This is a genomic window from Streptomyces sp. TOM-9 (assembly GCF_056858595.1).
In genome coordinates this window covers 6543426-6599065 of sequence record NZ_JBXEQB010000001.1, presented here as the reverse complement: position 1 = coordinate 6599065, position 55640 = coordinate 6543426, and the positions used below count along the sequence as shown (strand labels likewise).

At 71.5% G+C, this 55640-nt stretch carries 53 protein-coding genes and 1 pseudogene (1 of these 54 only partly in view); 13 read left to right on the top strand and 41 right to left on the bottom strand.

What is annotated here, in order from left to right:
- The 3 genes in view from repSA to AC1VWI_RS30840 are tightly spaced (each overlapping or abutting the next) and all read left to right on the top strand, a layout consistent with a single transcriptional unit that may run on beyond the window.
- A protein-coding gene (gene repSA, locus AC1VWI_RS30850; RefSeq protein ID WP_499514255.1) for a replication initiator protein RepSA crosses the window boundary here: on the top strand, positions 1 to 682 show its 3' portion. It extends 710 nt beyond the left edge of the window; only the last 682 of its 1392 coding nucleotides appear in the window; its start codon lies off the left edge, out of view; the stop codon is at positions 680 to 682.
- Complete coding sequence (locus AC1VWI_RS30845) at positions 679 to 876, top strand: helix-turn-helix transcriptional regulator (protein ID WP_499514254.1); 198 nt, start codon at positions 679 to 681, stop codon at positions 874 to 876. Before repSA ends, AC1VWI_RS30845 begins: the two co-directional genes overlap by 4 nt.
- Positions 876 to 2111, top strand: a complete 1236-nt coding sequence (locus AC1VWI_RS30840) for a tyrosine-type recombinase/integrase (protein WP_499514253.1) — start codon at positions 876 to 878, stop codon at positions 2109 to 2111. Before AC1VWI_RS30845 ends, AC1VWI_RS30840 begins: the two co-directional genes overlap by 1 nt.
- A 458-nt stretch (positions 2112 to 2569) precedes the next feature.
- Here the strand turns inward: AC1VWI_RS30840 and AC1VWI_RS30835 are convergent, their stop codons facing one another.
- Positions 2570 to 3472, bottom strand: coding sequence for an NmrA family NAD(P)-binding protein (locus AC1VWI_RS30835; RefSeq protein ID WP_499514252.1), 903 nt, complete (start codon positions 3470 to 3472; stop codon positions 2570 to 2572).
- 192 nt (positions 3473 to 3664) lie between these two features.
- Positions 3665 to 5299 carry an MFS transporter gene (locus AC1VWI_RS30830; protein ID WP_499514251.1) on the bottom strand — a complete coding sequence of 545 codons (1635 nt, stop codon included), beginning with the start codon at positions 5297 to 5299 and terminating at the stop codon, positions 3665 to 3667.
- Between the two features lie 188 nt (positions 5300 to 5487).
- Between AC1VWI_RS30830 and AC1VWI_RS30825 the strand changes: the two genes are divergently transcribed.
- Positions 5488 to 6081 (top strand): TetR/AcrR family transcriptional regulator, encoded by a 594-nt coding sequence (locus tag AC1VWI_RS30825; protein ID WP_499514250.1) that lies wholly within the window; start codon positions 5488 to 5490, stop codon positions 6079 to 6081.
- A 179-nt stretch (positions 6082 to 6260) separates the two neighbouring features.
- Here AC1VWI_RS30825 and AC1VWI_RS30820 read toward each other — a convergent pair whose 3' ends face one another.
- Entirely contained in the window at positions 6261 to 6719 is a 459-nt protein-coding gene (locus AC1VWI_RS30820) for a hypothetical protein (protein ID WP_499514249.1), read from the bottom strand.
- 108 nt (positions 6720 to 6827) lie between these two features.
- Here AC1VWI_RS30820 and AC1VWI_RS30815 point away from each other — a divergent pair, with 108 nt between their 5' ends.
- Complete coding sequence (locus AC1VWI_RS30815) at positions 6828 to 7325, top strand: hypothetical protein (protein WP_499514248.1); 498 nt, start codon at positions 6828 to 6830, stop codon at positions 7323 to 7325.
- A 103-nt stretch (positions 7326 to 7428) separates the two neighbouring features.
- Here AC1VWI_RS30815 and AC1VWI_RS30810 read toward each other — a convergent pair whose 3' ends face one another.
- Entirely contained in the window at positions 7429 to 7797 is a 369-nt protein-coding gene (locus tag AC1VWI_RS30810) for a hypothetical protein (RefSeq protein ID WP_499514247.1), read from the bottom strand.
- 99 nt (positions 7798 to 7896) lie between these two features.
- Between AC1VWI_RS30810 and AC1VWI_RS30805 the strand changes: the two genes are divergently transcribed.
- Positions 7897 to 8619, top strand: coding sequence for an SMI1/KNR4 family protein (locus AC1VWI_RS30805; RefSeq protein ID WP_499514246.1), 723 nt, complete (start codon positions 7897 to 7899; stop codon positions 8617 to 8619).
- 55 nt (positions 8620 to 8674) lie between these two features.
- Here AC1VWI_RS30805 and AC1VWI_RS30800 read toward each other — a convergent pair whose 3' ends face one another.
- The gene (locus tag AC1VWI_RS30800) at positions 8675 to 10141 is read right to left on the bottom strand and encodes an APC family permease (protein ID WP_499514245.1); all 1467 of its coding nucleotides are present in this window, start codon (positions 10139 to 10141) and stop codon (positions 8675 to 8677) included.
- Between the two features lie 340 nt (positions 10142 to 10481).
- On the opposite strand from AC1VWI_RS30800, the gene AC1VWI_RS30795 reads away from it, so the two are divergent.
- Both AC1VWI_RS30795 and AC1VWI_RS30790 read left to right on the top strand, forming a co-directional pair.
- Positions 10482 to 11279, top strand: a complete 798-nt coding sequence (locus tag AC1VWI_RS30795; RefSeq protein ID WP_499514244.1) for a hypothetical protein — start codon at positions 10482 to 10484, stop codon at positions 11277 to 11279.
- A 252-nt stretch (positions 11280 to 11531) separates the two neighbouring features.
- A complete protein-coding gene (locus AC1VWI_RS30790; protein WP_499514243.1) occupies positions 11532 to 12929 on the top strand; it encodes a vanadium-dependent haloperoxidase in 1398 nt (465 codons plus the stop codon).
- A 78-nt stretch (positions 12930 to 13007) separates the two neighbouring features.
- On the opposite strand, the gene AC1VWI_RS30785 is transcribed toward AC1VWI_RS30790, so the two are convergent.
- Positions 13008 to 13628 (bottom strand): DUF4253 domain-containing protein, encoded by a 621-nt coding sequence (locus AC1VWI_RS30785; protein ID WP_499514242.1) that lies wholly within the window; start codon positions 13626 to 13628, stop codon positions 13008 to 13010.
- 277 nt (positions 13629 to 13905) lie between these two features.
- On the bottom strand, positions 13906 to 14271 hold the full coding sequence (locus AC1VWI_RS30780; protein WP_499514241.1) for a DUF6233 domain-containing protein: 366 nt from the start codon (positions 14269 to 14271) through the stop codon (positions 13906 to 13908).
- 187 nt (positions 14272 to 14458) lie between these two features.
- Here AC1VWI_RS30780 and AC1VWI_RS30775 point away from each other — a divergent pair.
- A pseudogene (locus AC1VWI_RS30775) lies at positions 14459 to 15298 on the top strand (sulfurtransferase).
- 25 nt (positions 15299 to 15323) lie between these two features.
- Here AC1VWI_RS30775 and AC1VWI_RS30770 read toward each other — a convergent pair.
- From AC1VWI_RS30770 to rpsB, 5 genes are all read right to left on the bottom strand, one after another.
- Complete coding sequence (locus AC1VWI_RS30770) at positions 15324 to 16325, bottom strand: phosphatidate cytidylyltransferase (protein WP_499514240.1); 1002 nt, start codon at positions 16323 to 16325, stop codon at positions 15324 to 15326.
- 119 nt (positions 16326 to 16444) lie between these two features.
- Positions 16445 to 17002 carry a ribosome recycling factor gene (gene frr / locus AC1VWI_RS30765; RefSeq protein ID WP_319140848.1) on the bottom strand — a complete coding sequence of 186 codons (558 nt, stop codon included), beginning with the start codon at positions 17000 to 17002 and terminating at the stop codon, positions 16445 to 16447.
- Between the two features lie 134 nt (positions 17003 to 17136).
- The gene (gene pyrH / locus AC1VWI_RS30760; RefSeq protein WP_499514239.1) at positions 17137 to 17901 is read right to left on the bottom strand and encodes a UMP kinase; all 765 of its coding nucleotides are present in this window, start codon (positions 17899 to 17901) and stop codon (positions 17137 to 17139) included.
- Between the two features lie 160 nt (positions 17902 to 18061).
- On the bottom strand, positions 18062 to 18898 hold the full coding sequence (gene tsf, locus AC1VWI_RS30755) for a translation elongation factor Ts (protein ID WP_499514238.1): 837 nt from the start codon (positions 18896 to 18898) through the stop codon (positions 18062 to 18064).
- Between the two features lie 115 nt (positions 18899 to 19013).
- Complete coding sequence (gene rpsB / locus AC1VWI_RS30750) at positions 19014 to 19946, bottom strand: 30S ribosomal protein S2 (protein WP_499514237.1); 933 nt, start codon at positions 19944 to 19946, stop codon at positions 19014 to 19016.
- A gap of 285 nt (positions 19947 to 20231) precedes the next feature.
- On the opposite strand from rpsB, the gene AC1VWI_RS30745 reads away from it, so the two are divergent.
- Complete coding sequence (locus tag AC1VWI_RS30745) at positions 20232 to 20879, top strand: murein hydrolase activator EnvC family protein (protein ID WP_499514236.1); 648 nt, start codon at positions 20232 to 20234, stop codon at positions 20877 to 20879.
- Here the strand turns inward: AC1VWI_RS30745 and AC1VWI_RS30740 are convergent.
- The 18 genes from AC1VWI_RS30740 to proS form a co-directional block, all read right to left on the bottom strand.
- Positions 20848 to 21405: a TetR/AcrR family transcriptional regulator gene (locus AC1VWI_RS30740; RefSeq protein WP_499516962.1), complete on the bottom strand. Its 558-nt coding sequence runs from the start codon at positions 21403 to 21405 to the stop codon at positions 20848 to 20850. The two genes, AC1VWI_RS30745 and AC1VWI_RS30740, sit on opposite strands and share 32 nt — an antisense overlap.
- Before the next feature lie 80 nt (positions 21406 to 21485).
- Complete coding sequence (gene whiG / locus AC1VWI_RS30735; RefSeq protein WP_499514235.1) at positions 21486 to 22322, bottom strand: RNA polymerase sigma factor WhiG; 837 nt, start codon at positions 22320 to 22322, stop codon at positions 21486 to 21488.
- Between the two features lie 165 nt (positions 22323 to 22487).
- Positions 22488 to 23732, bottom strand: coding sequence for a DNA-processing protein DprA (gene dprA, locus AC1VWI_RS30730; protein ID WP_499514234.1), 1245 nt, complete (start codon positions 23730 to 23732; stop codon positions 22488 to 22490).
- Positions 23729 to 25339 (bottom strand): YifB family Mg chelatase-like AAA ATPase, encoded by a 1611-nt coding sequence (locus AC1VWI_RS30725; protein ID WP_499514233.1) that lies wholly within the window; start codon positions 25337 to 25339, stop codon positions 23729 to 23731. Before AC1VWI_RS30725 ends, dprA begins: the two co-directional genes overlap by 4 nt.
- Complete coding sequence (locus AC1VWI_RS30720) at positions 25339 to 25710, bottom strand: YraN family protein (RefSeq protein ID WP_499514232.1); 372 nt, start codon at positions 25708 to 25710, stop codon at positions 25339 to 25341. Before AC1VWI_RS30720 ends, AC1VWI_RS30725 begins: the two co-directional genes overlap by 1 nt.
- 92 nt (positions 25711 to 25802) lie before the next feature.
- On the bottom strand, positions 25803 to 26129 hold the full coding sequence (locus tag AC1VWI_RS30715) for a DUF2469 domain-containing protein (RefSeq protein ID WP_018562949.1): 327 nt from the start codon (positions 26127 to 26129) through the stop codon (positions 25803 to 25805).
- Positions 26130 to 26168: 39 nt separating this feature from the next.
- Entirely contained in the window at positions 26169 to 26648 is a 480-nt protein-coding gene (locus tag AC1VWI_RS30710) for an NUDIX hydrolase (protein WP_499514231.1), read from the bottom strand.
- Between the two features lie 2 nt (positions 26649 to 26650).
- Positions 26651 to 27415 (bottom strand): signal peptidase I, encoded by a 765-nt coding sequence (lepB, locus tag AC1VWI_RS30705; RefSeq protein ID WP_499514230.1) that lies wholly within the window; start codon positions 27413 to 27415, stop codon positions 26651 to 26653.
- A 43-nt stretch (positions 27416 to 27458) separates the two neighbouring features.
- The gene (lepB, locus tag AC1VWI_RS30700) at positions 27459 to 28211 is read right to left on the bottom strand and encodes a signal peptidase I (RefSeq protein WP_499516961.1); all 753 of its coding nucleotides are present in this window, start codon (positions 28209 to 28211) and stop codon (positions 27459 to 27461) included.
- Positions 28212 to 28272: 61 nt separating this feature from the next.
- Entirely contained in the window at positions 28273 to 29397 is a 1125-nt protein-coding gene (lepB, locus tag AC1VWI_RS30695; RefSeq protein ID WP_499514229.1) for a signal peptidase I, read from the bottom strand.
- Positions 29390 to 30028, bottom strand: a complete 639-nt coding sequence (gene lepB / locus AC1VWI_RS30690) for a signal peptidase I (RefSeq protein WP_499514228.1) — start codon at positions 30026 to 30028, stop codon at positions 29390 to 29392. The genes lepB (AC1VWI_RS30695) and lepB (AC1VWI_RS30690) overlap by 8 nt, the downstream gene beginning before the upstream one ends.
- A 41-nt stretch (positions 30029 to 30069) precedes the next feature.
- On the bottom strand, positions 30070 to 30420 hold the full coding sequence (gene rplS, locus AC1VWI_RS30685) for a 50S ribosomal protein L19 (protein WP_105869103.1): 351 nt from the start codon (positions 30418 to 30420) through the stop codon (positions 30070 to 30072).
- Between the two features lie 133 nt (positions 30421 to 30553).
- Positions 30554 to 31363, bottom strand: coding sequence for a tRNA (guanosine(37)-N1)-methyltransferase TrmD (trmD, locus tag AC1VWI_RS30680; protein WP_499514227.1), 810 nt, complete (start codon positions 31361 to 31363; stop codon positions 30554 to 30556).
- Between the two features lie 4 nt (positions 31364 to 31367).
- Complete coding sequence (rimM, locus tag AC1VWI_RS30675; protein WP_499514226.1) at positions 31368 to 31892, bottom strand: ribosome maturation factor RimM; 525 nt, start codon at positions 31890 to 31892, stop codon at positions 31368 to 31370.
- 91 nt (positions 31893 to 31983) lie between these two features.
- On the bottom strand, positions 31984 to 32223 hold the full coding sequence (locus AC1VWI_RS30670) for an RNA-binding protein (RefSeq protein ID WP_450395265.1): 240 nt from the start codon (positions 32221 to 32223) through the stop codon (positions 31984 to 31986).
- Positions 32224 to 32225: 2 nt separating this feature from the next.
- Entirely contained in the window at positions 32226 to 32657 is a 432-nt protein-coding gene (gene rpsP / locus AC1VWI_RS30665; protein WP_499514225.1) for a 30S ribosomal protein S16, read from the bottom strand.
- A gap of 225 nt (positions 32658 to 32882) precedes the next feature.
- Complete coding sequence (locus AC1VWI_RS30660) at positions 32883 to 33473, bottom strand: hypothetical protein (RefSeq protein ID WP_499514224.1); 591 nt, start codon at positions 33471 to 33473, stop codon at positions 32883 to 32885.
- A gap of 190 nt (positions 33474 to 33663) precedes the next feature.
- Positions 33664 to 35076 carry a proline--tRNA ligase gene (gene proS / locus AC1VWI_RS30655; RefSeq protein ID WP_499514223.1) on the bottom strand — a complete coding sequence of 471 codons (1413 nt, stop codon included), beginning with the start codon at positions 35074 to 35076 and terminating at the stop codon, positions 33664 to 33666.
- A 297-nt stretch (positions 35077 to 35373) separates the two neighbouring features.
- Between proS and AC1VWI_RS30650 the strand changes: the two genes are divergently transcribed.
- On the top strand, positions 35374 to 36123 hold the full coding sequence (locus tag AC1VWI_RS30650) for a class I SAM-dependent methyltransferase (protein WP_499514222.1): 750 nt from the start codon (positions 35374 to 35376) through the stop codon (positions 36121 to 36123).
- A gap of 30 nt (positions 36124 to 36153) precedes the next feature.
- On the opposite strand, the gene ftsH is transcribed toward AC1VWI_RS30650, so the two are convergent.
- From ftsH to nsdA, 7 genes are all read right to left on the bottom strand, one after another.
- Entirely contained in the window at positions 36154 to 38088 is a 1935-nt protein-coding gene (ftsH, locus tag AC1VWI_RS30645) for an ATP-dependent zinc metalloprotease FtsH (protein ID WP_499514221.1), read from the bottom strand.
- A 36-nt stretch (positions 38089 to 38124) separates the two neighbouring features.
- Complete coding sequence (locus tag AC1VWI_RS30640; RefSeq protein ID WP_499514220.1) at positions 38125 to 38640, bottom strand: GNAT family N-acetyltransferase; 516 nt, start codon at positions 38638 to 38640, stop codon at positions 38125 to 38127.
- 74 nt (positions 38641 to 38714) lie between these two features.
- Entirely contained in the window at positions 38715 to 40256 is a 1542-nt protein-coding gene (ffh, locus tag AC1VWI_RS30635) for a signal recognition particle protein (protein WP_499514219.1), read from the bottom strand.
- A gap of 84 nt (positions 40257 to 40340) precedes the next feature.
- Positions 40341 to 42818: a [protein-PII] uridylyltransferase gene (locus AC1VWI_RS30630; protein WP_499514218.1), complete on the bottom strand. Its 2478-nt coding sequence runs from the start codon at positions 42816 to 42818 to the stop codon at positions 40341 to 40343.
- Positions 42819 to 42909: 91 nt separating this feature from the next.
- Positions 42910 to 43248, bottom strand: a complete 339-nt coding sequence (locus AC1VWI_RS30625; RefSeq protein ID WP_018562967.1) for a P-II family nitrogen regulator — start codon at positions 43246 to 43248, stop codon at positions 42910 to 42912.
- On the bottom strand, positions 43245 to 44603 hold the full coding sequence (locus tag AC1VWI_RS30620) for an ammonium transporter (RefSeq protein ID WP_499514217.1): 1359 nt from the start codon (positions 44601 to 44603) through the stop codon (positions 43245 to 43247). Before AC1VWI_RS30620 ends, AC1VWI_RS30625 begins: the two co-directional genes overlap by 4 nt.
- A gap of 393 nt (positions 44604 to 44996) precedes the next feature.
- A complete protein-coding gene (nsdA, locus tag AC1VWI_RS30615; protein WP_499514216.1) occupies positions 44997 to 46511 on the bottom strand; it encodes a transcriptional repressor NsdA in 1515 nt (504 codons plus the stop codon).
- A 233-nt stretch (positions 46512 to 46744) separates the two neighbouring features.
- Between nsdA and AC1VWI_RS30610 the strand changes: the two genes are divergently transcribed.
- Positions 46745 to 47419 carry a bifunctional DNA primase/polymerase gene (locus AC1VWI_RS30610; RefSeq protein WP_499514215.1) on the top strand — a complete coding sequence of 225 codons (675 nt, stop codon included), beginning with the start codon at positions 46745 to 46747 and terminating at the stop codon, positions 47417 to 47419.
- A 73-nt stretch (positions 47420 to 47492) separates the two neighbouring features.
- Here the strand turns inward: AC1VWI_RS30610 and ftsY are convergent, their stop codons facing one another.
- A complete protein-coding gene (gene ftsY / locus AC1VWI_RS30605) occupies positions 47493 to 48719 on the bottom strand; it encodes a signal recognition particle-docking protein FtsY (protein WP_499514214.1) in 1227 nt (408 codons plus the stop codon).
- Positions 48720 to 48819: 100 nt separating this feature from the next.
- On the opposite strand from ftsY, the gene AC1VWI_RS30600 reads away from it, so the two are divergent.
- Positions 48820 to 49809 carry an LLM class flavin-dependent oxidoreductase gene (locus tag AC1VWI_RS30600; RefSeq protein ID WP_499514213.1) on the top strand — a complete coding sequence of 330 codons (990 nt, stop codon included), beginning with the start codon at positions 48820 to 48822 and terminating at the stop codon, positions 49807 to 49809.
- A gap of 93 nt (positions 49810 to 49902) precedes the next feature.
- Here AC1VWI_RS30600 and AC1VWI_RS30595 read toward each other — a convergent pair whose 3' ends face one another.
- The 3 genes from AC1VWI_RS30595 to AC1VWI_RS30585 all read right to left on the bottom strand — a co-directional run bounded on the left by AC1VWI_RS30595 (position 49903) and on the right by AC1VWI_RS30585 (position 55460).
- Positions 49903 to 51357, bottom strand: coding sequence for a sugar porter family MFS transporter (locus tag AC1VWI_RS30595; protein WP_499514212.1), 1455 nt, complete (start codon positions 51355 to 51357; stop codon positions 49903 to 49905).
- Positions 51358 to 51538: 181 nt separating this feature from the next.
- Complete coding sequence (gene smc, locus AC1VWI_RS30590; RefSeq protein ID WP_499514211.1) at positions 51539 to 55096, bottom strand: chromosome segregation protein SMC; 3558 nt, start codon at positions 55094 to 55096, stop codon at positions 51539 to 51541.
- A gap of 175 nt (positions 55097 to 55271) precedes the next feature.
- Complete coding sequence (locus AC1VWI_RS30585) at positions 55272 to 55460, bottom strand: hypothetical protein (RefSeq protein ID WP_319131640.1); 189 nt, start codon at positions 55458 to 55460, stop codon at positions 55272 to 55274.
- Positions 55461 to 55640 lie beyond the last annotated feature (180 nt).

The window sequence follows — 55640 nt, the reverse complement described above, 5'->3', positions numbered from 1 at the left end:
ACCCGACACCGCACCCCCGTCCTGGGCCACCACCCAGTTACTCGAGGACGCCATCCGGGCTGCCGCCCGCCACGGCTACACGAGCGTCAGCGTCCCCGCCGCCGGCGACCAACCCGCCCGGACCTTCCGCTGGGGCGCCCAGCTCGACGTCCGCTCCGTGAAGGCCTTCGGGGAGTGCTCCGACATCACCGAACAGGCCGTCGCGTCCTACGTCGCCAAGTACGCCACCAAAGCCGCCGAGAACACCGGCACCCTCGACCGCCGCATCGGCGAACTCGCCGAACTCGACCGCCACGGCGTGCCCGACCACGCCCGCCGCCTCATCCAAGCCTGCCGCGACCTGGACGACCTCTACCCCGACCGGAGGCTGTGGGCCTGGGCACACATGCTCGGCTTCCGCGGCCACTTCTCCACCAAATCCCGCGCCTACTCCACCACCCTCGGCGCCCTGCGCCAGGAACGCGCCGACTACCGCGCCGCCCAAGAACACGCGGACCTCGGCCTGGAGGACATCGAGCCCGACACCGTCCTGGTCCTGACCGACTGGCAATACGCCGGCCACGGCCACACCCCCGGCGAATCCGTCCTCGCCGCCACCATCGCCCGGAACCTCCAGATCAACCGCGACACCGCCCGCGAAGCCCTGCACGACTACCTCGCCCGGGAAGGAGCCGCAGCATGACCGCACACCCGCTTCCTGAGCGGTACCTCACCCCGGCCGACGTCGCCGACCTGCTCGGGGTCCCGGTCGAGACGCTGTACCAGTGGCGGCGCAAGCGCACCGGTCCGCCAGCCTTCCGTATCGGTCGGCACCTTCGGTACGACCCCGCCCGGCTCCGCCAGTGGATCGACGGTCTCACCGAGGTGGCTGCCTGATGGCCGGACACATCCAAGATCGCTGGTACAAATCCGAGCCTGGGCCCGACGGCAAGCCCATGCGGGTCAAGTCCGACCGCTATGGCAACGGACTGCGTTATCGGGCCCGGTACGTCGGCCCGGATGGTACGGAGAAGAGCAAGTCCTTTCCCGACCGGCAGAAGCGCCGGGCGGAAGAGTGGCTTGCCGAGACCGCCGCCGATATGTCCAGAGGCCACTATGTCGATCCCAAGGCGGCCCGGCTCACGTTCCAGCAGTACGCGGAACGCTGGGTTGCCGCCCAGACGACGGATCCCACCACCCGCATCGCGGTTGAGACTCGCCTGCGCCTGCACGCCTTCCCTCGGATCGGTGCCCGCCCGTTGGGTTCCTTCCGGCCGGTCCACATTCGTGAGTTCGTGCGCGACCTGGAGCACCACTCCATGGCGGGAACGTACGCCCGCACCATCTACGCCAACGTGCGGGCGGTGCTGTCGGCCGCCGTCGATGACGGTCACCTGGCGCGCAATCCGTGCGGGGCCGCCTCTGTGCGCCCGCCGGCCGTCTCCGCCAACCGGGTCGTGCCGTGGCTCCCCTCACAGGTGCGGGCGGTCCGAGAAGCCCTCCCTGAGCGCTACCGGGCGATGGTCGATGTGGGGAGCGGCTGTGGTCTCCGGCAGGGCGAGATCGTGGGCCTGGCCGATGGCGCTGTCTCCTTCGTGACCGACACACTGCGGGTGACCACCCAGGTCAAGCTGATCCGGGGTGTAGCAGTCTTCGCTCCGCCCAAGGGCAACAAGGAACGGGATGTGCCGCTCCCGTCGTCTGTCGCCTCTGCCCTGCGGCAGCACATGGCGAGCTACGCGCCCGTGAGCATCAAGTTGCCGTGGATGAGGCCGGACGGCCCGTTGGCGGAGCGGCAGCTGCTTTTCAGCAACACGGCCGGCGGAATCGTCTGGCGCAGCAACTTCAACGTCCAGGAGTGGAAACCCGCCCTGGCGGCCGCGGGCCTTATCCCCACGCCCGACCTGGGTAAGCCTTACGCCTCCGCCCGGCACCACGGTATGCACGCCCTGCGCCACTTCTACGCCTCGGTTCTCCTGGACGCCGGGGAAAGCGTGAAGGCGGTCAGTGAGTACCTGGGCCACTCCGACCCCGCGATGACGCTGCGCGTGTACGCACACCTGATGCCCAGCAGTAGCGAGCGTGCTCGCCAGGCCCTGGACGGCGTCTTCGGCACGGCCCCGGAAGCCTGACGGCCCAGAGACGGCCCACCGGGCACGGGACGGCCCCCTACTGGCGGGAAATCCGCTGGTGGGGGGCTTCTTCATGCCCTGGGAACACGAGTTCTCCGGGTGCAGGCATGGTTCAACCAGTGTCGCAGATCGATAAGGCGCCCCCAGGTCGGATGGGTGAGGCCCCCGTCACCCTCGGGTGTCCCCTGTCAACGCCGGCCAGCCTTCCGTGGCCCAGGGGACGCCGTCCGCGCCGCCAAAGGGCTTCGAGTCCGGGCGGCGGATTCGGCCTGCTGGATCTTGGCGTCCACAGCGTCGAGTTGGCTCTCCGGATACAGACGGATCACCCGCAGGCGCGCCAGATTCGGAAGTAACTCGTTCGCACGTTCGATACTCGCTTCGTCCGTGCGCTTTGAGCATGTCCTTCGCTGCCGCCCGTGGTGCACCCTCCATACCCGCAGTGGCCTTGGCCTGGGGGTTTAGCCCAGGTAGAAGTCCTTTCGGGCGGTTACGAAAGCCTCGATCGACTGGGGTGGCGTGCCCGTCACGCGCTCGACACCGTCGGCGGTGCGGTTGTAGCGGTTGTCCCGGTGAAGTTGGGCCATGGTGGCGACGTGCTGTTCGAGGTGCGGCGGCATCCCCAGCTTCGGAAGCTGGGCCTCCCACCTCTCCGGGGGCACGTCCACGTAGGACACCGGACGGCCCAGCGCCCGCGAGAACTCCTCGGCCAGCTCCGTCATATCCACCGAGCGCGGCCCGGTCAGCTCGTAGACCTGCCCGATGTGCGGTGCCGGATCGCGGAGCACGGTGGTGATGACCCGGGCGACGTCATCCACGGCGACCGGCGAGGTGCGTCCGGCGCCGAACGGAAGCGCGATCGTGCCGTTCTCCTGGATCGACCGTGCCGCCATCGTGGTGAAGAGCGGAGTGTCCAGGAATGCCGTCGGCCGGATGTGCACCACGGGCAGACCGGACCAGTTCAGTACCTGCTCCGTCAGCCAGTGCAGCCGCTGCTGGTGCGACTCCGCGGTGCTGGTGGGGGTCATCTGCGACACCGTCATCTGCGACAGGTCGACCAGGGCCTCCAGTTTCCCGTACTCCTTGGCGACGGAAGCCACCACGGTTGCCGCCAGCAGGTGGTCCGGCGACACGCGCATCGCGAAGTACATCCGCGTCACGCCCTGTAGTGCGGCCGCCACCGTCTCCGGCCGGGTCAGGTCGCCGATGACAACCTCTGCACCGAGCGACCGCAGTTCGGCCGCACGCTCGTCCTCACGACGGACCATGAAACGCACGGGCACGTGCTGAGCCCGCAATTGATCGAAGACCGTGCGGCCCACGCCGCCGGCGCCGGGGATGAGAACAAGGTTGTCGGTGACCATCAGTCGATCTCCTTCGGAGTGATGGAATAGGCGAGTTGTGGTGTGATCCGAGCGTCAACAGAGCTGGCAGCGAGGGGTTCCGGATCGACGTGCCGAGGAGTTCCCCGGTGTCGGCAGCGGCACTGCGGAGATGCCCCGTAGAGGTGGTCGTCTCCGGTGTCGCGCGGGGATGGTTCGGGATCACCGTTGGGATCAGACGCTCTGGCGCCGGGACTTGTCACTGGCGACGGCCTCAGCGACATCCTTGCCCGGCAGGAAGGCGAGCACGACCACGGCACCGACCAGTGCGACGGCCGCCGACCCCATGGCGGTGAGGTGCATGGCATGGATGAAAGAGTCCTTCGCGGGCCGCACCAGCGCCCTGCCGACCGGTCCGAGCTTCTCGGCGACGGTCAGGGTGGCCTGGAGGGATTCACCTGCGGCATGTCGGTCGGAGGCGGGCAGTACGCCCAGGTGGCCGTCGATACCGTTGCGATAGGTGGTGGACAGCAGTGACCCCAGCACGGCGACCCCCATGGCGCCGCCGACCTGCCGGAAGGTGTTGTTGACCGCGGATCCTGAGCCGGCCTTCTGTCTCGGCAGCGACGACATGATCATGACGGTGGCGGGCGGCATCACATGGGCCATCCCCGCGCCCATCAGGAAGAACAGCACCTCCAGTACCCAGATGGGGGTGTCCTGGCCGAGCAACAGGAAGCCGGCAAAGGACACGGCGGTCAGGACGAGGCCGACGGCGCACACGGCTCGGGCGCCGAAGCGGTTGACGACCAGCCGGGCCCGCGGGGCGAAGAACATCTGGGAGGCGGCCAGCGGCAGCACGAGCAGACCGGACTGCAGGACGCTGTAGCCCCGAACGCTCTGGTTGTAGAAGACGCTGAAGAACGTGACGCCCATGAGGGCGAAGAAGACCAGGCCGATGGCGGCGACGGACGCCGAGAACCGCCGGTTGCGGAAGTAGGCAACATCGAGGGCCGGATGATCGCTACGGGCCTCGTACGCCACGAATCCGGCCAGGACCGCCAGGCCGCCGAGGATCGTCACCCAGGCCTCGGGCCGGGTGAAGTCGCCCAGCTGACCGCCCTTGATGATGCCGTAGACCAGCAGCGCCAGACCGGCGATCGACAGCAGCACGCCGACCGGGTCGAGCCTGCCGGGCCTGGGGTCCTTGGAGTCGGGGACGATCGCCACCATCGCGACCAGGGCGGCGAGCACGATCGGCACATTGACCAGGAAGACCGAGCCCCACCAGAAGTGCTCCAGCAGGATGCCACCCGCGATCGGGCCGGCGGCGATGGCGAAACCGACCACACCGGTCCATATGCCGATGGCCTTGGGCTGCTCCTCGCGCTCGAAAACGTTCATGATGATCGCGAGGGTGGTGGGCAGGATGAAGGCGCCGCCGAAGCCCATCACGGCGCGGAAGGCTATGAGCTGCCCGGAGGAGTCCGAGAACGCGGACAGCGCGGATCCCGCACCGAACACCAGCATGCCGAAGAGCAGCACCTTCTTGCGGCCGAGCCGGTCACCAAGCAGGCCCGCGGTGAAGAGCAGTCCGGCGAAGACCAGCGTGTAGGAGTTGACCGCCCACTCCAACTGGCTCTGGGTGGACCCGAGTCCGGTGGGAGCCGGCTCGGCGATGACCTTCATCGCCACGTTGAGGATCGAGTTGTCCAGCATCACCACCAAGAGGCTGCACGAGAGCACGACCAGGATCGCCCAGCGCCGGCGGTGGACCACCTCGGAAACGCTTCGTTGCCGGGCAGGCGGCACGGGCGACGGGGACTCCGCGGGTGCCGAGGACTCGGTGGGGGTGGGCGGTGGTGCCACAGAGGTCTCCAGTGCTCTCGGTAGTGCTGCGATTGCGGGACAAAGGCCGTCAGCCTCGGGCAGGGAGCCAGCTCAAGGCGCTGCCTGGCCTGCCGAATGATCCCGTCGGCGCAAAATAGCTGTCGCGGTACAACTAAACACAGGCTAAGATAGATGACAAGCGACAGCCATTCGAGGAGGGTGATTCCGTGGGCCGCGTGTCCAAGGCGCAAGCACAGGAGAACCGGCAGCACGTCGTGGCCACTGCCTCCCGGATGTTCCGCGAGAAAGGCACCGCGGTCAGCATCGCCGACCTGATGAAAGCCGTTGGGCTCACCCATGGCGCGTTCTACAAGCAGTTCACTTCCAAGGAAGACTTGGTCGACACCGCCATCGCCCACGCCTTCGAGGATCCGGCGGCACACTCACCGGTGACGCCCGAGGAGCAGACCGGGGACCCCGAGGCCGCCCGCAGGACGCTGATCGAGCAGTACCTCTCGATCTGGCACCGCGATCACGCCGGCGACGGCTGCCCCGTCTCCGGGTTCGCCGCCGACCTGGGGCGTGACCCCGGCCAGGCCACCCGCTCCCAGCAGGTCTACATCAACGGCGTACGGAACCGCGCCGCTCGCCTGGCCACCGGCGACGACGACGGCATGACACAGCTCTGCACCATGGTCGGCGCCCTCGTCCTCGCCCGCGCCACCCGGGGCAACCCGATCTCCGAAGAGCTACTGCAGGCCGCGCGCACGGCTCTCACCGAGCACGAGAGCGGGAGGTCCGACACTGCCGTAGCGCAGTGACCGAGCCAACGGCTTGGAGCCGGCCCCGGAACGGGCTCAACTCGCAGGGGGCAACAGCCTGAGCTCAGGTGCTCTTGCCCTGCGATGGCCGCCGTCTGCGCGGCTGTCTGTCCCCGATCGTGATGGATCGTCGCGGAGGGCGACGTCCGGCACCCGTGGGCGACGTGTGCCGACTTGTGTCAGTAGTGCCAGCAGTAGAGGCCGAGGGCACCGCCGGCACCGCCGACCGTTGTCGCGAGCTCGGCAGTACTCATCAGAACGACCAGAGGATCGTCGTCGGTCATATCGTCTCCGTCTTCGAGCCTGAGCCTCTCAGCCCACCGCGTGGCAAGTTCACGCAGCTGACTGGAGGTGGCGTTGGCAAGTGCGCTGGTGAGCTTCGCCGAGAAAGCGAACACCCCAACCCCGTCGTTGAGTACAGGGGCGACGTAGTGGGGCCAGTCCCTCTTGTTGAGCTCGTGCTGTGGTGGGAGGTGGGAAGACGGTGCGTCGAAGTACATCTCCCACTCGACGACGGCGTCGTCTGCAGAGAAGTCGTGGCAGGTCAGCGATGTAAATGCCGGCCCGGGACCCTTGAGCCGGGTCTTGGCGGCAGTCTCGTCGTCGGGAGCGAGGAAGAAGACGATGTCCATGCTCACCTCGGGATGATGACAGGTAACGGGCCGACGCGGGTTATCCGGGAACGGCGGAAGCGGTTCCATGGCGGCCGGTGGGACTTGGGCGAGACCGCTTGGCATCATGCCCGTATGGACTTTGATCTCCTGCCGCCGCTCGGCCTCGGTCCGCTGCAGATCGGCATGCCCCGGGAAGCGGCGAATGCGGCGCTGGACTCGCTCCGCGATCACTCTGCGCTCTCCGAATCCGACCGCCCAGGGCAACACATCTTTCGCCCCAGCGGCCTCATGATCAGCATTGAGTGCATGCAGGGCACCCTGCAGGCCATCGAGTTGGGGCGGCCGCTCGCGCAAACCGACCGAGTGACGTTCCGAGACCTGGACGTCTTCGCACTTCCTGCACGGGAGGTAATCGAGCGCATGCGCGAGTACGCCACCGTTGACCCGGATCCGGACGATCCGGGGTCTTTCCTTGCTCCTGACCTGCTCCTGGGCTTCTGGCGCCCATTCGCTGCCGACGATGAGCCAGAGGAGGAGCAGGGTTACTACTTCAGCTCCGTGCTGGTGGCGAAACCCGGCTACTACGACACTCCCGCCCAGGCGGCGGAGCGAAGCAGACAGAACCAGTAGCGGTCCGTGTCGTCCGTGCTGGGAACCGGGACGGTTCCACCTCACCTTGATCGACTCGTCCCGCATCAACTCGGCGACCGAGGAACGCAGCCGGGCGCGCTGTTCAGTCGCCTGAGTGGCCCCAGAAGTAGATCTCCCGAGGGACGCCCTCGTCGTCGTGCAGCACTCCGCACCGTCCGACCCACCGCGACCGGGGGAAGACGTCGAAATCCTTGACGTGTGCACGCGTCAGCCTGCCGGTGTCGAGCAGTTCGCGCGCCTCCTCGGCCGTCACAGGTTCCACGGTGTTGTAGTCCGGGGTCTCGTCGGGCCCCACGACGCGCAAGATGTCCAGGATCGAGTGCGTGCCGGCCTCCTGGACCAGCTCGTCGGCCCACAGCTCCTCCAGCGACTGCGGGCGAGGCTCCCGCTCCGCCTTCGGTCGCCAGTCGGCGCCGCCCACCCAGTAGTAGTCCCACGCCGAAGCCCCCACCGGTCCCCAGTGCCCTCCCAGTGCCCTTGGACCGCGGAAGCTGGCACCCGGCTCCGACATTCAGGCCCAGGTGGGAACGCGGGCGGTAGCGTCTGCGTCATGTCCGATGCTCTCGACGTGGCGGTGGCGCTGCGAGGCGGGGTGACCAGCCGTTCCCAGGTCTGGGACTTCGTACGTCGGTTCGCCGACGAGTGGACGGGACGCCCCTTGCGTCCCGAGGACGGCTGCACCGCCGCCGAACTGGATGCCGCCGAGGCCGAATTGGGCTTCGAACTTCCCGCCGCCGTGCGGGAGGGCTACGCGCTGTTCGGCCGCCGCGACGACCTGACCGGGCAGCAGGATCCGCTGGTCCCGCCGATGGGTCTCCATGTGGACGACGGCTTCGGCGGCGTCCTCGTCTTCCGCGTCGAGAACCAGGCCTGCGCGTCATGGGGCATTCCACTGGACCGGGTCGAGCAGGACGATCCGCCCGTGGTGGTGGAGTCGCACGAGGGGTGGGTCCCGTTCCTGGACCACATGTCAGTGGCCTGGGTGGAGCTGGTGCTGAGCGAGTCGCTGCTCGGGGCGGGAAGCCTGTACGACGCCTGCGAGTTGCCGGACGCGCTCCTGCCGAACCTCGCGGCGCGCTACACGCGGGTCGACCTGCCCGACCACCCGATGTGGGCCAGCGCCGAGGACTCACCCCTGCGCTGGTACGCGGCCCCGGGCCGCCTGCTGCGCCGCGACGGGGTGCTCGACCGGCGCTGGCTCCACGCGTGCGGACGCACGGCCGCGGATCTCGAACGGATCCGCGAGGACCTGCCGGCCCGATGGGAAGCCTGACCGCTGGTTCCGTGATCGTGCCGTCAGCGGCCCCGGCCGCCGCGTTCGCGGCAGCTCAGTGCTTGAAGACGTCGACCCCGCCGGGCTCGGTCTCCAGTGACCGGCGGTCGAAGACCAGCATGCCGAGGAAGAACAGCCCGCCGACGACGAGCAGGCCCACCACGATCACCAGGGGCACCAGCGCCTCGCGCGGTGTCACCAGGGCGATGAGCGCGACGACCGTCCAAACCAGGGCGGCGAGGGCGACGGGCAGCTCGAGGCGTCCCAGGTCGAAGGCACCCTTGCGGCGGCCAAGGCGTCGGCGTACCGCCAGGTAGAGGACGATCGTCGAGCCGTAGATGAGCGCCGGGAGGATCGTCGACGCCGTGATCAGCTCCAGCAGTGCGGCGCCCGGTAGCGCCACCATCAGGACGACCCCCATGGCGAGGATGAGCACGGTGGCCGGGATCGGGGTGTGCGTACGCGGGTTGACCCGTCGCATGATCCGGTGCGCGGGGAAGCGCCCGTCGCGCGACATCGCGAAGATGATCCGCGAGCACGCCACCATCACCACCATCCCTGCCCCGAAGAAGGCGAAGGTGATCGCGACCAGCAGCGTCCGTTCCGTCACCGGGCCGAGCTGGTCCCGCATGATCGTGGCGACCGGGGAGCCGTCGCGGCTGATCCGCGGAATGTCCTCGATGGCCACGGTGAGCGTGATCAGGAAGAGCATGCCCAGCAGCCCCGCGGCCACGACCGAACCGACGATCGCTCGGGGGACGCTGCGGTAGGGGTCCTTGGCCTCCTCGGCGAGGTTCGCCGCGGAGTCGAAGCCGACGAGCGTGGCCAGGCCCATGATCATCGCGATCATGAGCCCGCCGCCGACGGTGAAGTAGTGCGGGGCCCCCTCGGTGATGCCGCGCGAGGTGAGGTTGCCGACCGCGCCGTTCCCCGTGACCGCCGCGGCGATGACGAGCGCGACCGCCATCACCACGACGAGCGCCAGCTCCAGCCCGACCGCCGCGCTGTTGATGAGGCTGACGAGGCGTGTGGAGGCCACCGCGAGCACGGCCTGGACGAGCAGCACCACGAGCGTGATGACGCGGGCCGTGTCCTCGTCCGGACTCATGCCGGCGAGCGGCATGAACGCCTGGCTCGCGAGGGCGTTGTCGATGGCGACCACGGCGATCGCCAGGTAGCAGAACGTCAGCCAGCCGAATCCCCACCCCACCTTCGGGTTCGCCAGCCGTGAGGCCCACTGGTACGAGGAGCCGCTGAGGGCGATGCGTCCCGCGAGCTGAGCCACCACCAGGGCCACCAGGGACTGCCCGACCGCGACGAGGATCCACAGCCAGATACCGACGGGGCCCGCGTTCTGCAGCACGTCGTCGTAGGTGGAGAAGATGCCGACGGCCACGGAGATGAACGCGAACGAGATCGCGAAGACCTGGAAGGAGCCGAGGGTACGTTTCAGTTCCTGCCGGTATCCCCCCTCCTCGACCGACCGCTCGCCGGCCGACTCGTCCGTCGGGGCTTCCGCCACCTCAGCCACCTCGTCCTCGCTCGGGATCCTTCCGGGCCACACCCGTTTTCCACATATATGTCATGAATGCTTCCTGGCCTGCACCTTGAGGCTCCCCGGGTCGCCCGCGCCCCGCGAACGTTGGCCAGCGCTGCACGGCTCACGGCCGGTCAGGGTCTGTCCAGGCGCGGGCGTCGATCGGGTGAGCGCGGCCCGGCGGCCGGGAACGGGCTGCGCCACTGGGATGACCTTGGCGCCGGACGCCGGTGGGCGCGGGTACGGATCTCGTCGACAGGAGCCCGAGCCGTGCCGGAAGGCCCTCCGGTTCGGTGCCGGCCAGAGATCGACGAGGAGTGTCTCCATGCGTCCTGCAGACAGGACCCCTCCGCCCTCCAGGCGGTCCCTTCGACGGTTCGGACGGCTCGTCGGCACGGTGGTGCCGGCGGCCCTGATCGCCACCGCGATATCCGCGGCCTCCCTGACGACGGCTCAGGCCGCCGACACGAACGGCGCAGCCTCGTCCGGGTCGCCGGCGTCGAGCTTCCCGTGGCCCGACCCACATGACGACTACCCGTACCCCGAAGGAGACCTCGACCCCGGTCCCGGTCCTGGTCCCGGACTCGGCATCGGTCCCGGACTCGGCCTCGGCCCTGTCCTCGGCTCCGGTTCCCTCCTCGACACCGACCCCCTCCTCGGTCCGGGTCGCGGGCCCCTCCTCGACACCACCGGTGACGGCCCGGTCCTCGACCCGGCCGGTCCCCTCCTCGGCCCCGGGCGCGGGCCCTTCCTGGCCCCCTACCCCGGTCCCGGCAGGCTCTCGGGGTGTGACATCGACTCCACGGGCGTGGCCAACACGACCAACCGCGACTTCTCCGTCGCCGTGGTCCGCGGCCGGACGTTCGTCGGCCAGCGCGACACCGTCCCGGTGGGCGGCACCTACACCTGGCAGGACCTCAGTGTGCTCCCCGGGTACCCCGGCACCGGGGTGTGCGGCGCGAGCGTGAGCACCTCCTCGGTATCGGAACTGTCGGTCAAGGTCATCACCTTCCGCGGCGACGTGGCGGAGAGCCGCTGCACCATCACCGGTGCCCTGCCGGTCTGCAGTGCCTGGAGCCCGCTGCCGGGCACCTTCCAACCGCCGCCGGTCGCCATCCCCTGACCGGCCCGGGTCGACGGTCCGTCGTAGTGTGCGCCCGCCGAACGACGGGCACCGGCGTGGCCGGTCGTACGAGGGGCCGTCAGCCCCGGGTGGGTCCCGCCTGTGAGGCGGAGGACGGGAACCGGCCGCGCACCTGACGGGCCAGGCGGCCGTCAGGCCCGGCCATGGGTAGGAACCACGTCGATGTGGCCCGAACCGGAACGGAATTCCCTCCGGTCCGGCTCGGGCCCGATGTCGACGAGGAGTCTCCCCATGAGTCCTGCAGACAGGACCGCTCCGCCCTCCGGGCGGCTCTCGCGGTGGTACGGACGGCTTACCGGCGTGGTCGTGTCCGCGGCTCTCGCCGCCACCGCGGTCTCTGCCGCCGCCCTCGTTCCGGCCCAGGCCGCGGGCAAGGGCGGGGAGCCCTCCGCCGATCCGGCCGCGATACGTGAGTGGAACGCCATCGCCACGGACGTCATCGGCACCAACCTGGGCCCGACCCGGCCCTCGGGGCAGGCCGTCGTCTGGCACGGGTTCGTCTCGGTCGCCGTCTACAACGCCGTCGTCGGCATCGAGGGCCGCTACGCACCCTACAAGTGGCACGCCCGCGGGCCCGCCGGCGCGTCGCCGGAGGCGGCGGCCGTGACCGCCGCACACCACGTCCTGCTCTCCGACTTCCCGGCGTCCCGCACGCTGCTCGACACCGCGTACGCCGATTCCCTCGCCCGGATCCCCGACGGCAACGCCAAACGGCAGGGCGTGGCCTTCGGGGCGCGCGCCGCCGACCGTGTCATCCAACTGCGGCAAGGCGACGGTCGGTTCGCGACGGTGGAGTTCACCACCCCGCCGACGCCGGGCGTCTGGCGGCCCACGCCGCCCGGGAACCTCCCGTTCATCGACACCTGGCTCGCCCGGCTGCGCCCGCTGCTGCTCGCCTCACCGTCCCAGTTCCGGCCCGGGCCGCCGCCCGCCCTGACCTCGGCCCGCTACGCCCGGGACGTGAACGAGGTGAGGACCATGGGCGCGCGGACGGGCTCGCCTCGCACCGCGCTGCAGACCGAGACCGCCCTGTTCTTCGGGGGCAACCTGGCCGTGCAGCTCCAGGCCGCGTTCCGCGACCACAGCGCCCGCCACCGCCTGGACATCGCCGACACGGCACGGTTGTTCGCCGCGGCGAACTCCGCGGCGACCGACGCCGTCATCACCGCGTGGGACGCCAAGCTCCACTACGGATCCTGGCGGCCGATCACGGCCGTCCAACTGGCCGGCACCGACGGCAACCCGGCGACCGAGCCGGATCCGCAGTGGCAGCCGCTGCTCGTCACGCCGCCGCACCCCGACCACATCAGCGGGCACGCCGCGGTCGCCGGCGCCGTGGCCCAGACCCTGACGGGGCTCTTCGGCACGACCCGCATCGACCTCACCTTCCCGTCCGACGCCACGGGCACCACACGGCACTACGACGACGCCGTGCAGTTCAACCAGGACATGATCGACGCCCGTGTGTGGGCCGGCATCCACACCCGGACGGCGGACACCGCAGGCTGCCAGGCGGGAGCCCGCGTCGGCCTCTGGGCCCTCACGCACTACTTCCAACCCCTGCACCCGGCGCACCCCCACTCCTCCCGGCCGATCCCGCGCACGTGCCCGCAGACCGAGGCGAGCTGACCCGCCCTCAGCGTCGCGTGCCCTCCCGCCCGGCACCCGGGGAGGGCACGCGGTCGCGAGAGCGCCGGGCTCGCCCGGTCAGTCCCACCAGAAGCTCCACATCTGCTTGCCCAGGAGCTCGTGGGCCGCGAAGGTACGCAGGGTGTCGTGATCACCCGCCTGGGTGATGGTGTCCGGCGAGAAGGCGAAGTGCTCCGCCGCCACGGCGAGCGCCTCGGCCATGGTGGTCGGCGGCGCGGCCACCGAGACGACCAGACGTTCACGGTTGAGCGCCAGCAGGCGTATGCCGAAGCGGTCCTCCCACGACCGCAGCACCGTGCACATCTCCTCGACGTCGGACGACCACAGGTCCGGCAGCCCGCGCTCGTCGGCGAGGGAGGGCACGTCCGTGCTGCGGGACACCCGCTGCACGACGCCCCACGCGTCGCCCTCGCTCACCTCCTCGTCGTCCGCCAGCGTGGCGAGGACATAGGCGGCCAGTTCGTCGGGATCGGTCCGAGGGCCGGCCGGGGGCGCCGCCGCCCCCGGCCACCGGGGCCCGAAGGGCGCGATCAGTTCCTCGAACGGCTCGGGTTCGCCGAAGGCCTCGACGACCATCGCCCGGCCCGGATAGTCCTGCCCCGCCTCGGCGAGTGCCTCCTGTGCGTACTCCTCCCACCGCTCACCGAGGATCTGTTCCACCGTCCGGTGACTGCTCATCACTTCCCCCGCTCTCCCCGACCTGGACACGCGCACGCGCCGACGCCCCCCCTCCGGAGCAACGGCACGTACACAGTGTGCGCGCAGGGTGTGACACTTCCGTTGCCGGAACTGTGGATTCCGCCACAGCCCGGGCGATCTTCCGTTGGTGGACCCGGCGGATCGCCTTCCGGCTCCGAGCTGTTCCGGGTTCCGGACCGTCTCGGGCGCATGCCTCGCGGTGACTTGACCGACCGTCACATAGGGCCACTCGGGACGCGGGACGCGGTCCTGGACCTCACGGGGCGTGCTCCGATTCCGGGTGGCAGATCTCGCACGGCGCGACGTCCGGCATGCCGAGGGCGACCTCGAACTCCTGCCGGTTCAGCCGCCCGCCCCCGGGCACGCGGCAGTCGTCACGATGGAGGACGCCCCGGCCCGCACCGCCGCGCGGGTCGGGCACGCTCTGCAGCCGCCAGGCGGAGGTGCGACCGCGCTTCCCGCCCCGAGTTCGCGGAACGGCGTCATCTCCGGCCTCCGCCCCGGCCACGACCACGGAACCGGATTCCGCCTCCTGGATCTTGGCGTCGACTGCGGCGATCTGCATCTGCAGATAGAGGCGTATCACCCGCAGGCGCTGCGGATCCGGAGGAAGCTCGTACACACGTTCGAGTGTAAGCGGCGGACCGACCGCCGACCAGCGTCACGGGCCTCCGCACCGTGCGACCGACGTCACGACGAGCGGCGACAGCGCAGGTCAGGGAGGAATGTCGGCCGTGGGCCGCTCAGCGGCAGCCCGCCGCACGCACACCCGGCTTCCCGGCCCGGCCGGGCTGCGCCAGGATGGGCCGGTGAACACGATCATCAGCGCCGCGGAGCTCGCCACCACCCTGCGCGACGGTACCGCCCCCGTGCTCCTGGACGTCCGCTACGAGCGCGGAGGGCCGTCCGGGCGCGCGGCGTACGAGGCGGGCCACATCGCGGGCGCGGTGTAGGTCGACCTGGAGGCGGAACTCGTCGGACCGGCGGGCCCGGCCGGCCGGCATCCGCTGCCGGACGCCGGGGTGTTCGCGGCGGCGATGCGGCGGGCCGGGGTACGCAGGGGCAGCCGGGTCGTCGTCCACGACGGCGGCCAGGGCTGGGCCGCGGCACGCGCCTGGTGGACGCTGCGCTGGGCGGGCCACGACGACGTACGCGTGCTGGACGGCGGACTGGCCGCCTGGACGGCCGCCGGCGGCGGACTGACCACACGGGCCACCGCACCGGGGCCCGGCGACTTCGAGGCCGTACCGGGCGCGCTGCCGGTGCTGAGCGCCGACGACGCTGCGGTGCTGGCCCGTACGGGGGTGCTGCTGGACGCGCGCGCGGCCGAGCGCTACCGGGGCGAGGTCGAGCCGCTGGATCCGGTGGGCGGTCACATCCCGGGGGCCGTGTCGGCTCCGACGTCCGGGAACGTCACCGCCGACGGCACCTTCCGTCCCGCCCGCGAACTGGCCGGCCGTTTCACCGCCCTGGGGGTCACGGCGGACGGCGGCAGGGTCGGCGTGTACTGCGGTTCGGGGGTCTCGGCCGCGCAGCAGGTGCTGGCCCTGGCCGTCGCGGGGATCGACGCCGCGCTGTACGTCGGCTCGTGGAGCGAGTGGAGCGCCGACCCCGCCCGGCCCGTGGCGACGGGGCCGCAACCGGGCTGAGCTGCTGACGGCCGGCTGCCGGGGATCAGCCCGAGCCGACGAAGAGGACCAGCAGCAGCCACACCACGGGGGCGGTCGGCAGCAGCGAGTCGAGGCGGTCCATGATGCCGCCGTGGCCGGGCAGCAGCTTGCCCATGTCCTTGATGCCGAGGTCCCGCTTGATCATGGACTCGCCGAGGTCGCCGAGGGTCGCGCTGGCGGCCACCGCAAGGCCCAGCAGCAGACCCTGCCACCACCGGCCGTCCTCGATCAGGAACTGCATGGACAGGGCCCCCGCCACCATCGCGAAGGTGATCGCGCCGACCAGGCCCTCACGGGTCTTGCCGGGGCTGATGCGGGGAGCGAGCTTGTGCGTGCCGAAGCGCCAACCGACGGCGTAGGCACCGGTGTCGCTGATCACCGTGAGCAGCAGGAAGACGAAGACCCGCCACGGGCCGTCGCCCGCCGCGAGCATCATCACCACGAACGTGGCCAGGAACGGCACGTAGAAGGCGGCGAACACGCCCGCCGTGACGTCGCGGAGGTAGTTCTCCGGAGGCTCCGTCATGCGCCACACCAGTACGGCGAGCGCGGTGAGCGCCATCGCCACCCACGCGCCCTCGGCACCGCGTACGTAGCCCGCGACGACCATGGCGGCGCCGCCGACGGCGAGCGGCACCAGGGGAGCCCGGATCTCCTTGCGCTCGGCCAGGCGCGAGGTGAGCTCCCACAGGCCCACCACGACCGCTGCGGCGACGACGCCCACGAAGACGGCCTTGACGATGAAGAGCGAGGCGATGATGACGACCCCGAGGCCGACACCCACCCCTATCGCGGCGCGCAGGTTGCGCCCCGCGCTCTTCTTCGCCCGGCCGCCGTTCCCACCCGCCGCCGAGGGCTGCGGCACGGAACGGTCGGGCCGGGCGGAGTGCCGCTCCGGTTCGGGGGCGTCGTCGCGGAACAAGGGGCCGCCCATCCGGGTGGCCCCTTCATCCTCGCCTCCCCAGGAACCGGCATGTGGCGAGGGCCCCCAAGAAGAGTCGTTCACGGAGTTTCGCCTCGCGTTTTCGTCCGGTCCGGGTCGGTCGGATGGGTGGGTGGTCGGGTGGATGGGTCGCCCGGCCGCGGGTCTGCGGAGCCGGGGATCCGGTCCGGCGGTGTGCCGGATCAGACCTCCAGCAGCTCGGCTTCCTTGTGCTTGAGCAGCTCGTCGACCTGCGCCACGTACTTGTGGGTCGTGTCGTCGAGCTCCTTCTCCGCGCGGCGCACCTCGTCCTCGCCCGTCTCGCCGTCCTTGACGAGCTTGTCGAGGGTCTCCTTGGCCTTGCGGCGCACGCTGCGGATCGAGATCCGCGCGTCCTCCGCCTTGCCGCGGGCGACCTTGATGTACTCCTTGCGCCGCTCCTCGGTGAGCTGCGGGAAGACCACCCGGATGATACGGCCGTCGTTGGTCGGGTTGACACCCAGGTCCGAATCCCGGATCGCCTGCTCGATGTTGCGCAGCGCCGAGTTGTCGAACGGGGTGATCACGGCCATCCGCGCCTCGGGCACCGCGAAAGAGGCGAGCTGGTTGATCGGGGTCGGGGCACCGTAGTAGTCCGCCACGATCTTGTTGAACATCGCCGGGTGGGCGCGGCCGGTGCGGATCGCGGCGAAGTCCTCCTTGGCGACGACGACGGCCTTCTCCATCTTCTCCTCGGCTTCGAGGAGGGTCTCTTCAATCACCATGTGCTCCTGGTATTCAGAAGGCAGAGCCTCGGCCCTTGCGCGCGTCTTTCCTGCACGGTGTCCGACCGGCAGCGTCTTGTCCATCCCCGTTCCGGGCGGATCGCAGGCCGGATTGCGGCCGGCGCCGTCCGTCAGCGGGCGCCCGTGTCGTTGACGAGCGTGCCGATCTTCTCACCCTTCACGGCCCGCGCGATGTTGCCCTCCGCGAGCAGCTCGAAGACGAGGATCGGGAGCTTGTTGTCCTGGCACAGCGTGATCGCCGTCAGGTCCGCGACGCGCAGGTCGCGGGCGATGACGTCGGCGTACTCCAGGGCGTCGAACATCACCGCGTCGGGGTTCGAGCGGGGGTCGGCGTCGTAGACCCCGTCGACCCCGTTCTTGCCCATCAGCAGCGCCTCGGCGTGGATCTCCAGGGCGCGCTGCGCGGCGGTGGTGTCGGTGGAGAAGTACGGCATGCCCATACCGGCGCCGAAGATCACGACGCGGCCCTTCTCCAGGTGGCGCACGGCGCGCAGCGGGATGTAGGGCTCGGCGACCTGGCCCATGGTGATCGCCGTCTGCACCCGCGACTGGATGCCCTCCTTCTCCAGGAAGTCCTGGAGGGCGAGGCAGTTCATGACCGTGCCGAGCATGCCCATGTAGTCGGAGCGGGCCCGGTCCATGCCGCGCTGCTGGAGCTCGGCACCGCGGAAGAAGTTGCCTCCGCCGATGACGACGGCGATCTCGTAGCCGTCGCGGACGACGGCGGCGATCTCACGGGCCATCGTGTGCACGACGTCGGGGTCGACTCCGAGTCCCCCTCCGCCGGCGAAGGCCTCGCCGGAGAGCTTGAGCAGGTACCGGCCCTTGTGCGTGCTGCCGGTGGCGGTGGGTGCCTTGTCGGCGTCCTGTTCCATGGAGATCTCCTCGTGCACGTACGAAGAAGGCCATTGCCGAGGGTCCGTGATGGTTCCCTGTGGGCAATGGCCTCCTCGTCACAACTGCGGCCCGCCGGTGAGCGGCCGGCTGCGTACGACCCTAGCGGGGCCGTCGGTCAATCGCTTGCGCGGTGGTCGCTCAGACGCCGACGCGGAAGCGGGCGAAGCGCTTCAGCGAGACGCCGGCCTCGTCCAGGACCTTCTGGACGGTCTTCTTGTTGTCCTTGGCGAAGGCCTGCTCGAGAACGACGTTCTCCTTGAAGAAGCCGTTGACGCGACCCTCGACGATCTTCGTCAGGGCGGCCTCGGGCTTGCCCTCCTCGCGGGCGGTCGCCTCGGCGACGCGACGCTCGTTCTCGACGGTCTCGGCGGGCACCTCCTCGCGGGACAGGAAGGTGGGGGCGAAGGCGGCGATGTGCTGCGCGACGTCCTTGGCGACCTGGGCGTCGGCCTTGTCCAGCTCGACCAGGACACCGACCTGCGGGGGCAGGTCCGGGCTGGTGCGGTGCAGGTAGGAGGCGACGTAGCCGTCGGTGAACTGGGCGAAGCGGTCCAGGACGATCTTCTCGCCGAGGGTGGCGTTGGCCTCGTCGACGAAGGCCTGGACGGTCTGGCCGTCCTTGATCTCGGAGGCGAGCAGCGTCTCCAGGTCGGCCGGCTTGCTGACGGCGACGTGGGCGGCGAGGGCGTCGGCGGCGGCGATGAACTTGTCGCCCTTGGCGACGAAGTCGGTCTCGCACTTGAGCTCGACGAGGACACCCTCGCTGTTGTCACCGGCGATCAGGGACACGACGGCGCCGTTGGAGGCGGAGCGGCCCTCGCGCTTGGTGACGCCCTTCTGGCCCTTGACGCGGAGGATCTCGACGGCCTTGTCCAGGTCGCCCTCGGCCTCCTCGAGCGCCTTCTTGCAGTCCATCATGCCCGCGGCGGTCAGCTCGCGGAGCTTCTTGACGTCGGCGGCGGTGAAGTTCGCCATGGTCTGTCAGTCTCTTCTCGGAAGTCGGTGGATCCGGTGAGCGGTGGTTCTACGGACGAACGGCGGGGGCCGGAGCCCCCGCCGTCCTCACACGCATCGGAAGGCGGGCTGAGGCTCAGGCCTGCTCGGCGTCGGCGGCGGGCGCCTCGGCGGTCTCGGCAGCCGGCGCAGCCTCGGCGGCGGGCGCCTCGACGGTCTCGGCCGCAGTGGCCTCCGCAGCGGGCGCCTCAGCGGTCTCGGCAGCCGGAGCAGCCTCGGCGGCGGTCTCCTCAGCCTTCGCCTTGTCGCCCTCGAGCAGCTCGCGCTCCCAGGCGGCCAGCGGCTCGCCCTCGGCCTTGTCACCGGCGGTGGCGGCACCGGAGCGGGCGATGAGGCCCTCGGCGACGGCATCGGCGATCACACGGGTCAGCAGGGTGACGGAGCGGATCGCGTCGTCGTTGCCCGGGATCTTGTAGTCGACCTCGTCGGGGTCGCAGTTGGTGTCGAGGATCGCGACGACCGGGATGCGGAGCTTGCGCGCCTCACCGACGGCGATGTGCTCCTTCTTGGTGTCCACGATCCAGACGGCGCTCGGCACCTTCTGCATCTCGCGGATGCCGCCCAGGGTCTTCTCCAGCTTCTCCTTCTCACGGGAGAGGACCAGGAGCTCCTTCTTGGTGAGGCCGGAGGCGGCCACGTCCTCGAAGTCGATCTCCTCGAGCTCCTTCAGGCGCTGCAGGCGCTTGTAGACGGTCGAGAAGTTGGTGAGCATGCCGCCCAGCCAGCGCTGGTTCACGTAGGGCATGCCGACGCGGGTCGCCTGCTCGGCGATGGCCTCCTGGGCCTGCTTCTTCGTACCGACGAAGAGGATGGTGCCGCCGTGTGCGACGGTCTCCTTGACGAACTCGTAGGCGCGGTCGATGTACGACAGCGACTGGAGCAGGTCGATGATGTAGATGCCGTTGCGCTCGGTGAAGATGAAGCGCTTCATCTTCGGGTTCCAGCGGCGGGTCTGGTGCCCGAAGTGGACGCCGCTCTCCAGCAGCTCCCGCATCGTGACGACGGCCATGGCCGTACTCCTAGGGGTACTCGGTTTTCGCGGTCGCCGGACGGCGGCCGCGCCTGACGCCCCGAACGCGCCGTGCCACGAGGGACCGAGGAGCGCGTCCACCGCTCGCTGTAGGGCGGTGGCGGGGCGTGCGAAGTCGACCCGGTGACCCGGATCGCCATGGAAAGTGTACGGGACCGCCGGAGCGGCGGGCGACATCGTGCCTGGGGGCGGGGGCGGTAAGGCGTTGTCCACAGGCCGCTTCCATGATCATCCGGCGACGGCGGAACACGTCACCGTTGGACCATGAGGACATACGCGGTGGTGGTGTTGGCGGTACTGACGTGGCTCGGGGGGCTCGTGCACCCGGTGGGGGCCGCTGCCCGGACTCCGGTCGTCCCGGCCGGCGGGGGCGCGGAACGGGCCTGGCCGGTGGATCCCTCCGGCGGGGGCCGGCGACCGGTCGTGGAGCGGGGGTTCGATCCGCCGGCGGTGCCGTGGGCGGCGGGGCACCGTGGGGTGGACCTGCGCGCGGGGCCCGGCGCACCGGTGCGCGCGGCGGCGCCCGGCACGGTGTCGTACGCCGGTCAGGTGGCGGGGCGCGGGGTCGTGGCGATCGAGCTCGCCGGCGGGCTGCGCATCACGTACCAGCCGGTGCGGGCCTCGGTCGCGGTGGGCGACGAGGTCGGAGCGGGGCAGGAGGTGGGGGTGCTCACGGGAGGCCCGTGGCACTGCCCCGGCGGCTGCCTGCACTGGGGGCTGCTGCGCGGGGAGGTCTACCTCGACCCGCTGTCGCTGCTGCCGGACGGGATGCTGCGCGGCGGGCCGTCGCGACTCCTGCCGGTCTTCGGGGTGCCCTTGCCGGAAGAGGTGGCCGGAACGACGGCCGGAGCGATCGAGGCGGTCGGGAAGGTCCCGCCGCTCAGCCCAGGACGCCGCGCAGGGCCATGGTGACGGCCGCGTCGGCGATGGCGTCCGGCTCCTCGGCGGCGCCGAGCTCGATCCGGCGGACCGCGGAGTCGACGACGCCCTGGAGCAGCATCGCGGTGAGCCTCGGCTCATGGTGGCCGAGCGCGGCGAGCGCCTCGACGACCATGGCGACCAGACCGCCGTGGGCGGCGCGGATCTTCTCACGGGCGCCCGAGTCGAGTTCGCCCGCGGAGATCGCGACCACGGCCCGGTGCCGGCGGTCACCGACGAGCGTGAGCTGGCTGCGGACGTACGCCTCGATCTTGGCTTCGGCGGTGGGGGCGGCCTCCATGGCCGCCTCGACCTCGGCCGCCCAGACGGGGAAGTCGACGGCGCACAGCTCCTCGACGACTGCGGCCCGGGAGCGGAAGTACTCGTAGACGGAGGACCGGGCGAGCCCGGTGCGCTCCGCGAGGGCGGGGAAGGTCAGGGCCTCCGTCCCGCCTTCGGAGAGCAGACTGCGCGCGGCGTCCAGCAGGGCGTCGCGCTGCATCGACCGGTGCTCGGCCACCGAGGCCGCTCGAATCTTGGGCACCTCACCACTGTACGGAAGCGGCGCGGCCATCGGGCGCACCCGTGGGCAAAGCGGCGTCAACGGCCGACGTCGGCCAGTTTCGCGCGCAATTGCAGAACGGATTTGGTGTGGATCTGGCTGACCCTGCTCTCGGTGACCCCGAGCACCTGGCCGATCTCCGCGAGGGTGAGCCCTTCGTAGTAGTAGAGGGTGACCACGGTCTTCTCGCGCTCGGGCAGCGTGTTGACGGCGCGGGCCAGCAGGCGGCGCAGCTCGCGGTCCTCGGCGACCTCGACGGGGTTGTCGGCGCCGGTGTCCTCCAGGGTGTCGACCAGGGTGAGCCGGTCGCCGCCGTCGGTGCCCGCGTGGAGCAGCTCCTCCAGGGCCACGACGTTGGCCAGGGAGAGCTGGCTGAAGACGCCGTGCAGCTCCTCCAGGGCGATGCCCATCTCGGCGGCGACCTCGGACTCGCTCGGGGTGCGGCGCAGGGAGGCCTCGAGGGTGGCGTAGGCGCGCTCCACGGCGCGGGCCTTCTGGCGCACCGAGCGCGGGATCCAGTCCAGGGCGCGCAGCTCGTCGATCATGGCCCCGCGGATCCTGGTGATCGCGTAGGTCTCGAACTTGATCGCGCGCTCGGGGTCGAACTTCTCGATGGCGTCGATGAGCCCGAAGACCCCGGAGGAGACGAAGTCCGCCTGTTCCACGTTGGCGGGCAGGCCGACGCTCACGCGTCCCGCGACGTACTTCACCAGGGGTGAGTAGTGCAGGATCAGCTGCTCGCGCAGGCGTGCGTCCCCCGTGGACTTGTAGGTCCGCCACAGCGCGTCGAGCGAGGTGGGGGCGGGCGGCCGGGGGTTTCCGGTGACGGCGGTCGCCGCCGTGCTGCCTTCGTGCCCGGGAGTGTGCCGGTGCATGCGTCGATCTGAGCCGTTCTGCGTGACCTGAGGGACGGGCGGGACTCGAACCTCCTTGAGCGTAGCGTGACCATACCGTCGCTCAGGGCGACGTTCGGGCGTCCCCATAACCTCGCCATCCAGGGGGTCCCAGGTCAAGAACCGTCCTGTCACCTGATGGTGTGTTCACCGGGAGAGCGTGTCGGCTTGGCCACCCCCCTCCGTCATGGGAGCCATGGGAGCCGTGGGAGCCGCCTCACGGCCTTGCGGCAACTTCCAGCGCGGGCCGTCCCGTTCGACGAAACCGAGGGCGTGCAGCTCATGGAGCCTGGTGAGGGTGTCGTCGGGGGTGCTCGCGGCGGCGACCGCGAGCTCCGCTACGCCGGCCCCGCCACGGGCGGGCAGGGCCTCCAGGACCCGGGCGGTCGCGGGCGGGAGCAGATCCCGCGGCAGGACCGGCCCGCGGCGCTCGGGCGCGAGGTCCTCGCCGATGCGGCCGACGAGCTCGATGACGTCGGCGGCGCCGGTGACCAGGACCCCCTCGGCGCGCAGCAGCTCGTGGACCCCCTGGGACAGCGCCGAGGTGCAGGGTCCCGGCACGCCCATGACGAAACGGCCCAGCTTGCGGGCCCGGCGGGCGGTGATCAGGGAGCCGCTGCGGTACTGGGCCTCGATGACGACGGTGCCCCGGGTGAGCGCGGCGATCACGCGGTTGCGGAGCACGAAGCGGCTGCGGGTGGGATGAGATCCGGGTGGCAATTCACCGATGAGCAGCCCCTGTTCGGCGATGCGTCCGATCAACTCGGCATGACCCGGCGGATACGGCACGTCCACTCCGGAGGCGACGACCCCCACGGTCGCCCCCGTCACGGACAGCGCTCCCCGGTGTGCGGCGCCGTCGACGCCGTAGGCGGCCCCGGAGACGGTGACCCAGCCGGCCTCCGCCAGGTCGGCGCCGAGGGACGCCGCCATGTGGGAGCCGTAGTCGGTGCACGCGCGGGCGCCCACGACGGCGACCGACCGCAGCGCCCACATCCGCAGCGAGGCGCCGCCGCGCACCCACAGTCCGTACGGGCGCTCGCCGCCGAGGTCGTCGAGCTGCCGCGGCCAGTCCGGGTCACCGGGGCACACGAAACGGGCCCCCATGGCCCGGGCCGCCGCCAGATCCCGCTCCGGCCTGCTCCGGCGGGCCCGCAGGGCGTATCCGGCCGCCCGCTGCTCGCCCGCCCCGGGCAGCTCTTCACCGGCGGTGAGGGCCCGTACGGTCTCGACGGGGCCGAGCTCCCGCAACCAGGCGCCGACGAGCCCGTCGCCGGGATCGGCGATCCGCGTCACGGCGGCGCGGGCCAGACGCTCCTCTGGCGTCGGTGGCGGCTCCTCCTCCAGGTCCGGCCCGGCGTCCCCGTCCAGGCCGGGCGGCATCTGCGTCATCGGACGGCTCCCGTCGCCGCCGCCATGCCGCGGCGCACACCGGTGCGCAGCTCCAGGGCGCGCTCCATGTCGACGCCTTCGGGCCGGTCACGGCCCGCGAGGTCGGCGACCGTCCAGGCCACACGCAGGACCCGGTCGAGTCCCCGCGCTGTGAGGAGCCCGCGCTCCATGTCCCGCTCCGCGCAGCGCAGGGCCCCGGGCGCCATGGCCCAGCGGGTGCGCAACTCATGGCCGGGGACCTCGCTGTTGAGCCGCCACGGCGTGTCCGCGTACCGGGCGGCGGCGCGCTCGCGGGCCTCCCGCACCCGCGTGGCGACCACCGCGGTGGACTCCGCGGAGCCGGCGCCCCCGATCAGCTCGGAGCGGCTGACGGCTTCCACCTCGACCCGCAGGTCGACCCTGTCCAGGAGGGGCCCCGAGAGCCGCCCCTGGTAGCGGCGGATCATGCTCGGCGTGCAGTCGCAATTGCTGCCGGGTGAGCCGTACCGCCCGCAGGGGCAGGGGTTGGCGGCGAGGACGAGCAGGAACCGCGCGGGAAGGCGGACGACTCCGGCCGCCCTGGCGATCACCACGTGGCCGGACTCCAGGGGCTGGCGCAGCGCGTCGAGGGCCTGACCATTGAATTCGGGTGCTTCATCCAGAAAAAGCACACCTTTGTGGGAGAGCGAGACGGCACCCGGCCGTGGCAGCCCGTTTCCGCCGCCGACCAGGGACTGCATGGTCGCCGAGTGGTGCGGCGCGCAGTACGGCGGCTGGTCCACCATGTGCCGGCCCGGCGGCAGCATCCCGGCGACCGAGTGCACGGCGGTGACCTCCACCGCCTCCTGCCGGGTGAGCGGTGGCAGCAACCCGGGCAGCCGCTCGGCCAGCATCGTCTTGCCCGCGCCCGGCGGCCCCTTCAGGTAGATGTGGTGACCGCCGGCGGCGGCGACCTCCAAGGCGGTCCTGGCGGTGCCCTGCCCTGCGACCTCGGCCAGATCCGGGGTGCCGGTGTCGGCGAGCCCCGTGCCGTGGCCGGCGCCCGGCAGGGTCAGGCCGGCCAGCATCGGGTCGGGCCTGCCGTCGGCGGGCTCCTCGTCCTCCTGCGGGGCGAGCTCGTCGTTGAGCAGTGCGATCAGCTGCCGCAGGCTGCGGACCCCGAGCACGGAGACCCCCGGTACGAGCGAGGCCTCGGCGACCGTGCGCTCGGGCACCACGACGTGGCGGTACCCGGCGTCGGCGGCGGCGAGGACCGCGGGCAGCACCCCGCGGACCGGGCGGACCCGGCCGTCGAGGCCGAGCTCGCCGATCATCATCAGGTCGGCGATGTCGCGTGGGGCGACGCGGTCGTTCGCGGCGAGGACGGCGCACGCGACCGCCAGGTCGAAGCCGCTGCCGCCCTTGGGGACGGAGGCCGGGCTGAGGCCGACCGTGAGCTTCTTCTGCGGCCAGGTCTCGCCACTGTTCACGATGGCGGCGCGAACCCGGTCACGGCTCTCGCTCAGGCTCTTGTCCGGCAGCCCCACCAGCGTGAACGCGGCCACCCCCGCCTCCAGGTCCGCCTGGACCTCGACGACGACGCCTTCCACACCCACCAGCGCCACCGAACACGTCCGGGCGAAGCCCATCACTCCACCCCCCGCACGTGCTCGACGCGGGCGGCGCCCCGGGGCGGCAGCACCACACCGACCACATCGATCCGCACCCCGCCCGGGGGAGGTCCGCCGTGGTCGGCGAGCCAGCACTCGGCGAGCAGCCGCAGCCGCTCCGCCTTGCGCGGGGTGACGGCGGCCATCGGGTGCTCACCGCAGGACTCCGCGCGCGACTTCACCTCGCACACCACGAGCGCGTCGCCGTCCGCCGCCACGATGTCGATCTCGCCGTGCCGTTCGCGGTGCCTGCACCGCCAGTTCCGCTCCAGCACGGTCATCCCGGCCTCGGTCAGAGACCGTGCCGCCAGTTCCTCGCCGTAACGTCCGAAAGCTCCTCGGGCATTCATCGGTACCACCTCCGTCACTCACTGTGAGGGAGGTGGCGCCCGAGAGATGATCTTGATCGGGGCCTGTGGACAACCCGCCGGCCCCGGCCGGCTCAGCCGTTGAAGCCGGAGTCGTCCGAGGGCAGGTCGAGGTCGGCCTTGTTCAGCTCCTCGATGTTCACGTCCTTGAACGTCAGCACGCGCACCTGCTTCACGAAGCGCGCCGGCCGGTACATGTCCCACACCCACGCGTCGGCCATGGAGACCTCGAAGAACACCTCGCCCTGGACCGAGTGCACCTGCATCTCGTAGTCGTTGGTGAGGTAGAAACGACGCTCCGTCTCGATCACGTACTTGAACAGGCCGACGACATCCCGGTACTCCCTGTAGAGCTTCAGCTCCATCTCGGTCTCGTACTTCTCGAGGTCCTCGGCGCTCATGGCATGTTCCCCTTCAGCCGTACGTCCCCCCATTGTGCGTCAGTCACGCTCCGTCCCCAGGTGAATCGGGGACAATGGGGGACCTTCGTCGAGCAATGCGCGCAGCAGCTCGGCGAGCCTGGTCGGGTACACCGTCTCATGCGAGGCGAGCAGTTCCTCACAGGTCCACCATCGCAGGCCGTCGACGCTGCGCTGCTCGAGCTCGGTGAGACCGGCTGGGTGCACCCGGACGTCGTCGGTGCGGGCCAGGTAGTACCACTCGTCCTGCTCCCAGCGCCGGCCGTCGAAGTCGAAGGCGCACGAGCGCTCCCACAGCACCGGCCCGAGCAGGGCCGTGGTGATCCCGGTCTCCTCCGCCAGCTCGCGGTGCGCCGCGGCGTCCAGGCTCTCGCCCTCCTCGACGCCACCGCCCGGGGTGAACCACCAGGTGACGGACGGGTCCTCCGGCTCGTACCCGTGGAGCAGCAGGATCCGGTCGGAGGGGTCCAGGAGGACGACCCGGGCCGCGCGCCGTCGCATCGTTATCGCGCCACCCTCCGCCGCCGGGCCCGGTCCGCGACCGGGCCGTAGGCCGCACCGGCGAAGATCAGGACCACGCCGGCCGCGAGCGCCACGCCCACCGTGCGCAGCGGGCCGGGGCCCGAGGGCCCGTCGCCCGGCAGGGCGGCGAACGCGCCGGTCCTGGCGACCATGCCCGCGCGGCCGAGCGGCCAGACCACACCGTCGACCCGCGCGGACACCGTGCTGCGCGGCACGGAGCCGTTGTCGGCGTCGCCGAGGCGGAAGCGGGAGTCCTCGGACGTCGCCCGGTTGTCGCCCATCATGAACAGGTTGCCCTGGGGCACGGTGGCCGAGAAGGAGGTCGGCGACGCCGGGCCCTCGGGGTCGAGCCGGAACGGCTCGTCGACCGGCTTGCCGTCCACCGTGAGCCGCCCCTGCTTGTCGCAGCAGGCCACCTTGTCACCGCCGACCGCCACGACGCGCTTCACCATGGGGACGTCGCCCCACAGCGGGTCGGTGAAGACCACGATGTCCCCGCGCCGCACCTCGGAGCCGTCGATCCGCTGGGCGAGGATCTTGTCGCCCGCGTCGACGGTCGGGGTCATGGATCCGGTGGGGACGGTGTACGGCCGGTAGACCAGCGCACCCCAGACGAAACCGCCCAGGAAGAGCACGCAGCCGAGGGCGACGGCCAGACCGGAGACTATCCGTCCGGTCCGCCCGCCGCCCTGTTCGCCTGCTCGCCCCGTCGCCGTCCGCGTGCCCGTGCGTGTGCTCGTGCTCATGCGTCCGCACCCTACCCGGCGGTACGGACCGGGGGCAGCCCTCTCACCCGGCCCGGTTGATCAGACGGCGCCGCCGCCACAGCACCAGCGGCACCGCACCGGCCAGTCCGCCCGCCGCCGGCAGTCCCGCGGCCGGCAGACCCGCTCCCGCCGCATTGATGCCGGGCTGGTCGAACGTGCTGGGCACGGGGAGGGTGGACCAGTTGCTGATCGGCCAGGCCACGACGACCGCGCGGCCGACGACCTCGTCCACGGAGACCGTGCCGTTGCCCGGCAGGTTCTGGTGGTAACGGGAGTCCAGGGAGTCCTGCCGGTGGTCGCCCATCACCCAGATGCGACCGTCCGGGACCTTGATCGGGCCGAAGGGACGGTCACCGCAGGGGGTGTTCCCCGGGAAGATGTACGGCTCGTCCAGCGCCTTGCCGTTCACCTTGACCGGGCCGGTGCCCTTGCACTCCACCGTGTCCCCGCCGACCGCGATGACCCGCTTGATCAGGTCCTTCTCCTCCGCGGACGGCATGAGGCCGACGAAGCTCAGGCCCTTCTGGATCGCGGTCGTCACCGGGTTGGTGTCCACCGGGACGGTCTCGCCGAGCCAGCCGCCCGGGTCGTGGAACACGACGACCTCGCCGCGCTCGGGCTCGGAGCCGAACCAGGGCGTGAGCTTGTCGACCAGGACCCGGTCGCCGATCCTCAGGGTGTTCTCCATCGACGCCGAGGGGATGGAGAAGGCCTGCAGCAGGAAGGTCTTGATCAGCCAGGCCAGCGCGAGCGCGATGACGATCAGCAGCGGCAGTTCCTTCCAGAACGAACGTTGCTGCTGCTTCTTGCCCGCGTCGCCTTCACGGCCCTTCGTGTCACTCGCCTCTTCGGAGGTTTCCGCGCCCGCGTCCGGGCCTTTCCTTCCGAGCGGCGCCTCGCCGTCGCCCGCCGAGCCGCCCGACGTGGGGTCCCGATCCTCCGGCTCTCCGCGTCCGGACCTTGCGCCGACCACCAGGTCCCCCACATCCACTCCTTACTCCGCTTGCTGCGCGCTGCCGCCCGCGCCATATGCGGCGCAAGCCCACCACCCCCATAACGAGCGGGAGTTCCGCAGGAGTCGGGAGCGGGGTCATTCCTTGCCGATTGTTGGATGTTGCCACTCCGGGGCCCGCCCTCGCGGCAGACGCGCCCGAACCCCCCGGCGCGGCGACGCCGGAGTACGTCGCCGGTTCCTTCAGCCCTGCCCAGTGCCCCATCGGCCAGGCCACGGCGAAGGCCCTGCCCACCACCAGGTTCTCCGGCACGGTGCCGTTGCCGGCGTCCTTGAGGTGGAAGCGGGAGTCCGCGGAGTTGGACCGGTGGTCGCCCATCACGAAGAGCCGGTTCGGCGGGACCTTGACCGTGAACTTGATCTCCGACGGCGGATTGCCCGGATGGATGTAGGGCTCGTCCAACGGGGTCCCGTTGACGGTGATCTTCCCTTGGGCGTCGCAGCACTTCACCGTGTCGCCGCCGACCGCGACCACCCGCTTGATCAGGTCCTGCTCGTCCGCGGACGGCAGCAGCCCGATGAAGGTGAAGAACTCCTTGACCTGCTTCACGACCACCGGGTCCTCGCCGGACTGGGCCTGCTCGCCCTCCAGCCAGTTGCCGGGGTCCTTGAACACGACCACGTCGCCGCGCTGCGGCCGGGAGCCGAACCACGGCGTGAGCTTGTCGACGACGACACGGTCGCCGATCCTGATCGTCTGCTCCATCGAGCCCGACGGGATGACGAAGGCCTGCAGCAGGAAGGTCTTGAGCACCAGCGCGATCAGCAGCGCGACCCCGATGAGCAGGGGTATCTCCCTGGCCGCGGAACGCCGCCGCCTGCGCTTGACCTTCCGCGCCAGCTTGCGCCGGTCGGCCCGGCCGCCGCCCCTGCGCGGGCCCGCCGGCTCCTCGCCCAGGTATTCGGCACGGCTCGGCTGGCCGGCGTTCGCCCGCCCGCGGCTACCCATGGGCGCCGTCCAGGGAGCGGCGGCGCCCCAGCGGCCAGAAGGTCACCTCGGCACGGCCGATCACCTTGTCCACCGGAACGGTGCCCCCTCCGGGGTCGCCCAGATGGTCACGGGAATCCCGGCTGTCGGCACGGTGGTCACCCATCACCCACAGCCTCCCCTTCGGAACCTCGATGTCGAACGCTACCCGGGACGGCGTGTCCCCGGGGTAAAGATAGGTCTCGTCCAGCGGGCGCCCGTTGACGGTGATCCTGCCCCGCTCGTCGCAGCAGGTCACCCGGTCCCCACCGACACCGATGACCCGCTTGACGTAGTCGGTCCCGCCGGAGTCCTGGACGAACGATCCCTCGCCGTCGAACACCACGACGTCGCCTCTGGCGGGCGCCTCGCCGAAACGGTACGCCAGTTTGTTGACCAGCACGCGGTCCCCTGCCCGCAGGGTGTTCTCCATCGACCCGCTGGGGATCTCGAAGGGCTGGGCCACGAAGACGTTGACCAGCGCGACCACGGCGGCGGCCGCCAGGGCGAGCAGCGCGTACCGCTGTGTACGTACGCCGAAGCGCGACCGCTCAGCCCGCTGTTCGGCGGGATCGGCGCGGTCGCGCTCCGGAAGGTGTACCTCTGTGTCCATCAGGCGCAGAGCCTATAGGGCCCCGCATATGCCGGGCGGACTCAGTTGTCGCGCTTCTCCTTGATCTTCGCGGCCTTGCCGCGCAGCTCACGGAGGTAGTACAGCTTGGCGCGACGCACGTCACCGCGGGTCACGAGCTCGATCTTCTCGAAGATCGGGCTGTGCACCGGGAAGGTACGCTCGACGCCGACGCTGAAGGAGACCTTGCGGACCGTGAAGGTCTCACGGACGCCCGCGCCCTGGCGACGGATGACAACGCCCTTGAACTGCTGGATACGGGAGCGGTTGCCCTCGATCACGCGGACGTGGACGTTGACGGTGTCACCGGGGCGGAAGGCCGGGACGTCGCTGCGCAGCGACGCGGCGTCGACGGAGTCGAGCAGGTGGGACATGTTCGTCTGCTTTCTTCGCCCATGCCACAGGTCATCGGCGGGAGTAGTGGTGGTGATCCGACCGCCTCCGCGTCGGACGGGCGTCATGTCCCCCTGTGGCAGGGGCGCACGCCGGACGCAAGGCAGCAGCCGCCTATTCTTCCACGGACTCCGGGAGTCGCCCAAATCGGCCGTCCTCGCCCTGCACCCAGCCGAGGGCCGCGAGCATCGCGCGGTCCTTCTTGTCCAGGGCGGCCGGGTCGCAACGCTCGATCAGGTCGGGGCGGTTCTGCGTCGTGCGGCGGAAGGCCTCGTCCCGGCGCCAGCGGGCGACCTTGCCGTGGTGGCCGCTGAGCAGCACCTCCGGCACTACGCGGTCCCGCCAGACCGGGGGTTTGGTGAAGACCGGGCCCTCCAGGAGGTCGGCCATGGCACCGGGGGCGAAGGAGTCGTCGCGGTGCGACTCTGCGTTGCCCAGCACGCCCGGCAGGAGCCGGGCCACGGCCTCCACCATCACCAGCACCGGGGCCTCGCCGCCGGCCAGGACGTAGTCGCCGATGGAGACCTCGCGGACGTCCAGCCGCTCGCCGTACTCCTCGATGACCCGCCGGTCGATGCCCTCGTACCGGGCCGGGGTGAAGACCAGCCAGGGCTTCGCGGACAGCTCGACCGCGAGCTCCTGGGTGAAGGGGCGGCCGCTCGGGGTGGGGACCACCAGCACGGGATCGCCCTCCCCCGACTCCAGGACCGCGTCCAGGGCCTCGCCCCACGGCTCGGGCTTCATGACCATGCCCGGGCCACCGCCGTAGGGGGTGTCGTCGACCGTGTTGTGCCGGTCGTGGGTCCACTGGCGCAGGTCGTGGACGCGCACGTCCAGCTGACCGCGTGCCCGGGCCTTGCCGACCAGGGAGACGTTCAGCGGCTCCAGGTACTCGGGGAAGATCGTGACGACGTCGATGCGCATGGGCCTACTGCTCCGCCTCGGCCTCGTCCAGCAAGCCGGGCGGGGGCGTGATGACCGCGCGCTGCTGCTCCAGGTCGACCTCGGGGACGATCTCGGCGACGAAGGGCACCATGACCTCGCTGCCGTCCGGCCGTTCGACGACCAGCAGGTCGTGGTACGGCAGGTGGGAGATCTCCTTGATCCGGCCGACCTCGGTCCCGTCGGCGGTGACCACGTCGAGGTCGACCAGCTGGTGGTCGTAGAACTCTTCGGGGTCCTCCGGCGTCTCGTCCGGGTCGACGTCGGCGATCAGCAGGACGTTGCGCAGCGCCTCGGCGCCGGTGCGGTCCTTCACGCCGGCGAAGCGCAGCATCAGCCGGCCGCTGTGCACCCGGCCCGTCTCGACGGTGAGCGGGCCGGCCGACGCCGGGTCCGTGACGAGCACGGCGCCCGGGGCGAGCCGCAGTTCCGGCTCGTCGGTGCGCACCTCCACCGAGACCTCGCCCTTGATGCCATGGGCGCGACCGATGCGTCCCACTACCAGCTGCACTTGATCGCGCTCCTGTGCTCACGTGTCGGATACGGCCACGGGCCGGGGGCGGCCCAAGTGCCACCCCCGGCCCGTGCCGGTGCTGCGTACCTCAGCGGACGTGGTCCACGTCGACGAGGTCGACGCGGACACCGCGTCCGCCGATCGCGCCCACGACCGTGCGCAGGGCGCGGGCGGTGCGGCCGTTGCGGCCGATCACCTTGCCGAGGTCGTCGGGGTGCACCCGGACCTCCAGGACCTTCCCCCGACGCAGGGTGCGCTCGGCGACCTGCACGTCGTCGGGGTTGTCGACGATGCCCTTGACCAGGTGTTCGAGGGCCTCCTCGAGCACGATCAGGCCTCGGTCGACTCGGCCGCCTCGGCGGCCTCGTCCTTCTTGTCGGACTTCTTCGCCTTCTGGGTGATGGCCTCGCCCTTGGACCCGTCACCGGCGTCCTTGGCGGCGGCCTCGAAGAGGGCGCGCTTGTCGGCCTTGGGCTCGGCGACCAGGAGCGGGGCCGGGGCCGGCTCGCCCTTGTACTTCTGCCAGTCGCCGGTCTTCTTCAGGATGGCGAGCACGGGCTCGGTCGGCTGCGCGCCGACACCCAGCCAGTACGCGACGCGCTCGGCGTTGACCTCGATGCGCGACGGGTTCTGGACGGGGTGGTACAGACCGATCTCCTCGATGGCCCGGCCGTCACGGCGGGTACGGGAGTCGGCGACGACGATGCGGTAGTGAGGCGAACGGATCTTGCCCAGACGCTTCAGCTTGATCTTGACTGCCACGGGAGTGGGTTCTCCTGGAGTTGACGTGGTTGGGCAGGCCGGACCACCACGTGGGGTTGTGGAGCCGGTTGCCCGACGGACGCGTCAGCCGAAGGAGAGAGGGGTCCTGCACGGCTGCCGAGTGCTCAGCTGACCATTCTGCCATACGGCGGGCATGCCGCCGCACGCCGGTGACCCCACCGGCGCCGTCCCCGTACGGTGCCGCCCCCGTGCCGCGGCGGGCGCTCACGCGACCGCCGCGGCCTCCGGAATCCGGAACGGCGTACCGCACGCCCCGCAGACGATCGGCGCCTGCGCGAGGACGGACGGCACGACCCGGACGTTGCGTCCGCAGTCGCAGACCGCCTTCACCCGTACGCCTCCGCCCGAGGACCCGTGCCGGGCGGCGGGCCCGCGGAAACTGCGGGCGGTGTCGGCGGCGGTCGCCACGGTGTGCGCTCTGAGCGCGCGCTGCAACCGGTCGATCGTCGCCCGGTAGCGCTTCTTGGTGTCCGGGCGCAGCTGGACCAGGGAGAAGCCGCTGCTGGGGTGCGGCTCCTCGGAGTGGTCCAGGCCGAGCTCGTCGGCGATGGCCAGGAATCGACGGTTGTGGTAGCGGCCTGCCCGCGAGGTATCCCGGACGCCGCGCGCGGCGGCGACTCCGTGGACGGCCTCGTGCAGCAGGCGCTCGAAGGAGAGCTCCGTGCCGCACGCGGACGAGGACTCTCCGATCAGGGACTCGGGGGCGGCCAGGTCGGGCAGTTCGGGATGGTGCCGTTGAATGTCGGCCCATGCGACTGCCAGCTCGGCGGCGAGGACTGGTGGTGTCGTGCTCACGTCGTGACAACGAGCCGGGGGCGCCCTGTGTTCCGATACCGGGCCATCCCAAATATTTTGCACGTACTAGTCAGTTCCGGATGATGCGTACGGCTGAGGGCGGGTGCGGAGGACAGTGGAGAAGTCACGCACCCGCCTCAAGCGTGGACGTACTGCCGATTACGTACGTCGCTTTTCAGTCAGTTGACGGTCAGTATGCCCGCGCGACGATCGCCGCGGTACCCGGCGCGTCGTCCGTTTCCGGAACCTGGCCGTCCTCGGTCAGCAGGCAGCGCACGGACACGCCCTGCTCGGCCAGCCTGGCCTCGCCCTCCGGGCCGAGGTCGGCCCAGGGGATGCGGGCCCAGCCGGTGGCCGCGGCCTCGGCGGCCTCGGCGATCGTCTTGACGTCCACGGTGCGGGACTCGCGGCGCTCGCGGGACTGGCGCAGCAGCGTGGCCTGGTCCTCCTCCAGCGCCTTGGGCACCAGCGCGGTCAGCTCGTCGATCGCCACCGGCTCCTTGCCCCCGGGGATGCGGCGGGCGAGCATCGCGGTGCCGTTCTCCAGGTCGCGCGGGCCTACCTCCACGCGGACGGGGACGCCCTTGAGCTCCCAGTCCACGGCGCGGCGGCCGAACGGGGTGTCGGTGCGCACGTCGACCTGGACCCGCACGCCGGCGGCCTTGAGCCGGTCGCCGATCTCGCGGACCTTGGCGACGACCGCGTCGTCGCCCTTGATCGCCAGGATGACGGCCTGCACCGGCGCCAGCCGCGGCGGCACGCGCAGTCCGTTGTCGTCGCCGTGGGACATGATCAGGCCGCCGACCATGCGGGTCGACACGCCCCAGGAGGTCTGCCAGACCAGCTCCTGCTGCCCCTCCTTCGACAGGTAGGAGGTGTTGAAGGCCTTGGCGAAGTTGGTGCCCAGCTCGTGGCTGGTGCCCATCTGCAGCGCCTTGCCGTCGCCCATCATGCCCTCGAGGGTGAGGGTGTTGATGGCGCCGGCGAAGCGCTCGCGGGCGGTCTTGCGGCCGAGGACCACGTCGATGCCGAGGACGTCGGTCATGAAGTCGCCGTACACGTCGCGGTGGATCATCGCGGCGTAGTCGCGGGCGTCCTCGTAGGTGGCGTGCGCGGTGTGGCCCTCCTGCCACAGGAACTCACTCGTACGGAGGAAGAGCCGCGAGCGCATCTCCCAACGGACCACGTTGGCCCACTGGTTGATGAGCAGGGGCAGGTCGCGGTAGCTCTGCACCCACTTGGAGAAGTACTCGTTGATGATCGTCTCGGAGGTGGGCCGGACGACGACCGGCTCCTCCAGCTCCTTGCCGCCGCCGTGGGTGACCACGGCCAGCTCCGGCGCGAAGCCCTCGACGTGCTCGGCCTCCCGGGTCAGGTAGGACTGCGGGATGAAGAGCGGGAAGTACGCGTTCTGGGCACCCGCCTCCTTGATCCGCGCGTCCATCTCCTGCTGCATCCGCTCCCACAGCGAGTACCCGTACGGCCGGATGACCATGGTGCCGCGCACCGGGCCGTTGTCGGCCAGCTCGGCCTTGTTGATCAGGTCCTGGTACCAGCGCGGGAAGTCGTCCGCCTGGGGTGTGAGTACGGGAGCCTTTGCCATGCCGCAGATGGTACGGGGACAGCGGCACCGGACGTGAATCGGCGGGGTCGGGAATCGGCCCAATCCTCACCTTCAAACCTCTGGACTACGGCCCGGAAGGGGAGTTGGCTGGCTCCGGGGGCATGCGCGGCGTGACGAAGACGGTGCGCGGCGTAACCGGGGGGCGTACGAGGAAGGCTTTCGGCGAGACGGCGACGCGGCTGATTGGGGCGCTCGATGACACCTACGCTCGCACGGCACCCACGGACACACCGGACCGACGGCAGGGCGCGTGACTGGGCGGAGATCCAGGAGCGGATGCTCGTACCGCTCTACGAGGCGGTGCACGAGCGGTTGGAGGTCGGCCCCCGCACCCGGCTGCTCGGCATCGGGTGCGGATCGGGACTCGCGCTGCTCATGGCCTCGGCCCGGGGCGCGGCGGTCACGGGGTGCGATCCGGACGAACGGCGCCTCGAACTGGCCCGGCAGCGGCTGCTGCCCGAGCCGCAGTGGGGCGCGCCTGCACGGTCGCGCGGCGGGCGCACGCGGCTCGTGGCGGGCGGCCCGGAGGAGGTCCCCGTACCGGAGGGGGCACCGTTCACGATGGTCACCGCCCTCGACCCGGGGACGGCGCCGGCGGCGCTGGTCCCGGCGCTCGGCGCCGCGGCGGGCCTGGCCGAGCGGGGCACCCCGGTCGTGCTGGCCGGCTGGGGGCCGCCCGAGCGCTGCGCCACCGGGCGGGTGCTGCGGGTCGCGGCACGGCTGGCCGAGCCGCGCGGCACCACCGCCGCGGTCCGGCTCAGCGGCCGTGACGACCTGGAGGAGCTGGCGCGGGATGCGGGGCTGCGTCCGGACGGCTCGGGGCGGGTGTCCTGCCCGTTCGGCTACCCCGACATGGACAGCGCGGTGCGCGGCCTGGTGTCGACCGGGCTCTTCGACGCCGCCGTGGCGGCCACCGACGAGGACCAGGTGCGCAAGGAGCTGCGCGAGGCGCTGCACGCGTACCGGCGCGGCGACGGCACGGTCCGGATGGAGAACGTGTTCCGTTACCTGGTGGCCCGCGTGTAGCCGCAGCGTTCCCGCGCGACCGTACGGCGGCTACTCGACGGCCTTCGCGAGCCGTGGGATGCCCGCCGCCTCGTAGGCCTCGTCCTCCTCCAGCGTCTCGGCCTCCAGCAGCCGCTCCGCGAGGGCGTCCAGTTGCTCGCGGTGCCGGCCCAGCAGCCGGCAGGCCGTCCCGTAGCACTCGTCCACGATCCTGCGCATCTCGGCGTCGATCACGTCGAGGGTGGCGGGGGCGGCGGACAGTCCGTAGGGCTGCTGGGAGTCGGCCGGGATCGCCGAGAGCGGGCCGACCTTCTCGCTCATGCCCCAGCGGCCGACCATGCCCCGGACGACGTTGGTGACCTGCTCCAGGTCGTTCTCGGCGCCGGTGGTGATCACCCCGAAGACGACGTGCTCGGCGGCCATGCCGCCGAGCGCGCCGATGATCCGGCCGCGCAGGTACTCCTCGGTGTACGCGTAGCGGTCGGAGTCGGGGGTGGAGAGGGTGACGCCGAGGGCGCGGCCGCGCGGGACGATGGTGATCTTGCGTACGGGGTCGGCGCCCGGGTGCAGCATGCCGAGCAGGGCGTGCCCGGACTCGTGGTAGGCGGTACGGCGGCGCTCCTCGATGGGGATCACGAGCGGGCGTGCCGCGCCCAGCTGCACCTTCTCCAGGGCGTCGGAGAGCTCGCCCTGCCCGACGGCGCCCTTGCCGCGCTTGACGGCGAGCAGCGCGGCCTCGTTGGCGAGGTTGGCGAGTTCGGCGCCCGTCATCCCCGGCGTCGCACGGGCCACCGCGGTCAGGTCGATGCCGCCCTCCAGGGGGACCTGGCGCAGGTGGATGCGGAGGATCGCCTCGCGGCCCGTACGGTCGGGCGGGCTGACGTGGACGACGCGGTCGAAGCGGCCGGGCCGGGTCAGGGCGGGGTCGAGGACGTCGGGCCGGTTGGTGGCGGCCGTGACGACGACGCCCTCGGAGCCGGAGAAGCCGTCCATCTCGGTGAGGATCTGGTTGAGGGTCTGCTCCCGTTCGTCGTGGCCGCCGATGCCGCCCGCGGCGCCGCGGGCACGGCCGATGGTGTCGATCTCGTCGATGAAGATGATCGCCGGGGCGACCTTGCGGGCCTCGGCGAACAGCTCGCGCACCCGGCCCGCGCCGACCCCGACGATCATCTCGATGAACTCGGAGGCGGAGGCGGAGAAGAACGGTACGTCGGCCTCGCCGGCCACGGCCCGGGCGAGCAGGGTCTTTCCGGTGCCGGGCGGTCCTGCGAGCAGCACGCCGCGCGGCATCCGCGCCCCGAGCGCCCGGTAGGCCTGCGGGCGCTTGAGGAAGTCGACGACCTCGTTGAGCTCGGCCTCCACCTCGTCGATGCCCGCCACGTCGGCGAAGGTGGTGCGGCGGCCCGCCTCCGGGACGACCGGCGTCGGCGGGGCCCTGCGGCCGAGGCCGCCCAGGCCGCCGAGCCCGCCCGCGAGCTTGCTCATCCGGCGGGAGACGTAGAGCCAGAGCAGGACCAGCAGCAGCACCGGGGCGAGCGAGAGCAGCAGGTTGTAGAGCAGGCCGCGCTGCTGGACCACGGGTTCGGCGGTGACGGTGACCTTGTTCTTCGTCAGGGTCGCCCACAGGTCGTCGTCGGCGAAGACCGGCCGCTGGGTCTTGAACTGCATGTACGTGCCCTCGTCCGCCCCCGGCACGTCCTGCTTCTTCTTGAGCTGCCCCTCGATGGAGTCGCCCTTGGAGTAGATCTTCGAGATGTTGTCCGTGGCCAGCTGCCGGTTGAACTCGGTGTACGAGATCGTGGTCGGCCGGGACCCGGTGAAGAACGAGAGCACCAGGTCGGTGATGAGGAAGACGACGAGCGCCGTCAGGATCATGCCGCCCCAGCCGCCCATGCGGCGCCGTCGCCGGGTGGGCGGCGAGGCTGGCGCGCCCTCCGTCCGCCATGGGTCGTCCGGATTCTGCCGGGGCGGTACGGGATTGCCCATATCCTGACAATAAGGACAGTGCCGCTCCGGCGCCCCTCAGGCCCCCGGCCACTCCTCGGCGGTGAGTGCGAAGCGCTCGTGATCGCGCCAGGCGTCGTTCAGGTAGAGCATCCGGGGCGTGAAGCCCTCGTGGCGGAAACCGAGGCGCTTGGCCATGGCGACGGACCGTTCGTTCTCCGGCTGCACGTTGATCTCCAGCCGGTGCAGGCCCAGGCCCCGCGGTTCGGGGGCGAAGCAGCGGTCGACGACCAGCCGCAGGCCCTCGCTCATCCGCCCGGTCCCGGCGAAGGGCACGTAGCTGTCGTAGCCCAGGCTGCCGTTGCGGAAGCGCCCCATAACGATGTTGGCCACGTTGCACTTGCCGACGATCCCGCCGCTCTCCTCGTCGAGGATCAGGAACGTCCGCAGCACGGGCCCCTGGCGCCGCAGCAGTTCGGGCAGCCCGTCGGGTTCGACCGGGTTCCACCGGCCGACGTGCTCGGCGGAGCGCAGCACCGCCTCCCGGTAGGCGGGGGCGTCGGCCGGCTCCGGGGGACGGATGTGTACGCGCATGGGTCCATGATGCACGCGCGGCGGCGGCGCCCCCTGCGCAGGGGGCGCCGCCGCCGTACGGACACGGGCCTGGGTCAGCCCATGAACTTCTTGAACTCGTCGGGCAGTTCGAAGTTCTGGCCGTCCTGGCCGGCCGGCAGGCCGAAGGCGCCACCGGCCTGCTGCTGCTCGCGACGGGCGGCGTCGGCCTTCTCCTGCTCGGCGCGCTTGAGCGGGTTGCCGCTCTGCCGCTTGCCCTTGGCCTTCTTCTGCTGCTTCTTCTGACGTGCGCCGCCGCCCAGCCCCGGCATGCCGGGCATCCCCGGGATACCGCCCTGCGCCATCCGCGACATCATCTTGCGGGCCTCGAAGAACCGCTCCACCAGGCTCTTCACGGCGCTGACGTCCACACCCGAACCGCGGGCGATGCGGGCGCGGCGGGAGCCGTTGATGATCGTGGGGTCCTGGCGCTCACCCGGGGTCATCGACTTGATGATCGCGGCCGTGCGGTCCACGTCGCGCTCGTCGAGGTTGTTGATCTGGTCCTTGATCTGGCCCATGCCCGGGAGCATGCCGAGCAGCTTGGAGATCGAGCCCATCTTGCGGACCTGCTCCATCTGCTGGAGGAAGTCGTCGAGGGTGAACTCCTTGGGACCCTTGGCCAGCTTCTCGGCCATCTTCTGGGCCTCGGCCTGGCTGAAGGTCTGCTCGGCCTTCTCGATCAGGCTGAGGACGTCACCCATGCCCAGGATGCGCGAGGCCATCCGGTCGGGGTGGAAGGCGTCGAAGTCGTCCAGCTTCTCGCCGTTGGAGGCGAACATGATCTGGCGGCCGGTGACGTGCGCGATGGAGAGCGCCGCACCACCGCGGGCGTCGCCGTCGAGCTTGGAGAGCACCACGCCGTCGAAGCCGACGCCGTCACGGAAGGCCTCGGCGGTGTTGACCGCGTCCTGTCCGATCATGGCGTCGACGACGAAGAGGATCTCGTCGGGCTGCACGGCGTCGCGGATGTCCGCGGCCTGCTGCATCATCTCGGCGTCGATGCCGAGGCGGCCGGCGGTGTCGACGATGACGACGTCGTACTGCTTGGTGCGGGCGTGGTCGAGGGAGTCCTTGGCGACCTGGACCGGATCGCCCACACCGTTGCCGGGCTCCGGCGCGAAGACCGCGACGCCCGCCCGCTCCGCGACGACCTGGAGCTGGTTGACGGCGTTGGGACGCTGGAGGTCCGCGGCGACCAGCAGCGGGGCGTGGCCCTGGCCCTGCAGCCAGCGGCCGAGCTTGCCGGCCAGCGTCGTCTTGCCCGCACCCTGCAGACCGGCCAGCATGATCACGGTCGGCGGCTGCTTGGCGAACCGCAGCCGGCGGGTCTCACCGCCGAGGATGCCCACGAGCTCGTCGTTGACGATCTTGATGACCTGCTGGGCGGGGTTCAGCGCCTGGGAGACCTCGGCCCCGGTCGCCCGCTCCTTGACCTGCTTGATGAAGGCGCGCACCACCGGCAGCGCGACGTCCGCCTCCAGCAGCGCGATGCGGATCTCGCGCGCGGTGGCGTCGATGTCCGCCTCGGAAAGGCGGCCCTTGCCCCGGAGGTTCTTGAACGTCGCTGCGAGGCGGTCGGAAAGGGTGTCGAACACGTCGGTCGCGGATCCTCAGGTCGGGGGCGGGTGATAGGTCGTCCTCAAGGGTATCCGCCCGGGCCGCGAATGGTCTCCACCGCGTCAGCGCAGGGCCCGCTCCACCTCGTCGGCGACCTCGGCCGCCCGTACGTCGGGAAGCGGATCGCCCGCGGTGTCCGTGACGTAGAACGCGTCCACCGCGTTGGCGCCGAGCGTACTGATCCGGGCGGACCTGACGTTCACGCCGGTGGACTCCAGGGCCCGGCCGATGCGGTGCAGCAGCCCCGGGGCGTCGTGGGCGCGGACCTCGATGACGGTCGCGGCGCTGGAGCTGCCGGGGGCGACGGTGACGCGGGGCGGAGGGGGCGTGACCCCGCGACGGCGGGGGTACGCGGACTCCCGCTCCGCCAGCCGTGCCTCGATGTCGAGGGAGCCCGCGAAGGCCCGGGCGAAGTCGTTGCGCAGCCGTGCCGCCTCGGGCAGCGAGCCGTACTCGGCGGCCACCCGCCAGCGCAGGAGGGTCACCGGGCCCTGGTGGATGGGGTCGACCGCGCGCAGGTCGGCGGCCCGGACGGTGAGCCGGTGCAGGGCGAGCACGCCCGCCGCCGCCGCCAGCAGCCCGGGCCGGTCGGGGACGGCGAGCAGCAGCTCCACGCCGACGGGCTCGGGTTCGCCGTCCGCGGTCCGCGGGACCCCGTCGGGGTCGGGCTCGGCGTGGGCGTGCAGCGCGATGACCGGGCCCCCGGTGCGCGCCGCCTCGACCGCCAGGCGCTCCTCCTCCGCGGTGGGCTCGGGGTCGGCGGGCCCGGGCACCGCCCCGCTCACCAGCACGGCGGCGACCCGCTTGACCAGGTCGCCGACGAGTGAGGACCGCCAGGCGCTCCAGGCGGCCGGCCCGGTGGCGAGGGCGTCCGCCTCGGTCAGCGCGTGGAGCAGCTCCAGCGTCTCGGAGTCTCGAACGGCCTCGGCGACGCTCTGCACGGTGGCGGGGTCGTCCAGGTCGCGCCGGGTCGCGGTCTCGATCAGCAGCAGGTGGTGGCGGACCAGCAGGGCCAGCGTCTCCACGTCGGCGCGGCCGAAGCCGAAGCGGGCCGCCACGTCGCGGGCGATGACCTCGCCGGCCTCGGAGTGGTCGCCTGGCCAGCCCTTGCCGATGTCGTGCAGCAGGGCGGCGATGAGCAGCAGGTCGGGGCGGCCCACCCGGCGGGTCAGGCGCGAGGCGCGCACCGCGCACTCGATGAGGTGCCGGTCGACGGTCCAGATGTGCACCGCGTTGCGCTGCGGGCGGCAGCGGACCCGTTCCCAGTCGGGGAGCAGCCGCGTGATCATGCCCGCGGCCTCCAGTGCCTCCCACACCTGGACGGTGGACTCCCCCGCGCCAAGCAGCGTCACGAGCTGTTCGCGGGCCTCGGCGGGCCACGGCACCGGCAGCGGCCGGGTGGCCTGGGCCACGCTCAGCCGGCGGACCGCGTGCAGCGACAGCGGTACGCCGTGCTCGGCGGCGGCCGCGGCGGCGCGCAGCGGCAGCACCGGGTCGCGCTCGGGCCTGGCCGTGAGCGCGAGGACGGCCTCGCCCTCGTGCTCCACGACGCCGTCGGCCAGCGGGGTGCGCTCGGGCCCGTTCGTGCTCTGTTCGGGACGGGAGCGGCCGAGCAGCCCGCGGCGGCGGGGCCGCATCTGGCGGGAGCGCAGGACCCGGCCGACCTCGCGCCAGGTGACGTCGAAGGCGTAGCCGACGGTCCGGGCGGCCTCGTACACCTGGCGCAGCAGCGCGTCGGCGTCGAGCAGGCCGAGTGCGCCGGCCACCTGGTCCTGCTCCTGCAGGGCCAGCCGGTCGGTGGCGCGGCCGGTCACCAGGTGGAGGGCGTCCCGGGCGTCGAGCAGCCGGGTCCGGGCGTCCTCCAGGCCCTCGCGGGGCGCGTCGGCGAGCCAGGAGGCGGCGACGGCGCGCAGGGCGGTGGCGTCGCGCAGCCCGCCGCGGGCCTCCTTGAGGTCGGGCTCCAGCAGGTACGAGAGCTCGCCGTGGCGTTCGGCGCGCTCCAGGCACAGCTCGTGGAGCGCGGGGAGCCGCTTGGGCGCCTGGTTGCGCCAGTCGGCGAGCACCGCGGTGCGCAGGGAGGCCGTGAGGGCGGCGTCGCCCGCGATGTGGCGGGCGTCGAGGAGGCCGAGCTGGACCTTGAGGTCCTCGGCGGCGGTCTTGCGGGCCTCGGCGGGGGTGCGGACGGAGTGGTCGAGGGCGACGCCCAGGTCCCAGACCGGGTACCAGATCCCGTCGGCGAGGCCGGCGACGTCCGCGGGCCCGGCGGAGCCGTCGTGGAGCAGCAGCAGGTCGAGGTCGCTGCGCGGGGAGAGCTCCCCCCTGCCGTAGCCGCCGACGGCGACCAGCGACCAGCCCCGCGCCCCGGTCCGGTCGGCCGCGCCGCGGGCGAGGTCGGCGAGCCAGGCGTCGGTCAGGGAGGCCAGCGCCTTGCGCCGCGGCGGCCCGGACGGGCCCTCGCCGTTCAGGAGGGCCAGCCGGGCCGCCGCATAGCCTGCAGGGGCGTGTCCGTCGTGGGCTTTCGCGTCGACGTTCTCCGTCACACTGTCTCCAGTCGCAGGCCGTGCGGTGGAACTGCTCGGGTTCGGTGGTGCGAAAGGGCGCGGCCGGAGTCCCGGCCGCGCCCCCGCGTCCTCAGAGCGCGTCCGGGCCGCGCTCCCCGGTCCGGACCCGTACGGCGGTCTCGACCGGGATGCTCCAGACCTTGCCGTCACCGATCTTGCCGGTGCGGGCGGCCTTGACGATGACGTCGATCAGCTGGTCGGCGTCGCCGTCCTCGACGAGCACCTCGATGCGGATCTTGGGCACCAGGTCCACGGTGTACTCGGCACCACGGTAGACCTCGGTGTGGCCCCGCTGGCGGCCGTAGCCACTGGCCTCGGTGACCGTCAGGCCCTGGACGCCGAAGGCCTGGAGCGCCTCCTTGATCTCGTCCAGCCGGTGCGGCTTCACGACCGCGGTGATGAGCTTCACGCGTCCACCTTCTTCGACGGGGCGTCGGTCACCTGGGTGCCGCTGCCGCTGCTGCTGTCCAGGGAGGAGAGGGCGGAGCGGACCGCGCCGGCCACGCCCGCGAAGTCGTAGCCGGTCTCCGCGTGCTCGGCCTGGTCGATGCCCGCGACCTCGGTGTCCTCGCTGACGGTGAATCCGATCACCAGGTCGATGAGCTTGGCAAGGATCGCCGAGGCGATCAGCGAGTAGAACAGGACCACGCCGACACCCAGGAACTGCTTCCACAGCTGGTCGAAGCCGCCGCCGTAGAAGACGCCCTTGGCGGTCTGGCCGACCCCGCCGGTGGCGAAGAAGCCGATGAGCAGGGAGCCGACGATGCCGCCGACCATGTGGACGCCGACCACGTCGAGGGAGTCGTCGTAGCCGAACTTGTACTTGAGGCCGACCGCGGCGGCGCAGGCCACACCGGCGATGACACCGACCGCGATCGCGCCGAGCGGGCTGACCGAGCCGCAGGCCGGGGTGATGGCGACCAGACCGGCGACCGCGCCGGAGGCGGCGCCCAGGGTGGTGAAGGAGCCGTGCTTGATCTTCTCGTAGGCGAGCCAGCCGAGCATCGCGGAGGCGGTGGCGACCTGGGTGTTGGTGAAGGCCACGGCCGCGACGCCGTCGGAGGCGAGCCAGGAGCCGGCGTTGAACCCGAACCAGCCGAACCACAGCAGGCCGGCGCCGAGCATGACCAGCGGCAGGTTGTGCGGGCGGAACGGGTCCTTCTTGAAGCCCACGCGCTTGCGGATGACGAGGATCACGCCGAGCGCCGCGGCACCGGCGTTGATGTGCACCGCCGTACCGCCGGCGAAGTCGATCACGCCGCGGGTGAAGAGGAAGCCGTCCGACGCCCAGACCATGTGGGCGACCGGGAAGTACACGACCGTCGCCCACAGGGCCACGAAGAGCGACCAGGCGGTGAACTTCACCCGGTCCGCGAGGGCGCCGCTGATCAGGGCGGGCGTGATGATCGCGAACATCAGCTGGAAGACGGCGAAGACGTAGACCGGGATGGTGTAGCCGTCCCACAGCTGGGAGATCCCGATGTTGCGCATGCCGGCCCAGTCGAAGCCGCCGAAGAAGGCGTTGCCGGAGTCGAATGCGACGGTGAAACCGTAGAGCGTCCACAGCACGGTGACGATGCCGATGGCGATGAAGCTCATCATCAGCATGTTCAGCACGCTCTTGACCCGCACCATGCCGCCGTAGAAGAAGGCGAGACCGGGGGTCATCACGAGCACCAGCGCTGCGCTCAGCAGCATGAACGCCGTGCTACCGCTGTCGAGCGTGGGCGTATCTGCGGCAAGCGTCAAGAAGCCTGCTGCCATCGGCGTCTCCTCGTCATCCGAACGGCCCGTGCGGGAAGTGGGCTCGATGGGCCGGTTTTCGCCATGAGGTTGTCCCAGCCGGGTTTCCGTCGACGCCATCGGGTGTTTCGGAACCGTGACGAAGAAGTCGTCCGTGTTACGTCGGGATGAACCGCCACCCCAGCGGGCGCCGCCATGACGACGCCGTCACGACTCCGTGACCCCTCGGGCGGGCCGACGAGCTGTATACGTGCCGCGCGGGCCGGGGTGTACAAACCTCGCCACGCCGTCGAACGGACGGGTCGGTGAACGAGGACCGGCCGCGGCGGGCCACCCGGTTGACCTGGCATGGGGGAGCCGAGTCGGGCTGTCGGGATGGCCGGCCGCGGCCGGGGTTCGGGGTGGACCGCCGGGTCAGGCGGTCCCGGCGACCTCGGGGAGGTCGGACGCCAGGCGCTCGCTGAGCTGGGCGACCTCGGCGATCTTGCCGTAGTCGCGCAGCGCGGTGTCGGCGGTCTTGCGGATGCGGGTGTTCACCCGCTCGGAGCGCACGTGCCTGGCGACGTCGATGGCCTGGACGGTGAGGCCGGCGGCCTCCTCCGGGCTCCGCTGGAGCAGGTGCACGGTGGCCATGCCGATCAGATTGAGGGCGTAGGCGCGCTGGTGGACGGTGTCCTGGGAGAAGAGCTCGACGGCCCGCTGCATCACCGGGTGGGCCAGCGAGGCGTACGTGGGGCTGCGGCCGGCCACGTACGCCAGGTCACGGTAGGAGTGGGCGTTCTCGGCGTTGAGCTCGGCCTCGTTGAAGAAGCTGATCCAGTCCGGGTCCTCGGTGGGGCGGGAGTCGGTGTAGGAGTCCTCGGCCATCCGCACGGCGCGGTGGCACTTGCTGACCTGGCCCATGTTGGCGTAGGCGCGGGCCTCCATCGCGTACAGCATCGCCTGGGTGGTGGCGGTCGCGCTGTCCCTGCTGCCGTACTGCGCCAGGTGGATGAGTTCCAGTGCGTCGTCGGGCCGGTCCAGGTGGATCATCTGGCGGCTCATGCTGGACAGGACGAAGGCACCCAGCGGGCGGTCGTCCGCCTCCTTGGCCGCGTGCAGGGCCAGGACCAGGTACTTCTGCGCCGTGGGGTGCAGGCCGACGTCGTAGGACATCCAGCCGGCGAGCGCGGCGAGCTCCGCGGTGACGCGGTAGAGCCGCTTGGCGACGGACTGCGGATGGGACTCCTGGAGCAGGTCGGTGACCTCGTGCAGCTGGCCCACCACGGCCTTGCGGCGCAGGCCGCCGCCGCACTGGTTGTCCCACTGCCGGAACATCACCGTGGTGGCCTCCAGCAGCTCCAGCTCGGGCTCGGAGAGCCGGACCCTGCCGCCGGACTCGCGCGGCGGGGGGACGTCGGCGCCGGACGCGGGGGTGGGCACCAGCCAGCGCTGCATCGGCTCGACGAGGGCGGGGCCGGCGGCCAGCGCCAGGGAGGTCCCGAGGAAGCCGCGGCGGCCGAGCATCAGGTCGCTGCGGGAGAACTCGTTGATCAGCTGGACCGTCTGCGGCCCGGCCCACGGCAGGTCCACGCCGGTCGCGGCGGGCGGCTGGTGGGCGGGGCGCAGGCCGAGGTCCTCCACCGGGACGACGGTGCCGAAGCGTTCGGAGAACAGCTCGGACAGGATGCGCGGGATGGGTTCGCGCGGCTGTTCGCCGTCCAGCCAGCGGCGCACCCGTGAGGTGTCCGTGCTGACGTGCAGCGCGCCCATCTGGCGTGCTCTGCGGTTCACCTGACGGGCGAGTTCGCCCTTGGACCAGCCGCTGCGCACAAACCAAGAGGTCAACTGCGCGTTGGGCTGCTTGTCCTGTGTGCCGCCCACCGTGACGCCCCCATTCCGTCGCCCAACACCTCCGGGGATGAGGGCCGTTGCCTGCCTGGCCCCCATGTGCCTCAGTGTCCTACGAGTCTTGCCTCCGGCATACCCGCCGGCCCGCACACTTCCGGGGCTTGCAAACCGAAAGTAATCCTACGATCACCCATCCGGCGATGCCTCCAGCGAAAACGCCACCATTCGCCACCCCTTCGAATGAACTACATGTGCACACGGCGCGATTCACTTGACACATGCCGATCAGGCACGGGCGTAACCATCGGCAACTGCGACCCGTTGGGGGTGTCATGGGCTTCACGATCGGCAGCATGCGGGAGATGCGACACATCCGCTCCGGCGCGCGCCGCCGGACGCACGCCTCGGCGTGCACCACCGTGGCGGAGTACACCGGGTTGTGCGGATGGGCGGTGGCGCCGGGTGCGCGCGCCACGCGCGGGGGCGGGCAGTGCTCCTGCGGTGACCCGGGGTGCAAGGCACCGGGCGCCCACGCACTGGAGTTCGCCGGCGAGGTGCCGGCCGGGGCCACCCTCGAGGAGGCCGTGGCCGCCTGGGAGCGCGTGCCGGGCGCGGCGCTGATGCTCCCCGTGGGACGCGCCTTCGACGTGATCGACGTGGCGGAACGATCCGGCGTACGCGCCCTGGTGCGCCTGGAGCGCATGGGGCTGCGTCTCGGCCCGGTCATCGCCACCCCGGACGGCCGGGCGCAGTTCTTCGTCGCGCCGGGGGCCGCCGCCGAGCTCCCGCACCTGCTGTACCGCATGGGCTGGGACGACGCCGACCTCGACCTGCGCTGCCTCGGGCCGGGCGACCACGTGACCGCCCCGCCCTCCGACCTCGGCGGCCTCGGCCCGGTCCGCTGGCTGCGGCCGCCGGCGCTGGACGCCGCCCGCCAGCCGCCGGAGGCCCGGCTGCTGCTCGGCACGCTGGCGTACGTCTGCCACCGGGACCGCGCGTACGCGTGAACAACGAGCAAGGGGCGCACTCGTGGGAGTGCGCCCCTTGTCCACATGTCCGCTCGTCCGCGGACGCCGCCGGCTACGAGCCGATCAGCGCGTCCACGAAGGCCTCGGGCTCGAACGGCGCGAGGTCGTCCGCCCCCTCGCCCAGGCCGATCAGCTTGACCGGAACGCCCAGCTCGCGCTGGACGGCGACGACGATGCCGCCCTTGGCGGTGCCGTCGAGCTTGGTGAGCACGATGCCGGTGATGTCGACGACCTCGGCGAAGACCCGGGCCTGCACCAGTCCGTTCTGACCCGTCGTGGCGTCCAGGACCAGCAGGACCTCGTCCACCGGGCCGTGCTTCTCCACGACGCGCTTGACCTTGCCGAGCTCGTCCATCAGGCCGGTCTTGGTGTGCAGCCGGCCCGCGGTGTCGATGAGCACGACGTCCGCACCCTCGGCGATGCCCTCCTTCACCGCGTCGAAGGCGACCGACGCCGGGTCGCCGCCCTCGGGACCGCGCACGGTGCGGGCGCCGACGCGCTCGCCCCAGGTCTGCAGCTGGTCCGCGGCGGCGGCACGGAAGGTGTCGGCGGCGCCCAGCACGACGCTGCGGCCGTCGGCCACCAGGACCCGGGCGAGCTTGCCGGTGGTGGTGGTCTTGCCGGTGCCGTTGACGCCGACGACCATCAGCACGGCCGGCTGGTCGGCCCCGTCCCCGTTCGGCAGCCCGTCCGTGTGGAGCGTGCGGTCCAGATCCGTGCCGATCAGGGTCAGCAGTTCCTCGCGCAGCAGCTGCCGCAGGTCGGCGGGGGTGCGGGTGCCGAGCACCTTCACCCGGGTGCGCAGCCGCTCCACGAGTTCCTGGGTGGGGGCGACCCCGACGTCCGCGGTGAGCAGGGTGTCCTCGACCTCCTCCCACGTGTCCTCGTCGAGGTGCTCGCGCGCGAGCAGCGTGAGCAGCCCCTTGCCGAGCGCGTTCTGCGAGCGCGAGAGCCGGGAGCGCAGCCGCACCAGACGGCCGGCGGTGGGCTCGGGCCGCTCGATCTCGGGGGCGGCCGGGCGCTCCTCGACGAGGACGCCGCCGGCGGAGGCGTCTTCCGACTCGGGGAGCTCGACCTCTTCGATGGTCCGGCGGGGTTCGTCCCGCGGGGCCTCCGCCTCGTCGCCGATCTGCGGTTCGGCGGGGGGCGCGGTGATCGTCGGCTGCTCGGTGGGCGGTGCGGGGGGCAGCTGCTTCCTGCGGCGGCTGCCCACCACCAGCCCGCCGGCCGCCAGGATCACGACCAGGGCGATGACTACGGCAAGAATGACGGTTTCCATAACCCGTCCAGTATCGGTCACGCGGCGCGCCCTCCCGGGAGCCACCCGGCGGGCGTCCGTGACTCTGTTCATCTGACGGTTCGTCAGCTAACGTCGGCGCATGCCCGCCACTGTCGTACGTTTCAACCTCGTCGACCCCGCGGCCGCGCCCGGGGCGCTGAGCCACCGCTACCGGGCCGCCCTGGAGATGGCCGCGTACGCCGACGAACACGGCGTCGCCACCCTCCAGACCGAGGAGCACCACGGCTCCCCCGACGGCTGGCTGCCCTCGCCCCTGACCTTCGCGGGGGCGGTCCTCGGCGCGACCCGCCGGATCGCGGTCACCGTCTCCGCGCTGATCGGACCGCTGTACGACCCGCTGCGGCTGGCGGAGGACCTCGCGGTGCTCGACCACGTCGGCGGCGGCCGGCTGGTCACCGTCGCCGGCATCGGCTACCGCCCGGAGGAGTACGAGGCCCTCGGGGTGGACTGGCACCGGCGCGGCGCCCTCCAGGACGAGCTGCTGGAGACGCTGCTCACGGCGTGGACCGGTGAGCCCTTCGTCTTCCGCGGCCGGACCGTCCGGGTCACGCCCCGCCCCCACAGCTCCCCGCACCCGCTGCTGATCGTCGGCGGCAGCTCGCGTGCCGCGGCGCGCCGGGCGGCACGGTTCGGCCTGCCGTTCTTCCCCAGCGCCCACCTCCCGGAGCTGGAGACGTACTACCGGGAGCAGCTCGCCGAGCACCGCACCGAGGGCTGGTGCCTGATGCCCCCGCCGCAGGTGCCGCTGCTCCACCTGTCCGAGGACCCCGACCGCACCTGGGCCGAGTACGGGCGGCACCTGTTCCACGAGGCCGCCACCTACGCCTCCTGGCAGTCCGCCGGCATCCGCTCGGCGGTGCGCTCCAGCGCGGCCTCCCCGGAGGAACTGCGCCGCGAGGGCGTCTACCGCGTGGTCACCCCCGACGAGTGCGTCGCCTTCGCGGAGGCGAGCACCGACCCGGCCGCCGCCCTCGTGCTGCACCCGTTGTGCGGGGGCATGCCGGTCGAGGAGGGCTGGCGGAGCCTGCGCCTGTTCGCGGAGCAGGTACTGCCCCGGCTCAAGGACTGACCGGGCCCGGCCGCGAGCGGCCCGGCGCACGGCGCCGCCCCCGGGCCCGGAGGGGCACCAGGGGGGCGGCGCGGCGGAAGCGGGCGGGGCCGGTCAGCCCATCTCCTCCAGGGTCTTGCCCTTCGTCTCCGGGACGAACTTGACGACGAAGGGGATGGAGAGCGCGGCGAAGGCCGTGTAGATCACGTAGGTCAGCGACAGGTTCCAGTCCGACAGGCTGGGGAAACTGGCCGTGATCACCCAGTTGGCGATCCACTGCGCGCAGGCGGCGACGCCGAGCGCGGCGGCGCGGATCCGGTTCGGGAACATCTCGCCGAGGAAGACCCACACCACGACGCCCCACGACAGGGCGAAGAAGAGCACGAAGGCGTGCGCGCCGACGAGTGCCACGGCGCCCTCGGTGCCGGGGAGGCTGATGTGGCCGCCGGTGCCGGTCTTGTGGGAGAAGGCCCAGGCGACCAGGCCCAGCGAGACCGCCATGCCGACGGAACCGATGAGGGCGAGCGGCTTGCGGCCGATCCGGTCGACGAACAGCATCGCGATCACGGTGCCGATGATGTTGATGATCGACGTGGTGAAGGAGTAGAAGAACGAGCTGCTCGGGTCGACGCCCACGGACTGCCAGAGGGTGGCCGAGTAGTAGAAGATCACGTTGATGCCGACGAGCTGCTGGAACACCGACAGCCCGATGCCGACCCACACGATCGGGGCGAACCCGAAGCGCCCGCCGAGCAGGTCCTTGAAGCGGGAGCGGTGCTCGCTGCGCATGTGCTCGCGGATCTCGGCGACCCGTGCGCCCGTGTCGGTGTGCTCGCCCTCGACGTCGCGCAGCACCTTCTCGGCGTCGGCGGTCCGGCCGGCGGAGATCAGGAAGCGGGGCGACTCGGGGATCGCGAAGGACAGCAGGCCGTACAGGACGGCGGGCACGACCATCACGCCGAGCATGACCTGCCACGCCTCGACGCCCAGCAGGTCACCGCGCTGGTCACCGTCGGCGGCCTGGAGCAGGCCCCAGTTGACGAGCTGGGAGACGGCGATGCCGATCACGATCGCGGCCTGCTGGAAGGAACCGAGCCGGCCGCGGTACGCGGCGGGCGCGACCTCGGCGATGTAGGCGGGGCCGATCACCGACGCCATGCCGATGGCGAAGCCGCCGACCACGCGCCACAGCGCCAGGTCCCAGAGGCTGAAGGGAAGGGCGGAGCCCACGGCGCTGACCGTGAAGAGCGCGGCGGCGATCCGCATGACGCGGATGCGCCCGATGCGGTCGGCGACGCGGCCCGCGGTGGCGGCGCCGATCGCACAGCCGATCAGCGCGATGGCGACGACCTGGGCGAGCGCGGCCGAGCCGATGTCGTACTTCCCGCGGATGCCCTCGACGGCCCCGTTGATGACGGAGCTGTCGTAGCCGAAGAGGAAGCCGCCCATGGCGGCGGCCGCGGTGATGAAGATGACGTGCCCGAGGTGGTCGGCATGGCCGCCGGAGCGGCCGGCCGCCTGGGACTTCGGTGCGGTGGTGGTCACTGGTGAATCTCCCGGACTCTGCATTGAGCCCTCAGGTGGGGGGCAGGAGCAACGAGTGCCGGGACTCCCCAAGTCACCATCACTCGAACGCTAAAACAACATTGCAGACCTTATTCCTACAATCTTCAAAGTCAAACCCGCCCATTTCGACGCAACGAAGTAGAGGATCTCCCAGAGATCCCCTGCATTCGTTCACAACGTGAAGTCAGTCCTTGAGGCGCTGACTGATGACCTTCGACACGCCGTCGCCCTGCATGGACACGCCGTACAGCGCGTCGGCGACCTCCATGGTCCGCTTCTGGTGGGTGATGACGATCAGCTGCGAGCTCTCCTGCAGCTCACGCATGATGCGGATGAGCCGCTGCAGGTTGGTGTCGTCCAGCGCGGCCTCGACCTCGTCCATCACGTAGAACGGGCTCGGCCGGGCCTTGAAGATCGACACCAGCAGCGCCACGGCGGTCAGCGAGCGCTCGCCGCCCGACAGCAGCGACAGCCGCTTGACCTTCTTGCCCGGCGGCCGGGCCTCCACCTCCACACCGGTGGTGAGCATGTTCTCGGGGTCGGTGAGGATCAGCCGGCCCTCGCCGCCGGGGAAGAGCCGGGAGAACACGCCCTCGAACTCGCGCGCCGTGTCGTGGTATGCGGAGGTGAAGACCTGCTCGACCCGCTCGTCCACCTCCTTCACCACCTGGAGCAGGTCGGCCCGGGTCTTCCTCAGGTCCTCCAGCTGTTCCGACAGGAACTTGTGCCGCTCCTCCAGCGCCGCGAACTCCTCCAGCGCCAGCGGGTTGACCTTGCCCAGCTGCTGGTACGCCCTCTCCGCCGCCTTCAGCCGCTTCTCCTGCTCGCCCCGGTGGTACGGGCGCGGCGTGTTGCGCGGGTGCTCCGGGTCCTCCGGCAGCACCTCGCCCTCGGCGGGCGGGGACGGCGGCACGAGCTGGTCCGGCCCGTACTCCGCGACCAGGCCCTCGGGCTCGACGCCGTACTCCTCCAGCGCCTTGCCCTCCAGCTGCTCGACCCTCATCCGCTTCTCGGCGCCCAGCACCTCGCCCTTGTGGACGGAGTCGGTCAGCCGGTCCCGTTCGGACTTCAGCTCCCGGCCCTGGCGGCGCGCGGTGTCCAGCTCCGCCTCGCGCTCGGCCTTGGCGCGCTCGGCCGCGCCGCGTTCCTCGTCCGCGCGCCCCAGCGAGACCTGGACGCAGGCCAGCAGGCCGTGCGCGCCCTTCAGCACCGCCGAGGCGACCTGCGCCTCGTACTCCAGACGCGCCTTGCGCCGGGCGGCCCGCTGCCTGGCCTCGCGCTCGGCGCGGGCGGCGCGGTCCAGGCCGTCGGCGCGGCCGGCCAAGCCCTTGACCCGCTCCTCGTGGGTACGGACCTGGAGCCGCGCCTCCATCTCGGTCTGACGGGCGTTGGCGCCGTCGGCGGCCAGCCGGTCCCGCACGGAGGTGTCCGGCTCCTCCTCGGCGGGGGCGGCCTCCGCCTCGCTCAGCCGGAAGGAGAGCTCCTCGAACTCCTCTATGGCGGCCGCCAGGGACTCCTCGGCGCGGCCCACGGCGGCGGCAGAACGTTCCGCCTCCCCCGCCGCGGCGCGTGCCTGGCCGCCCAGCCGGCCCAGTTGCTGGGCCACGGCCGACTTCTCCTTCTCCGCGGCCCGCCGACGCTGCGTCAGCTCGTCGACCACCCGGGCGGCGGCCGACCGGCGTTCCTTGGCGGCGGCCTGCTCCTGCGCGAGCGCCTCGCAGCGCCCGGCCAGTGCCTCCAGCTCCGCGGCCGCCTCGTCGACGGCGGCCTGCACCTCCAGCAGGCTGGGGGCACCGGCCGAGCCGCCGTGGGCGAAGTGGGCGCCGAGGACATCGCCTTCCGCCGTCACCGCGGTCAACCGCGGGTGGGCGGCGACCAGTGACTCGGCGTCGGCGAGGCTCTCCACGACGACGTGGTCCCGCAGCAGACGGCGCACGGCCGGGAGCAGTTCGTCGGGACCGCCGACGAGCGTGGCCGCCGCACGCGCGCCCGGGGGCACCTCGGCGGACTCCTGCGGGGCGGCGTCACCGGCGAGGAGCAGCGTCGCGCGTCCCGCGTCGTCCTTGCGCAGCAGCCGCAGCGCCTCGGCGGCGGCGGACGGTCCCGAGACGGCGACGGCGTCGGCGGCGGCGCCCAGCGCGGCCGCGACCGCTACCTCGTGGCCCGGGGCGACGGCGAGGAGTTCGGCGGCGGGGCCGAGCAGCCCGGCCAGGCGGTCGCCCGCGGCGAGCAGGGCACCGGTGCCGTCCTTGCGGCGCAGGCCGAGGGCGAGCGCGTCGTGGCGCGCGGCGAGGGCGGCCCGCCGGCGTTCGGCGGTCGTGGCGGCCTCGCGGGCGGCGGAGTGGGCCTCGTCGGCGCCGGCCTGCTCGTCCTTGGCCGCTTCGAGGCGCTCGTCGAGCTCGGAGTCGTCGGCGTCCAGGTCCTCGACCCGGCTGCGGAGTTCCTCGTACTCCTCCTGCGCGGACTCGGCACGCTCGCGCGCCTCGTCACGGGCGGCGGTCAGCCGGCCGATCTCGGCCTCGGCGGATCCGGCCTTGGAACGGGCGGCGTTGACCTGACCCTGCAGCCGGGCCAGACCCTCGCGGCGGTCGGCGATGGCGCGGGCGGCGGCCTTGAGCGCCTTGTCCTCCTCCGCGAGGCGGCGTTCCAGCTCGGCCCGGTGGTCGACCGTGTCGTCCAGGGCGCGCTGGGCGGCCTCCAGGGCGTCGGTGAGTTCCGCCTCCTGTTCGCGGATGCGGGCGGCCTCGCGCTCCATGTCCTCCGGATCGCGGCCGCGCCGCTCCTCGGCGGGCTGCGCCGTGGCATGACGTACGCGCTGCTCGGCCAGGCCGATGGTGCCGCGCACCCGCTCGGCCAGTTGCGACAGCCCGTACCAGGTGGCCCGGGCGTCGGCGAGCCGCGGCGCGAGGGCCCTGACCTGCTCCTCCAGCCGCGCCTCGCGTTGTACCGCGGCCGCCAGCTCCGCCTCGACGGCGTCGCGGCGCTCCTTGAGCGCGGCCTCGTCGGCGACCTCGGCGTGCAAGGCCTTCCGCAGGGTGACCAGGTCATCGGCGAGCAGTCGCAGCCGGGCGTCGCGCAGGTCGGCCTGGATGACCACCGCCCGGCGGGCGACTTGTGCCTGCCGGCCCAGCGGTTTGAGCTGACGGCGCAGCTCACCGGTCAGGTCCTGGACGCGGGCCAGGTTCGCCTGCATGGCGTCCAGCTTGCGCAGCGCCTTTTCCTTGCGCTTGCGGTGCTTGAGGACCCCGGCCGCCTCCTCGATGAAGGCGCGGCGGCCCATCGGATCGGCGTGCAGCACCGAATCCAGTTGTCCCTGGCCGACGATGACGTGCATTTCGCGGCCGATACCGGAGTCGGAGAGCAGTTCCTGGATGTCCAGCAACCGGCAGGTGTCGCCATTGATCTGGTATTCGCTGCCGCCGTTGCGGAACATGATCCGCGTGATGGTGACCTCGGCGTAATCGATCGGGAGGGCACCGTCGCTGTTGTCGATCGTGAGCGACACCTCGGCCCGGCCGAGCGGCGGCCGTCCCGTCGTGCCGGCGAAGATGACGTCCTCCATCTTGCCGCCGCGCAGCGACTTGGCGCCCTGTTCGCCCATGACCCAGGACAGCGCGTCCACGACGTTGGACTTGCCGGAACCGTTCGGGCCGACGACACAGGTGATTCCGGGTTCGAATCGCAGGGTCGTCGCCGAGGCGAATGACTTGAACCCGCGCAGGGTCAGGCTCTTGAGGTGCACGCCGCTGGACTCTACCTCCCGCTCCCGGTTTCACCGAGGAATGCGGGGGGCACATGCAATGCAAGGGCGGAGATCATGGGAGGGCGAACGGGGCGGCAAACGACGAAGGGACGCCGGGGCGTCCCTTGCACATTCCCAAACGGAGTCGTTTCCCCTGACCGGCCGAAAGGCCGGGTCAGGCGAGAACCGGCTCCGCGTGAGGTACGTCGACGAGCTCGTGCGAGGCAGCGGCCAGCGCATCGTTCTCGGCCTGGATCCGTACGAGCTCGGTTTCCAGGTCCTGGACACGCTGCTGCAGCCTTCGCATCTCGGCGAGGAGTCGAGGGTCGGGGCCGCCGACGTAACCGAGAAGCGCCTTTGCCATGATGGATGGTCCTCCACGCTGAGTGACCGACCGGGGAGCGGTGTGGGTCGTGAGTGAGGGGTTATAGGCACCCGCGCCGTGTGCGCCGAAGCTGCCCTTTGCCATGCCTACAGCTGCGGTGCGCGGGGCTTCCAGCGTCTCACCAAATAGTTAGACGGTCAACACGATCACAGCCCGGGC

Coding starts and splice junctions, on each gene's coding strand:
- AC1VWI_RS30845 (WP_499514254.1), top strand. CDS start 679: ATGACCGCACACCCGCTTCCTGAGCGGTACCTCACCCCGGCCGACGTC.
- AC1VWI_RS30840 (WP_499514253.1), top strand. CDS start 876: ATGGCCGGACACATCCAAGATCGCTGGTACAAATCCGAGCCTGGGCCC.
- AC1VWI_RS30835 (WP_499514252.1), bottom strand. CDS start 3,472: ATGGTCACCGACAACCTTGTTCTCATCCCCGGCGCCGGCGGCGTGGGC.
- AC1VWI_RS30815 (WP_499514248.1), top strand. CDS start 6,828: ATGGACTTTGATCTCCTGCCGCCGCTCGGCCTCGGTCCGCTGCAGATC.
- AC1VWI_RS30805 (WP_499514246.1), top strand. CDS start 7,897: ATGTCCGATGCTCTCGACGTGGCGGTGGCGCTGCGAGGCGGGGTGACC.
- AC1VWI_RS30795 (WP_499514244.1), top strand. CDS start 10,482: ATGCGTCCTGCAGACAGGACCCCTCCGCCCTCCAGGCGGTCCCTTCGA.
- AC1VWI_RS30790 (WP_499514243.1), top strand. CDS start 11,532: ATGAGTCCTGCAGACAGGACCGCTCCGCCCTCCGGGCGGCTCTCGCGG.
- AC1VWI_RS30785 (WP_499514242.1), bottom strand. CDS start 13,628: ATGAGCAGTCACCGGACGGTGGAACAGATCCTCGGTGAGCGGTGGGAG.
- pyrH (WP_499514239.1), bottom strand. CDS start 17,901: ATGGAACAGGACGCCGACAAGGCACCCACCGCCACCGGCAGCACGCAC.
- tsf (WP_499514238.1), bottom strand. CDS start 18,898: ATGGCGAACTTCACCGCCGCCGACGTCAAGAAGCTCCGCGAGCTGACC.
- rpsB (WP_499514237.1), bottom strand. CDS start 19,946: ATGGCCGTCGTCACGATGCGGGAGCTGCTGGAGAGCGGCGTCCACTTC.
- AC1VWI_RS30745 (WP_499514236.1), top strand. CDS start 20,232: ATGAGGACATACGCGGTGGTGGTGTTGGCGGTACTGACGTGGCTCGGG.
- whiG (WP_499514235.1), bottom strand. CDS start 22,322: ATGCACCGGCACACTCCCGGGCACGAAGGCAGCACGGCGGCGACCGCC.
- dprA (WP_499514234.1), bottom strand. CDS start 23,732: ATGACGCAGATGCCGCCCGGCCTGGACGGGGACGCCGGGCCGGACCTG.
- AC1VWI_RS30725 (WP_499514233.1), bottom strand. CDS start 25,339: ATGGGCTTCGCCCGGACGTGTTCGGTGGCGCTGGTGGGTGTGGAAGGC.
- AC1VWI_RS30720 (WP_499514232.1), bottom strand. CDS start 25,710: ATGAATGCCCGAGGAGCTTTCGGACGTTACGGCGAGGAACTGGCGGCA.
- AC1VWI_RS30715 (WP_018562949.1), bottom strand. CDS start 26,129: ATGAGCGCCGAGGACCTCGAGAAGTACGAGACCGAGATGGAGCTGAAG.
- AC1VWI_RS30710 (WP_499514231.1), bottom strand. CDS start 26,648: ATGCGACGGCGCGCGGCCCGGGTCGTCCTCCTGGACCCCTCCGACCGG.
- lepB (WP_499514230.1), bottom strand. CDS start 27,415: ATGAGCACGAGCACACGCACGGGCACGCGGACGGCGACGGGGCGAGCA.
- lepB (WP_499514229.1), bottom strand. CDS start 29,397: ATGGGTAGCCGCGGGCGGGCGAACGCCGGCCAGCCGAGCCGTGCCGAA.
- lepB (WP_499514228.1), bottom strand. CDS start 30,028: ATGGACACAGAGGTACACCTTCCGGAGCGCGACCGCGCCGATCCCGCC.
- rplS (WP_105869103.1), bottom strand. CDS start 30,420: ATGTCCCACCTGCTCGACTCCGTCGACGCCGCGTCGCTGCGCAGCGAC.
- trmD (WP_499514227.1), bottom strand. CDS start 31,363: ATGCGCATCGACGTCGTCACGATCTTCCCCGAGTACCTGGAGCCGCTG.
- proS (WP_499514223.1), bottom strand. CDS start 35,076: ATGGCAAAGGCTCCCGTACTCACACCCCAGGCGGACGACTTCCCGCGC.
- AC1VWI_RS30650 (WP_499514222.1), top strand. CDS start 35,374: ATGCTCGTACCGCTCTACGAGGCGGTGCACGAGCGGTTGGAGGTCGGC.
- ftsH (WP_499514221.1), bottom strand. CDS start 38,088: ATGGGCAATCCCGTACCGCCCCGGCAGAATCCGGACGACCCATGGCGG.
- AC1VWI_RS30640 (WP_499514220.1), bottom strand. CDS start 38,640: ATGCGCGTACACATCCGTCCCCCGGAGCCGGCCGACGCCCCCGCCTAC.
- AC1VWI_RS30620 (WP_499514217.1), bottom strand. CDS start 44,603: ATGGCAGCAGGCTTCTTGACGCTTGCCGCAGATACGCCCACGCTCGAC.
- nsdA (WP_499514216.1), bottom strand. CDS start 46,511: ATGGGGGCCAGGCAGGCAACGGCCCTCATCCCCGGAGGTGTTGGGCGA.
- AC1VWI_RS30610 (WP_499514215.1), top strand. CDS start 46,745: ATGGGCTTCACGATCGGCAGCATGCGGGAGATGCGACACATCCGCTCC.
- ftsY (WP_499514214.1), bottom strand. CDS start 48,719: ATGGAAACCGTCATTCTTGCCGTAGTCATCGCCCTGGTCGTGATCCTG.
- AC1VWI_RS30600 (WP_499514213.1), top strand. CDS start 48,820: ATGCCCGCCACTGTCGTACGTTTCAACCTCGTCGACCCCGCGGCCGCG.
- AC1VWI_RS30595 (WP_499514212.1), bottom strand. CDS start 51,357: ATGCAGAGTCCGGGAGATTCACCAGTGACCACCACCGCACCGAAGTCC.
- AC1VWI_RS30585 (WP_319131640.1), bottom strand. CDS start 55,460: ATGGCAAAGGCGCTTCTCGGTTACGTCGGCGGCCCCGACCCTCGACTC.